This window comes from Vibrio sp. 1078-1 (assembly GCF_033340475.1).
On sequence record NZ_JAWOWM010000011.1, the window covers coordinates 115,344 to 162,638 of the forward strand.

General features: G+C 42.9%; 52 protein-coding genes and 1 pseudogene (1 of these 53 cut by a window edge). 10 read left to right on the forward strand and 43 right to left on the reverse strand.

The features are described from left to right. A protein-coding gene (locus R7190_RS18695) for a hypothetical protein (protein ID WP_014386656.1) crosses the window boundary here: on the forward strand, positions 1 to 351 show its 3' portion. Its footprint begins 744 nt before the window's first position; 351 of the gene's 1,095 nt are visible here — the last part of the coding sequence; its start codon lies beyond the left edge, outside the window; it ends in the stop codon at positions 349 to 351. A 36-nt stretch (positions 352 to 387) separates the two neighbouring features. Here the strand turns inward: R7190_RS18695 and R7190_RS18700 are convergent, their stop codons facing one another. From R7190_RS18700 to R7190_RS18765, 14 genes are all read right to left on the reverse strand, one after another. After that, on the reverse strand, positions 388 to 663 hold the full coding sequence (locus R7190_RS18700) for a hypothetical protein (RefSeq protein WP_014386655.1): 276 nt from the start codon (positions 661 to 663) through the stop codon (positions 388 to 390). 203 nt (positions 664 to 866) lie between these two features. After that, the gene (locus tag R7190_RS18705) at positions 867 to 1,313 is read right to left on the reverse strand and encodes a hypothetical protein (protein WP_014386654.1); all 447 of its coding nucleotides are present in this window, start codon (positions 1,311 to 1,313) and stop codon (positions 867 to 869) included. Positions 1,314 to 1,396: 83 nt separating this feature from the next. Next, positions 1,397 to 1,825 carry a hypothetical protein gene (locus tag R7190_RS18710; RefSeq protein ID WP_014386653.1) on the reverse strand — a complete coding sequence of 143 codons (429 nt, stop codon included), beginning with the start codon at positions 1,823 to 1,825 and terminating at the stop codon, positions 1,397 to 1,399. A gap of 204 nt (positions 1,826 to 2,029) precedes the next feature. After that, entirely contained in the window at positions 2,030 to 2,554 is a 525-nt protein-coding gene (locus R7190_RS18715) for a hypothetical protein (RefSeq protein WP_032073004.1), read from the reverse strand. A 76-nt stretch (positions 2,555 to 2,630) separates the two neighbouring features. Continuing rightward, on the reverse strand, positions 2,631 to 2,879 hold the full coding sequence (locus R7190_RS18720; protein WP_014386650.1) for a hypothetical protein: 249 nt from the start codon (positions 2,877 to 2,879) through the stop codon (positions 2,631 to 2,633). Between the two features lie 97 nt (positions 2,880 to 2,976). Then, positions 2,977 to 3,771, reverse strand: a complete 795-nt coding sequence (locus R7190_RS18725) for an RHS repeat-associated core domain-containing protein (protein ID WP_032073003.1) — start codon at positions 3,769 to 3,771, stop codon at positions 2,977 to 2,979. Further along, positions 3,771 to 4,025, reverse strand: a complete 255-nt coding sequence (locus R7190_RS18730; RefSeq protein ID WP_101905909.1) for a hypothetical protein — start codon at positions 4,023 to 4,025, stop codon at positions 3,771 to 3,773. The genes R7190_RS18725 and R7190_RS18730 overlap by 1 nt, the downstream gene beginning before the upstream one ends. A gap of 2 nt (positions 4,026 to 4,027) precedes the next feature. Further along, positions 4,028 to 4,171 (reverse strand): hypothetical protein, encoded by a 144-nt coding sequence (locus R7190_RS18735; RefSeq protein WP_206949614.1) that lies wholly within the window; start codon positions 4,169 to 4,171, stop codon positions 4,028 to 4,030. A 309-nt stretch (positions 4,172 to 4,480) separates the two neighbouring features. Next, positions 4,481 to 5,365 (reverse strand): RHS repeat-associated core domain-containing protein, encoded by an 885-nt coding sequence (locus R7190_RS18740; RefSeq protein WP_014386647.1) that lies wholly within the window; start codon positions 5,363 to 5,365, stop codon positions 4,481 to 4,483. A 51-nt stretch (positions 5,366 to 5,416) separates the two neighbouring features. Next, complete coding sequence (locus R7190_RS18745) at positions 5,417 to 5,848, reverse strand: hypothetical protein (RefSeq protein ID WP_101905908.1); 432 nt, start codon at positions 5,846 to 5,848, stop codon at positions 5,417 to 5,419. 67 nt (positions 5,849 to 5,915) lie between these two features. Then, positions 5,916 to 6,371, reverse strand: a complete 456-nt coding sequence (locus tag R7190_RS18750; RefSeq protein ID WP_133305458.1) for a hypothetical protein — start codon at positions 6,369 to 6,371, stop codon at positions 5,916 to 5,918. Continuing rightward, positions 6,352 to 10,551: an RHS repeat-associated core domain-containing protein gene (locus R7190_RS18755; RefSeq protein WP_014386644.1), complete on the reverse strand. Its 4,200-nt coding sequence runs from the start codon at positions 10,549 to 10,551 to the stop codon at positions 6,352 to 6,354. The genes R7190_RS18750 and R7190_RS18755 overlap by 20 nt, the downstream gene beginning before the upstream one ends. A 536-nt stretch (positions 10,552 to 11,087) precedes the next feature. Then, entirely contained in the window at positions 11,088 to 12,173 is a 1,086-nt protein-coding gene (locus tag R7190_RS18760) for an AAA family ATPase (RefSeq protein WP_014386643.1), read from the reverse strand. Continuing rightward, positions 12,170 to 13,279 carry a hypothetical protein gene (locus R7190_RS18765; protein ID WP_032073053.1) on the reverse strand — a complete coding sequence of 370 codons (1,110 nt, stop codon included), beginning with the start codon at positions 13,277 to 13,279 and terminating at the stop codon, positions 12,170 to 12,172. The genes R7190_RS18760 and R7190_RS18765 overlap by 4 nt, the downstream gene beginning before the upstream one ends. 349 nt (positions 13,280 to 13,628) lie before the next feature. On the opposite strand from R7190_RS18765, the gene R7190_RS18770 reads away from it, so the two are divergent. Next, the gene (locus R7190_RS18770; protein WP_014386864.1) at positions 13,629 to 14,003 is read left to right on the forward strand and encodes a hypothetical protein; all 375 of its coding nucleotides are present in this window, start codon (positions 13,629 to 13,631) and stop codon (positions 14,001 to 14,003) included. A gap of 209 nt (positions 14,004 to 14,212) precedes the next feature. Here the strand turns inward: R7190_RS18770 and R7190_RS18775 are convergent, their stop codons facing one another. Genes R7190_RS18775 through R7190_RS18790 form a run of 4 tightly spaced genes read right to left on the reverse strand, consistent with a single transcriptional unit; the run spans position 14,213 to position 16,389 of the window. Beyond that, complete coding sequence (locus tag R7190_RS18775; protein WP_014386862.1) at positions 14,213 to 14,656, reverse strand: hypothetical protein; 444 nt, start codon at positions 14,654 to 14,656, stop codon at positions 14,213 to 14,215. Continuing rightward, the gene (locus R7190_RS18780) at positions 14,656 to 14,862 is read right to left on the reverse strand and encodes a hypothetical protein (RefSeq protein ID WP_014386861.1); all 207 of its coding nucleotides are present in this window, start codon (positions 14,860 to 14,862) and stop codon (positions 14,656 to 14,658) included. The genes R7190_RS18775 and R7190_RS18780 overlap by 1 nt, the downstream gene beginning before the upstream one ends. Before the next feature lie 5 nt (positions 14,863 to 14,867). Next, positions 14,868 to 15,110, reverse strand: coding sequence for a hypothetical protein (locus R7190_RS18785; RefSeq protein ID WP_014386860.1), 243 nt, complete (start codon positions 15,108 to 15,110; stop codon positions 14,868 to 14,870). Positions 15,111 to 15,135: 25 nt separating this feature from the next. After that, positions 15,136 to 16,389, reverse strand: coding sequence for a DNA-methyltransferase (locus R7190_RS18790; RefSeq protein WP_032073048.1), 1,254 nt, complete (start codon positions 16,387 to 16,389; stop codon positions 15,136 to 15,138). A 379-nt stretch (positions 16,390 to 16,768) separates the two neighbouring features. On the opposite strand from R7190_RS18790, the gene R7190_RS18795 reads away from it, so the two are divergent. Then, positions 16,769 to 17,044, forward strand: a complete 276-nt coding sequence (locus tag R7190_RS18795; RefSeq protein ID WP_014386858.1) for a hypothetical protein — start codon at positions 16,769 to 16,771, stop codon at positions 17,042 to 17,044. Positions 17,045 to 17,048: 4 nt separating this feature from the next. On the opposite strand, the gene R7190_RS18800 is transcribed toward R7190_RS18795, so the two are convergent. From R7190_RS18800 to R7190_RS18860, 13 genes are all read right to left on the reverse strand, one after another. Beyond that, on the reverse strand, positions 17,049 to 17,564 hold the full coding sequence (locus R7190_RS18800; RefSeq protein WP_014386857.1) for a hypothetical protein: 516 nt from the start codon (positions 17,562 to 17,564) through the stop codon (positions 17,049 to 17,051). Then, complete coding sequence (locus tag R7190_RS18805) at positions 17,561 to 18,013, reverse strand: thermonuclease family protein (RefSeq protein ID WP_228209261.1); 453 nt, start codon at positions 18,011 to 18,013, stop codon at positions 17,561 to 17,563. The genes R7190_RS18800 and R7190_RS18805 overlap by 4 nt, the downstream gene beginning before the upstream one ends. Before the next feature lie 67 nt (positions 18,014 to 18,080). Next, complete coding sequence (locus R7190_RS18810; protein ID WP_017086025.1) at positions 18,081 to 18,503, reverse strand: hypothetical protein; 423 nt, start codon at positions 18,501 to 18,503, stop codon at positions 18,081 to 18,083. A gap of 185 nt (positions 18,504 to 18,688) precedes the next feature. Next, positions 18,689 to 20,263, reverse strand: coding sequence for a hypothetical protein (locus tag R7190_RS18815; protein WP_014386854.1), 1,575 nt, complete (start codon positions 20,261 to 20,263; stop codon positions 18,689 to 18,691). 18 nt (positions 20,264 to 20,281) lie between these two features. Beyond that, positions 20,282 to 21,157, reverse strand: coding sequence for a DsbA family protein (locus tag R7190_RS18820; RefSeq protein ID WP_014386853.1), 876 nt, complete (start codon positions 21,155 to 21,157; stop codon positions 20,282 to 20,284). 12 nt (positions 21,158 to 21,169) lie between these two features. After that, on the reverse strand, positions 21,170 to 22,132 hold the full coding sequence (gene sppA, locus R7190_RS18825) for a signal peptide peptidase SppA (protein WP_014386852.1): 963 nt from the start codon (positions 22,130 to 22,132) through the stop codon (positions 21,170 to 21,172). A 2-nt stretch (positions 22,133 to 22,134) separates the two neighbouring features. After that, on the reverse strand, positions 22,135 to 23,265 hold the full coding sequence (locus tag R7190_RS18830; RefSeq protein ID WP_014386851.1) for a hypothetical protein: 1,131 nt from the start codon (positions 23,263 to 23,265) through the stop codon (positions 22,135 to 22,137). A gap of 5 nt (positions 23,266 to 23,270) precedes the next feature. Continuing rightward, on the reverse strand, positions 23,271 to 23,564 hold the full coding sequence (locus R7190_RS18835; protein WP_014386850.1) for a hypothetical protein: 294 nt from the start codon (positions 23,562 to 23,564) through the stop codon (positions 23,271 to 23,273). A 10-nt stretch (positions 23,565 to 23,574) separates the two neighbouring features. After that, positions 23,575 to 24,048, reverse strand: a complete 474-nt coding sequence (locus R7190_RS18840; RefSeq protein ID WP_014386849.1) for a hypothetical protein — start codon at positions 24,046 to 24,048, stop codon at positions 23,575 to 23,577. A gap of 81 nt (positions 24,049 to 24,129) precedes the next feature. Further along, positions 24,130 to 24,651, reverse strand: a complete 522-nt coding sequence (locus R7190_RS18845; RefSeq protein ID WP_046224252.1) for a hypothetical protein — start codon at positions 24,649 to 24,651, stop codon at positions 24,130 to 24,132. A gap of 173 nt (positions 24,652 to 24,824) precedes the next feature. Beyond that, positions 24,825 to 25,229, reverse strand: coding sequence for a hypothetical protein (locus tag R7190_RS18850; protein ID WP_046224253.1), 405 nt, complete (start codon positions 25,227 to 25,229; stop codon positions 24,825 to 24,827). After that, positions 25,219 to 25,608 (reverse strand): hypothetical protein, encoded by a 390-nt coding sequence (locus R7190_RS18855; protein WP_017086033.1) that lies wholly within the window; start codon positions 25,606 to 25,608, stop codon positions 25,219 to 25,221. Before R7190_RS18855 ends, R7190_RS18850 begins: the two co-directional genes overlap by 11 nt. Positions 25,609 to 25,662: 54 nt before the next feature. Further along, entirely contained in the window at positions 25,663 to 26,475 is an 813-nt protein-coding gene (locus tag R7190_RS18860; RefSeq protein ID WP_276456103.1) for a hypothetical protein, read from the reverse strand. 400 nt (positions 26,476 to 26,875) lie between these two features. On the opposite strand from R7190_RS18860, the gene R7190_RS18865 reads away from it, so the two are divergent. Continuing rightward, positions 26,876 to 27,337 (forward strand): hypothetical protein, encoded by a 462-nt coding sequence (locus R7190_RS18865; RefSeq protein WP_014386844.1) that lies wholly within the window; start codon positions 26,876 to 26,878, stop codon positions 27,335 to 27,337. A gap of 857 nt (positions 27,338 to 28,194) precedes the next feature. On the opposite strand, the gene R7190_RS18870 is transcribed toward R7190_RS18865, so the two are convergent. Together R7190_RS18870 and mobI are read right to left on the reverse strand one after the other, a co-directional pair. Beyond that, positions 28,195 to 28,485 (reverse strand): hypothetical protein, encoded by a 291-nt coding sequence (locus R7190_RS18870; RefSeq protein WP_041154790.1) that lies wholly within the window; start codon positions 28,483 to 28,485, stop codon positions 28,195 to 28,197. A gap of 24 nt (positions 28,486 to 28,509) precedes the next feature. Beyond that, positions 28,510 to 29,064: a conjugative transfer protein MobI(A/C) gene (mobI, locus tag R7190_RS18875; RefSeq protein WP_046224254.1), complete on the reverse strand. Its 555-nt coding sequence runs from the start codon at positions 29,062 to 29,064 to the stop codon at positions 28,510 to 28,512. A gap of 471 nt (positions 29,065 to 29,535) precedes the next feature. Between mobI and R7190_RS18880 the strand changes: the two genes are divergently transcribed. Continuing rightward, positions 29,536 to 30,513: a ParM/StbA family protein gene (locus R7190_RS18880; protein WP_017086038.1), complete on the forward strand. Its 978-nt coding sequence runs from the start codon at positions 29,536 to 29,538 to the stop codon at positions 30,511 to 30,513. 13 nt (positions 30,514 to 30,526) lie between these two features. Further along, positions 30,527 to 30,802 (forward strand): hypothetical protein, encoded by a 276-nt coding sequence (locus R7190_RS18885; protein WP_041154791.1) that lies wholly within the window; start codon positions 30,527 to 30,529, stop codon positions 30,800 to 30,802. Between the two features lie 74 nt (positions 30,803 to 30,876). On the opposite strand, the gene R7190_RS18890 is transcribed toward R7190_RS18885, so the two are convergent. The 4 genes from R7190_RS18890 to R7190_RS18905 are packed head-to-tail and all read right to left on the reverse strand — an operon-like array spanning position 30,877 to position 32,894. After that, positions 30,877 to 31,404, reverse strand: a complete 528-nt coding sequence (locus tag R7190_RS18890; protein ID WP_342749706.1) for a FlhC family transcriptional regulator — start codon at positions 31,402 to 31,404, stop codon at positions 30,877 to 30,879. A gap of 37 nt (positions 31,405 to 31,441) precedes the next feature. Continuing rightward, positions 31,442 to 32,047 (reverse strand): hypothetical protein, encoded by a 606-nt coding sequence (locus tag R7190_RS18895; protein WP_226977603.1) that lies wholly within the window; start codon positions 32,045 to 32,047, stop codon positions 31,442 to 31,444. A gap of 1 nt (position 32,048) precedes the next feature. After that, positions 32,049 to 32,591 (reverse strand): transglycosylase SLT domain-containing protein, encoded by a 543-nt coding sequence (locus tag R7190_RS18900; protein WP_014386837.1) that lies wholly within the window; start codon positions 32,589 to 32,591, stop codon positions 32,049 to 32,051. Between the two features lie 45 nt (positions 32,592 to 32,636). Next, positions 32,637 to 32,894, reverse strand: coding sequence for a helix-turn-helix domain-containing protein (locus tag R7190_RS18905; protein WP_032073043.1), 258 nt, complete (start codon positions 32,892 to 32,894; stop codon positions 32,637 to 32,639). Positions 32,895 to 33,599: 705 nt separating this feature from the next. Here R7190_RS18905 and R7190_RS18910 point away from each other — a divergent pair. Beyond that, a complete protein-coding gene (locus R7190_RS18910; protein WP_128740504.1) occupies positions 33,600 to 33,959 on the forward strand; it encodes a permease in 360 nt (119 codons plus the stop codon). Positions 33,960 to 34,012: 53 nt separating this feature from the next. On the opposite strand, the gene R7190_RS18915 is transcribed toward R7190_RS18910, so the two are convergent. The 6 genes from R7190_RS18915 to R7190_RS18940 form a co-directional block, all read right to left on the reverse strand. Continuing rightward, positions 34,013 to 37,666 carry a conjugal transfer protein TraG N-terminal domain-containing protein gene (locus R7190_RS18915; protein ID WP_276456105.1) on the reverse strand — a complete coding sequence of 1,218 codons (3,654 nt, stop codon included), beginning with the start codon at positions 37,664 to 37,666 and terminating at the stop codon, positions 34,013 to 34,015. Positions 37,667 to 37,672: 6 nt separating this feature from the next. Then, entirely contained in the window at positions 37,673 to 39,112 is a 1,440-nt protein-coding gene (locus R7190_RS18920) for a conjugal transfer protein TraH (RefSeq protein ID WP_014386833.1), read from the reverse strand. A gap of 1 nt (position 39,113) precedes the next feature. After that, entirely contained in the window at positions 39,114 to 40,118 is a 1,005-nt protein-coding gene (gene traF, locus R7190_RS18925) for a conjugal transfer protein TraF (RefSeq protein ID WP_220769851.1), read from the reverse strand. Between the two features lie 119 nt (positions 40,119 to 40,237). Further along, positions 40,238 to 41,752: a UvrD-helicase domain-containing protein gene (locus R7190_RS18930; protein WP_014386831.1), complete on the reverse strand. Its 1,515-nt coding sequence runs from the start codon at positions 41,750 to 41,752 to the stop codon at positions 40,238 to 40,240. A 56-nt stretch (positions 41,753 to 41,808) separates the two neighbouring features. Next, positions 41,809 to 42,360, reverse strand: a complete 552-nt coding sequence (locus tag R7190_RS18935) for a DUF1566 domain-containing protein (protein WP_014386830.1) — start codon at positions 42,358 to 42,360, stop codon at positions 41,809 to 41,811. Beyond that, the gene (locus R7190_RS18940; RefSeq protein ID WP_046224259.1) at positions 42,360 to 43,997 is read right to left on the reverse strand and encodes a DUF1566 domain-containing protein; all 1,638 of its coding nucleotides are present in this window, start codon (positions 43,995 to 43,997) and stop codon (positions 42,360 to 42,362) included. The genes R7190_RS18935 and R7190_RS18940 overlap by 1 nt, the downstream gene beginning before the upstream one ends. A 350-nt stretch (positions 43,998 to 44,347) precedes the next feature. On the opposite strand from R7190_RS18940, the gene R7190_RS18945 reads away from it, so the two are divergent. The 3 genes and pseudogenes from R7190_RS18945 to R7190_RS18955 form a co-directional block, all read left to right on the forward strand. Next, entirely contained in the window at positions 44,348 to 45,163 is an 816-nt protein-coding gene (locus tag R7190_RS18945; RefSeq protein WP_032073040.1) for a hypothetical protein, read from the forward strand. 385 nt (positions 45,164 to 45,548) lie between these two features. Next, positions 45,549 to 46,058, forward strand: a complete 510-nt coding sequence (locus R7190_RS18950) for a hypothetical protein (RefSeq protein ID WP_046224260.1) — start codon at positions 45,549 to 45,551, stop codon at positions 46,056 to 46,058. Positions 46,059 to 46,171: 113 nt separating this feature from the next. Then, positions 46,172 to 47,295, forward strand: a pseudogene (locus tag R7190_RS18955) (DUF4158 domain-containing protein); the annotation flags it as partial.

Below are 47,295 nucleotides of genomic sequence, written 5' to 3' on the forward strand. Positions count from 1 at the left end.
TTAAAGAATATGGCCCTGAACATGGTTCATGACCTAGATATTGGTGTCCATCGTTATGACGTTGATCGTATCGAGTCAGAGGACCACTTTTCAAAAACATACGAACAACTGAAACCTATCGAAGTGGCGATCCTAAAGCTTGTTGCTGCCAATGAGTCAAAAGGTCTTTATACCAAAACAGGACTAGACAAAGTGAAAGCTTTCACTGGCGACCCAGAAACAGACGTTACAAAATGGTCGGTGAAAAATGCAGTCACACGATTGAAGTCGCTTGAGCTAATTTACAGCCCAGAGCGTGGGAAGTTGGAAATTGAGAACCACGACTTTCGTGATTATATTCTTGAAAAATAAGTGCCTTTCGGCATGTTAAGACTATCAGCCCATGCTTCATGCGTGGGTTTTGTTTATGAGTTGTACTTCTATATTCTCAAACCCCATGTCTCTAACCTGATTTACCAGGATATCAAGCCTCCACACTCTCAAGTCACTGGTTCTTCCATGTCTAATTGCATACGCGATTCCTTTACCACTATCAATCCCAACCAAATGAAACTTATTAGGATGCAGTTTAGATTCCTGCGCAATTAGTTTGGTCATTGTTCGAGTCTCCGCGAGACGGCGGAACTCACCTTCTTTTACTTGATGGAAAACGACTCCAGACATACATATCACCATTATATTGACTACATATGCTCATTATGTCGATTTAAAGGGGGAAATCAAAGAGGTTTTATTGCTGGGGCACGATAAGTAATAAGCTGAGGTTCGAAGCAGAAACGCCATCAGCCAGGTCAGTGATGTAATTTTGCACAAACTTTAACTAATTGTCCAAAGTCTCAAACACATCCCCCAGCAATATAGCACAATTAGTTCAACTGACTTTCAGTAACAACTTGATCCCAAGTGTGCAGTACCTTCGACAAATGCTGATGCTTCTTGTTGAACTCAACATCACTCAATACCGCTTTATACGGGGCACTTAGGTCGGAACAATTAATATTAGCCCCTACCAGTTGAAGCGTGTCAGTGAGGGAACCACCACTAGCATCAAGCCCTAAGCGGTCAACGGTTTCACTACTAACAAGCGCTTGTACAACATTGGCAAAGTCGCGTGAGCTTAATTGTTCAATACTAAGCTTTGTCTTACAGCTACTTTCCACTGCGGCCTTGTATTGAATGGTGTATTTCGCGTTAACTGGGGCCATAGAGTGCATCGCCATTAGATACGCATCAACTTCTGTTTTAGGGAAAACATCCGCTTGAGCTGAAAATGCAGTTAACGTCGCTAGCAGTAGTCCAATTTTCTTCATCATTCTTGTTCCTGTTACATTGTTCAAAGTGGCATTATTTACTCGACTGATTTTCAAGCTAAATATTACATTCAGTCAAGCACTTATCACTTTTCGAACATGGGTAGTAATTCCTGAACACTTTTTTCACAAGCGGCTTGTCTACGGCCACTTTCGTAAAAGTAAGCCCATAGACTTTGTGGCATCCCCTCAAGAAACTCGATAGGAAAAGGATTAGGTGTTTTAGCCCAACAGTTTTGCTTCTGGTCAGAATAACCTTGTCGTTGCGCATCTTGCTGAAATAACGTGTATAACGCTTTTAGTTCATCATCATTATAGAAACAATGATAATTACCACCAACTAGTTGGTTGGTCCCTAGTTCTATCCATAGAGGATACCGAGAAGAACTACCGAAACAAATTAACTGATAGTGTGGCTTCGATTGTCTTACCTCATCTTCACAAAGCTCTACTTTGCTGGAGGTAAATGTATCTTTCCCTATTAAAAATGGATTGTATTGATACTGACTAGCCATTTTATCTCCTTGATATTCATATTTGCGCTGGTTTTCCCAGTTCCGGCATCCACCTCGGCAAGTAACTCGCCATCGAGGCCATAAACATAGAGCACACCCACGCCACCAGCTGGCTTAATCCGCTGGTGGTAGTGAAAAAGGTTCATAGAGGTCAGTCAATCCCAGTGAGTTCAATCACTTCAACGCATGTTTAGATGAGCAACTTCAACCTCTATGCAAATCCTCTTCTAACTTTTGCTCCTCATCATCTGTGACTACACCTTTAAAGACATAAGTTGTTTCACGGGGCAATTCTTTTTCTTTGAGTAAGAGAGCTTTTATATCGCCTACCTTTGCTACTTTACTTTGGAATTTACTAGGCATCTTCTCAAACTGAATCTCACCTATACCTCCCCTACCAAGGAAAATATTAAATATCGCATATTCCTTGCCATTTCTTTTAAGAGCAAATTTATATCCAGTTACAGGTTCGTCAGGGCATATTTTTATTTCTTTAAGCCATTTTTTTCTAACTGTATCCAGCCCATCAAATATCTGTAGCAACTTCCCACTCTTGGAACGCTCCATCATATCCAGACGTTTAAATTGCTGAATTAGTTTACCTTTATCCTCTTCCGTAATGTGTAGGTAGAAGGCAGTTAATGCCTCTACCTCATAACACCTCAACCACTCACAATCTGAGTAAACGGCTTTTTTTAACGACCTTATGACGTTTGATATTACTGACATCCACAACCTCTCCCTTATTGCCCACGCCACCAGCAGGCTTAACCCGCTGGCGGCGTGTTACAAGCATGAATGTTTGCTATGTGTCACCGTGAACACCGGGATGTCTAATGAATGCAATTAGCGACTGTACCGCTCCTACTGTCCCAGCAAACACCCCCATACCTAAAAATAACCAAAAAACCATCTCGTGCTGAATTTGTCTTTCAAATAAACCAAACCAATTTGTGATGTAATATCCTACTCCCCCAAATGCAGCACCAATAATGGCCCCACCAACTAAAAAGGGGAGAAATACTGTTATCATGAATGCACTAAATCCTTTCATCTTCATCTTCAATTCTCACTTATGGGATATTAGCAATGATGTTGCTTCCGATATTACCAGTGGTGACAAAAAATACCGTTAGCGTTGGAGGTGCATCTTAACGGTGAAACGCATTCGACGAACTCTTTAACCGTTTTTCTAATGACGCTTTATCCCACCATCGGTTAGCCTGCATCTTTGGAATTATTTTTCCTAGCCCAGCAAATGAGTTACCAACCCCTGCTCCTAATCCACCTAATATCATACTGCGCCCTGAGTTAAGCCAAATATCATCACAGCTGCCTGTAACTTTGTTCTTAGCAGCTGTCACACCACCTCCAATTACCCCACTACCCAATGAATTGGCAACGATATTTTTCCCCCAAGACAACCCCTTAGTTAAATTACCAAGACCACCTCCCGCAGCCCCTGTAACGACAGCAGCCCCAAAAGATGCAAAGTCAAACGTCTGTCCTGAATGGTATTGAGCAATCGCATTAAGCGAACCGCCAACGAAAGCCCCAAAAGCAACCCATCCAAACTCGCCTGTAGGATCAATAAACTTCAACGGATTTCCATGCACATACCCATAGGTATCCACTCCATCGAACAGGCCAAGGCGGTCTGATTGTAAGTAACGGCCAAGTGCTGGGTCATAGTAGCGATGCCAGTTGTAGTGAAGCCCAGTCTCTGCGTCAAAATACTGCCCAGGGAAACGTAAGTTGAACTTGATTTGTTCTGTCGTGACAGTCGCTTTGCCGAACGGAGAGTAACTGGCTTTCCATACCGTGGCTCCGGTCTCATCGGTCAATGCTTGCGGCGTACCTAAATGATCGTTATGGACGTGGTAAACGGTGCCATCCACCAGGTAACTATTTAACTTTGGAATTCGTGAAAGATTAGCTGAGACCATCACTTTTCTTGGCTATTTCCTTTCGTCTCTCTCATGTGTCGTTCAATTCCTTTTTTTTGCTTTAAGCAACGAATCGTGCTGCAAACTCCTAAAGCTAGGCATACCCCTCCCCAAACAGCAATCATCATAAAAAGAACAAATATTGATTCAGGATACCCGATCAATCTATACGCACCGTAGGATATGAGTCCCGTCATAACTCCCACTAAAGGGATCAGAATCAGATATATAGAAATCTCTGTTTTGTATGCCATATTTACTCTCCGTTACCTATTGGCATATTCACACCTCCAACCAAACCCCACGCAAACTCACCTGTAGGATCGATCCTTATTAGTGGATTTCCATGCACATACCCATAGGTATCCACTCCATCGAACAAGCCAAGGCGATCAGCCACAGCCAGCACCAGCGTAATCTGCCTTATGTTCCAGCGAAGAACCTCATCACTTCCGGAAGGTAATGTAAGAGGTGGCCACCTTTATCGAAGAACAGAAACCAAATAGAAGCTCCAATACAGAAAATACCTAAAAGAACTAGCTCTATAGATGTGTTTGCATACACTGACACATTGCTATCTTTTTTGAATTTCACAATCTTGTATTTAAATAGTGCAACAAGACCTACATAAAGGCATCTTATCCCTAATGGAATTGCTATAAGCAACCCACCTAAAGTCATGAATGTGTACAAAACAAAGTCAAGCCAATTATTGATTTCCAATTGTTGTTCCCCCAGCAGAACCTATAGCCGAACCATACGATTCGTAGTTAAAACTAACCCTTTTTTTCAAATCCACCCCGATTATGTCTCGTGGTCTCAAAATATTTTTGCCTAATATTCCCCCGCCAAAACCAACTGCTCCACCAAACGAGCCAAGAATTGCACTTCTTCCTACCTGATATAAATCAAGGCTCTTTTGATACCTTTGATCACAACCAGAAGACTTTTCAGTTAACTGAATATACATATTGCCAATAGCGCCTGATGATGCACCAAAAAATACAGCTCTCCTTAGAGTGCTTCCAAACCCTCCAAGTGCCCCCGTAGCACCAGCCACAAGAAGTCGCCCCGCATCAAACGAACCAGTTTGATATTGTCTGTATCCTTCAAAGCCTATGTTAACCATTGCCCCAATAATTTGCGGAACCCATAAACCAGTAGGATCGGTGTAAATAGCAGGATTATTCAATGCATAGGCATAGGTGTTAATCCCACCAGCCAGCCCTATTGGGTCACTGGTGATATATATCCCTGTATTCGGGTCATAGTTGCGATGCCAGTTATAGTGAAGCCCAGTCTCTGCATCAAAATACTGGCCGGGGAAACGCAAGTTGAACTTGATTTGTTCTGTCGTGACAGTCGCTTTGCCGAACGGAGAGTAACTGGCTTTCCATACCGTGGCCCCCGTTTCATCGGTCAATGCTTGCGGCGTACCCAAATGATCGTTATGGACGTGGTAAACGGTGCCATCAACCAGATAAGCCATCAGCTGGCCGTCAAGCCAGACATATTCTCGCTGGGTTTGCCCGGTTCCGGCATCCACCTCGGCCAGTAACTCGCCATCGAGGCCGTAAACATAAAGCACATCCACGCCACCAGCAGGCTTAACCCCGCTGGCGGAGTTGCTTAGACTAAGTAAATATCAGTTTTCAGGTCGAAAGATCCTGATTACTTCTTCAATGCCATTTGCAGCCGCAAGATCGTTCAACATTGCTTCACGCCCAACCCCTGATTCCCAACTTTCCTTTTGCTCATTGATCACTTTTGCTACTACGCTTTTAAACTCTTTCAGTTCCAACTGAGATACCAATGTTGTTTTCAGCTCAGCTTTCAATAGCCTAGAGTTAAACATTAACACCTCTAAAGGCCATCGCCATACAGCGTTTAAAGGCTTGACCCCAACTACCTCGTCTACTTTGTAATGCCTTCCGTTAGAGTCGTATATTTCCATTTGGTTAAAGTACCCACCTTTTAGAGCGGCATTAGTACATTTCCCCAAATGGCTTCCGGTTAGTTCTACGTGAACTGATTTTTTCTTTTTACTGACCAGTAGCACTGGATATGTAAGTTCCACAACCACCCCCTCTTACTGTCCACGCCACCAGCAGGCTTAACCCGCTGGCGGCTTTCTTTAGAAATTATCAAACTAACTTTTTAGAAAATTCATTATCATCCTCAAGCCTGAACACAGCGAATAAATCTTCCAGCGTCTTACATCCCATCACCGCTTTTTTCAACTCGGCTTTGCTGTCATAGAATTGACCCCACACAGAGTACGAACCGCTTTCAGTAGCCAGATTAGCGATCATCTCTACCCAGTCCACAAAATCATTTTCTACTAGGTGAAGAGAACATTTGATGTCTCTAGGCTTCCCCAATAACTGCAAACAAACTCGTTGTATAAAACGAGGGCTAACCTCTTGTACTGAGTCAATTCTCCAGACGCTACCATCTCCTTTGATAAGTAACGATCCAACATAGCGATTTCCTATCTTTTTAGCCGAGGCGGACGCCTTCTCTAGGGCTTCCTCATAGATAGGCAGCATAAAGTTTTCTTTTTTACTCAGTAATATACCTTTATTTTTCACTGCACCCACAACCATTCCCTCCTGCTGCTGTTAACCCTAAGCCTGCTACGGTTTCTCTTGCCCATATTGGAACACCATTAAACCAACCTTTAATTCCGTTATTGTGAATTTTTGTATTGTGATAGATGTTTGTGAATGGTTTTGGATTAAGGTTCCAAGGCTGATTAAATATACGCTCTAATTTTTGATTACCTTCAAAGTGTCTTCTTTCAACAAGCCAATGATGAATATGTTGTCGTGGCGGGATGTCCTTGTTTATGTTTTTCGCGTACCACCTTCTCGTTGCTCCCCATGAATGGGGGTTGCCTTTAGTAGTGACAGCACTTTTGAAGCGATGAACTTTTGCTACCTTCACGGCATTGAACATTCCACCCCCAAGAGCTGCCAATCCAACATCACCCCAGTTAACGCAATCAATTTTCCCACCGTTATCATAAAGCTGATATGCCAAATCTATCCCGGCGAACACCACTCCCCATGCGAACTCACCTGTAGGGTCTATGCTCGACAGCGGATTTCCACGCACATACCCATAGGTATCCATTCCATCGAACAAGCCAAGGCGGTCTGATTGCAGGTAACGCCCCAGAGACGGGTCATAGTACCGATGCCAGTTGTAGTGCAGCCCAGTCTCGGTATCAAAATACTGGCCGGGGAAGCGAAGATTAAAGGTGACTAGCTCTGTCGTGACACTGGCTCGGCCAAATGGCGTGTACTGCGCTTTCCATACTACTTCACCCAGTTCGTCTGTCAGGGCCTGCGGTGTGCCCAGGTGATCATTGTGAACGTGGTAAACGGTGCCATTCACCAGGTAAGCCATCAGCTGGCCGTCAAGCCAGACATATTCTCGCTGGGTTTGCCCGGTTCCGGCATCCACCTCGGCCAGTAACTCGCCATCGAGGCCGTAAACATAAAGCACATCTACGCCACCAGCTGACTTCCTCACTCGTTGATGAGCACTGTTATAGTGATAGATTGATGTTTCGCCATTGACCGTAGCCTCAGTCAATCTATTGAAAGCATCATAGACAAAGACATCCGTTCCTCGGCCAATCGTGTTTCCGTTTGCATCATAGCTGTAGGTGATCGAGCCAATACTTGTTTTGGTTAGACGATTGCTATTGAACACAATGCTGTACGAATCTTTCACGCCGTCGCGGTAGATAGCCGTCCGGTTGCCGTTGTAGTTGTAGGTGTACTCTCGGGTCCCGTAACCACCAGTAGCATCAATCAAGCGGCTCAGCTTGTCGTAATTGAAAGTTTGGCTATAGCCACTATCCATTAAGTCTGTAATTGAATCGACATTGCTATTGGCCGTATAGAGATAACTGCGGTGCATTGCACCAGCAACCTGTACAGACTCCAATTGATAGTTCATGTCGTACTGGCGCTCTTCCCAAAGCCCATTTCCATGAGTCAGATCAGTTACAGGCCCAAAAGGTTTCCGTACCAAGTCAGAGACTAATGTTCTGCTGTTAACACCATTATTCAATGTAATGCCAATGACCTCTCCAGCTACATTGCGCTGATAAACCGCTTTGCGGCCACTCGGGTACTCGATACTCGCCAACTGCCCTGCACCATCATAGGTGTAATTGGTTAACAAGGTGCGGCCATCCACAATTAGTTCTTGGCTGGCTATCTCACCACTGGCTGTGTAACTGTATTTTGATACGCCAGAAGCGTCTGTAATGGAAGTAAGCTGCCCTACCCCATACAGCGCTTCTGGCTCATCGTAGCGGAATGTCACACTAGCATTAGGTTGACCATCCACAGTGATTGAAGAAAGGCGATTAAGCGCGTCGTAGTGATAAGTGAAAACCTGACCGTTGGCATCTGTTTTACCGATCAGGTTTCCAGCCTTGTCATAAGTGTAATGAGCCGTGCCTGTGTCTGGGCTTTGTACTGAGAGAACATCGCCATATCCGTTGTATGAATAGTAAGTTCTCCGCCCTCTTGGATCAGTGACTCTCGTTACTAAGGCATTATCGTTATACTGCATTGCAGTGGCGCGGTTAACAGGGTCAATTGATTGGAGCAGGTTGCTAAAACCATCATAGCGGTAGGCATAAGCATTTCCAGAAGGGTCAACTTTGCCCGTTAGGTTGGCTGTCTTGTCATAGGAATAGGTATAAACATTTCCCGTTCCATTTGTTGTTGATGAAAGCCAACCATTCAAAGTGTAACTATGCAGTTGCTTCCAGTGAGCAATGCCACTGTTATCTTTCAGCTCAACTTGCTCAATATTTCCTAGTGAATCTCGATTGATACTTTGTCGATTTCCATTTGCATCAATCACGGCCATCAGCTGCTGAGCAGCATCGTACTCATAAGTGAAAGTGCTATTGGTTGGTAAGGTGATAGATACCAAGAGTCCTGATTCATCGTAAGAGTACAATGTAGTTCCATCTGGACCAGTAGAAGAAATCATTTGACCTAACGTGTTGTAGTTAAGCGAGTAGCTTACTCCATTGGCATCTGTGACGCTCTGAGCCCTTCCATGAGCATCGTAATTGTCAAATGACACTACGTGCCCAAGAGAGTTGATAACTCGGCTTAGGTTGGCTTGAGCGTCGTATTCAAAGCGCGTTACATCATCAACATCCACCCGTGGACCATCCACTGATTTCAGTTGTCCAGGAACACCAAGAGAGTCTGGATAATATTCAAATGCCCACTGCCTGACATCTGAGTTGGTTCGGTCAATCAATTTAAGCGTTAACAGCCGCTGGCGGTCGTCATAGGTAAATTCTTGGACCAAGTATGACGATGTAATTTTGGTTGGTTTTGGGAACTCTGAATGCCATTGTGTTGTGATCGTATCACCAGTCGAGCTTGTCCTCGAAATTTCAAGTCCTCTTTGGTCATATTGGTAAGAGAATGATTGGCCTTCTTCATTGATAATTGACTTCAACTCACCGTTGGTATCGTAGCCAAACGACTTCGTACCACCAGCAAAGCCAGTACATGCAGCACCCTGTATACTGTCAGGCTTTAGTTTTCCGTTATAACGACTAAACAGATAATGTTGTTCGTGACCTAGAGCATTCGTTACCGTAACTGAACCATCAGGGTTGTATGTAACACTTGTCCTATCAACACCACTGCTATGTTCGCTCAGAACAGCGCGACCCGAAGGATCATGAGACCACGTAGCAAATCTGCTTCCCTTTTCATCCGTAAGGCCAGTCAAAAGGCTTGGGTTTAAACTGTCTTCATAGTGGTAACGTCGCTGATTGGCATCCGGTTTATGCACTGCAACTAACAATTCATTCGAATAATCGTAAGAGAAGGTTTGTCCAGCAGGGTCGATCATCTTTATGATCTTCCCTTGATCGTAACTAAACCTTAAAGTCCGGCCAAAACTGTCAGAAACAGAGTCTAACTTACCGTTGGTATAATTCAGATCCAGCTCATTTCCCGATGGATGAACAATACGTATCAACTGACCATTACTATCATATAGTTCGACAACACCATCAGCCCTCTGATATCTCCAACCAGAATCTTTGTATAACCGATCATCACTTTTCCATGTTGGCATCCAAACCGCATTTGTCCGGTAGAATGCTAACTCTTTCCCATCTGGCCGATGCAAGACAACCATATTCTCTCCGTGACTTTCTTTGTCAAAAATCACTTTGTTTGAATAGTTGTGGCTCCATCCAATACCAACATCGCTTTGTTTACCACTCAAAGCTAACTGGCTGTTGTAATGTCGTGTGAATACAAGAGGCTCCATACCAGCGCTTACATAATCGGTTTCTTGCTGATATTTATTACCAGTAGCTAGGTTGATAGGGTTTCCAACGCACAGTTCTGTCTCTGGTTTACCAAGATCTCTATTGAGAAGTGGAGAATCAGTCATCTCCCCAGGAATTATGAATTTTGTCAGTGTAGTTCCAGAGAGAGCTCCAAAGTAACAAGTGTCAGGGTCATAACTACCTGGAGCATCACTACGATGCATACATAGCCATGAGATTAGTCTTCCATCACTATACGTTTCACTCGGGTATAGCTTTTCACTCACATAGCTGTGTGTGCTTGCGAGCTCGTTAATTCTATAGTCCCTTAAAAATTCATGCGCTTGCTCTGGGAGATCAAATCTCATTGCATCAATTTCTGAACTACCACTGGCATTGATACGCCACTGAGCAGAAACAGCACTAGGAACTATAAGTGCTAACAAACAAGCTCTTGCGATTAAGTTAGTATGAAAATGATCCACTGGTTTCTAAAGTCCATTAATTACTTTCTACACGGACTCTATTATCAACTTAATCAAAGAGATTAACTTCATGCTTAACTGCCCTATACGGGCGCATACAGACATGAAACAATGGCTAATATGGAAGCGGGTTTTAATTGAATCGCTCGACTTTGTTTTACTGCTCATAGCAGTGAAACGAAGTTGAGTGATCAGCGAAGCCGCATCAGCGGTGAACGCTACTGATCATATATAGATCCATAGGATCATAAGATCATGCAGCGTGTTAGGTAGCTTAATATCAGGAAATTTCCTAACTTTAAGCTTTGTTTCTGTAAGCTAAAGCTTAATATTAGGAAATTGAAGCTTAATATTAGGAAGTTCATCTCTATAACATAGCTTAATATTAGGAAACACACCTATATCTAAGCTTAAAATGAGGAAACGCCTTAATCCGTATATATAGCTTAATTTAAGGAAAAAGGCGTTAAAGCAATAGCTTAATTTAAGGAATTGGATTACTTGGAGGACTTACCAGTACGAAGTTCGGAGAGCTCTGATGCCATGCCACCACCAAATGGGCCATGACTGGTTTGTTGGGCCAAGCGCTTCGATTCCTCAGATAGAAGGGAGTCATCTCTGTGTATCAATCCTGGCTCTTCTGAAAGACGCGATAACCGTCTTTTAACTGGTTTATCTGCTCCTGGCTTTTTCTCATTATCACTATCACCGTCTAATTGATCATTTCTAAGTTGGATAACGACTTCTTGATCAACGTGCAATAGTGAATTGTTACTCCAGTGCAGCCTTATCGGTTTTCTCCACTGCTGGTCAAAAGGCACATAGTTAGCTTTGATATGACGCAAACGAGTCTCTTGTACCGTTCCATCTTTCTTGTCTATCAACTGATCTAAATACAGATGAAGTTTTGACTTTGAGAGAGTGGAAGATAAACCAGAGCCAGAGACGCTGTTGATTATCTCCTTTCCTCTGCTCACATCTTTTGTCGGATGGTGAACAACAAGAACCGCGACATTCGCTTCATTGGCAAGCCTCTCCAAAGCAATTCTGATGTAATAGTCATCATCTACTACGTCAGCTGAGCCAATTGCATCACGCAATGTATCTATAACTACCAAGTCGTACCCTTTGGCCGTGGCAATAAGTTTTTCCAGTGCTCTGGATGCTTCTTCCCACTCTTTAGTATGTTTAGATGAGCCTGAACTACAAATTGGATCAGAATGCTTGTATATCCCAATGCTCGATTTTAATCGGTCTTTGATGCTGGTGGAGAACTCAGTCAAATGTGCTTTGATGCGCGGAAGTGTTCCGGGCAAGGAATCTTCGATCGGCCATATCAAAGTTCTAAGCACTTTGTTTTCGCCATCCCGTACACCAATTAATGGGTACTCTGGCAAAGCCATCTCATAAGCTATTGATAAAGACAAATAGCTCTTACCAGAATCAGGTGGAGCGATCAGAAATCCGACACTGCCTCGAAACAAACCTTTCAAAATCTGTTCTTTGTTGGAATTGGCTAAACTTTCATTAATGTCTTCTTCGCTTAGAGCGATAACATCCTCATTGTGGAGTGTTGTTGTCATGTCGTTACCTCTTCTTTCTCTTCATCGCCCAGGTACAACAACATAATATCTTGCTTACCATCGTCACGTACTTTCTCTTGGAGTAGCAATCGGAAATCCCGCAATAACACATCCTTTTTCAAAATGACTTCGGCCATAGTGTTATTGATATGGCGACTCAGATGCTGTTTAGACACTCTAACCTTGTTGGCATAGTAATCTTTAATAAGGTGACTCAGATACTTACCATGTACATATTCACGCTTATGAGCATCAATATATTTACAGAAGTCAGTAACAGCATGTTTGCCCGTTAGCTGCGGGTAGACTTTTAAAAAACGTTTCCGGCTAATAGCTCCCTCTTGTCGCAAAGACGCAGTGAAAGTCTTATGCACTCCAACTATGAAGTGAGTGATCGTATCTGCCCTGATAGATCCTTTATTTTTAATCCCATCCAGAACCAGCAATGGAATGTAGTTGCTGTCCACCAGCTTCATTCGCGTGTGGTAGTGTGGTAGCGTTTCACCATCCTTCTCGTAATCCAAGACCAGTAACATTTGTGATAGCCTTTGAAGTCTTGTCATTACTGTGTTCTTGTTGGCCTTTTGATTTTTCAGGTTCAAGAACTCAAACAGTGTTGTGAAGTCACAAAGGAAGTAGTCGTATACCCCACTAAACATTTTTGTATCGAGAAGGTTGTGGTATTGGTGTGACAACTTATCCAGTTCGACATTAATCTGCGCGAGCTCAATAGCCTGGCGAAGCGTTAAGCCAGATAGGTCTACGTACATCCCCCCTACACTAACGATCCCTTCCAGTAGATGTCTGTCATCGGCCAAACAGACAGCACTGTATACGTCGATTCTAACGGCATCGAATTCACGTTTATTAGTCCCCTTCTTCCAGTATGGCTTTGACAAGCTGGTGGAAAGAAGAGGCTTTTGTGCAAGTAGCTGTTGCTCAAGTTCAGCCTTGTTACCACTGATCCTTGCTACCAAATCTCGTGGAACTCTTCCTGGCAAGAAAATGCAGTCCATTAGCGTTGTGGTAGATGGCCTACTACCAAACGCTTCATTGACTATTTCAGCCGGAAAATACCCCTCCAAGTTTTCTGTAGTGTCACTCATATTTTAATACCGTGATGTTTTTTCGAAGCATACCATATAGCTTAAAAAGAGGAAAACAACCTCTCGCCATGTGATTTATACCTTAAAAAAGGACAATAGAACGCTTTACATTTCACGTTATAGCTTAATTTTAGGAAATGTTCGACCATACCTTAATTTTAGGAAAAGCTAGATCACGCTCTTAGGCATTGCTACATAAGACTTTCACATGTGAAAGTGGGCTGATCGTGATTTTTGGTCACGGTTGCATTTTTTAATTCCATGATATTATAGAAGTGTAAGTTGAATTGAATGAGGGCTTGACGGTGATGCCGAGATAGCTTTCCAGGTTGAATTAAGGAGAAGAAAAATGAGACACGTACTTAACCTAGTTGCTTTAGCAGTGATTCTTCTTGGCGTTGCTATGATTGAAACAAACGGTAATCAATGGGGTTTAGCTGTAATCAGCGTAGCGATTGTTTTCTGGTTGATGCCTCTGCTTAGGCTTGTTCATAAAAATGCAGTAGTAGCGGTAGTCTTTTGGTCTGGCGTAGCTTACTTTTCATGGCAGGTTGCCGTAGTTGCTCTTTTGGCGTTTGTTGTTTTTTCGGCCACAGCTTCAATCAAGCGCGTTCCAAATACTCCTGCTATTAAAAAGCAACGGTTTATAGTTAATCCTTCTTCTGGTCTGGTGATGAAGAACAAACACTTTGATATCGCTGGCAATGGATTTGCCATTCTCTAGGAGCCATCCTTGCCTCCTAGAGCCCTTAGCATTCAACTTCCACTGAGCCGAGATTGGCAATCTCGATTCTCGTATGACTTTTCCCGTTTGCACTAACAGCTGATATGAGTATATGAGCTGACAATTCAGCTGACTCGTCCATAGTTAAGCCTTGCTCAATACAACTCTGAATGAACATTTCCGCAAGCTCTTTCTTTTTAGGGTCCATTCTATTTGTTCTCCGTGATAGTAATTGCCATAGTTAGATGCTGATTTTCGCTCTTTGGCGCACCTTCTTTAAAAGGAATGATATAGCCGGACTCTGGAAAACCTTCGGCTACCGTGTAAACAGTATCGCCCCCCTCTTCTGTTGGCTTTTGGGCAAATAAAGCTAAAGCTTGCTCTTGATGCTCTTCGTTTAGTAGCCAGAAGGATTGGTTTTCATGTGTGTGTAGTTCTCCATTTGGATGACGCACAAGATATTGTTCAGAGCCATATGCGCCACGCTTCTCTCGTACTTGAACGATATAACCAACAGCATGGTCGAAATCATATGGCGCACCCATAGCAGCCCCTCTGATTACTATCTGTCCGTATTCAGGGTAACAGTTTCCCAGAAACTTCTTGTCTGAGTTCTTAATGAGTTCGAACAGTTGTTCTTTATGGTTTTGCACTATTTCGCTCCTTGTGGTTCGAGTTGCGTGTAGAACTTGAAAGACCCTCTATTAGACTTTCTACACTCACTACACATATGTACGACAGGCCCTTTGAACTCGTTCGTACCAAATACACCAGCAGCCTGGCTACGTAGCTGAACCTGTCGAACATCCTGGTTATTGCACCAACGGCTTAGTCCTGCTTTATCACATTGCTCTGGCATTCTTGCTATCCCAGATTTTTTTGATGTTGCAGAGTATTGAAACGCAACTTGCTTTTAACCAAGCAAAATGTGGCACCTAAGATGGTGCTTGCGGCTAAATAAGCAACGGAGATAAGCGTGATGCGATCCCAATCTAAAGGTGAAGTAGAACCAGTAAAATGGGTTACAGCAGCAAACTCCAGAGCCAGGACTAAAATACAAAGCATGGATACAACCAGTGTGCTTGGTGTGTTTGAAGGTTTGTTCATAATGTACTCTCCAGTAATCACGAGTTTATTTAACACTTCGACCGACACAGGCCAAAGCAGGATTCATCCAAAAGCCAGCAAACGAGCTAAACAACTCAGCTTGTGTTCGCACGTACTCTAAAATTAAGTCACATGCAACCCAACGTCGCCCCGCTCTCTCCGCTGCCAGTCCGGTTTTATTGCTACCAGAAAAGAGATCAACCACCAGCTCATCTTCATTGGTTAGGAACTCAATAGCGAATGATGGAATGTCTGTAGGAAACATTGCAGGGTGTGGTGGTAAACCCAATTCCTTGGCTATCTTCCTTACAGCTGATGTATCAGCACAGCGATGACCTCGTTGGATTATGTTTTTAGGGATCTTGCCTTGCGTTTTATTGGAAAAGGCATTCCCTCTTAATCGGTAAGCACCATCACCGTAAGTAGCGATACGACTATCGCCCCCTTGTTCGAGTAATTTCTTATGTTGCTCAGTGTGCTCTACCAAAACTCTTCGGTTGTCAGAGCGAACTCGGTCTGGATCGTTCGTAAACCAGTAAACAGGTTCCCACGCGGAACAAAGCTGCATACGGTTAACGCAAGCCCATTGGGTTGGAGCTGGTGGCTTGGATGTGTTTATCCAGGGCCAACGGTCCATTAATGAAAGCCCTAATCGATCATTTAGAGCTAAGACCATACGTTCAAGGTAAGTTGAACGTGAAGGGCGTTTACTTTCAAAAATGTCGTTACTCACGTTGAGTACCACAGAACCCCCTGGCACCAAGTTTTCTACAATTGGTTCCAAAGACTCGGTGATAAAGTCCACCCATGCCTGTTCACTAACATTCCCATACCCGCGCTCGATTTTTAAAGGATACGGAGGGGATGTCACACAAAGGTGGATTGGTTCTCCAAGCTCTGTGAATACCTTTTTGCTATTTCCCCAAATAGCGATGCCTAGATTTGTTGAATATGCGACAAGCTTTACTTCGCCCATTGCTTCATGAAGCCCTTTTTTATTTTTGTTTGCCAGCTTCCATACGCCACGCTCACCGTCCACTTTTTGGATGATATTCATGGACTTTAATGTTTGCTGAAACCAACGAATTTTTCTTTTGATAGGGCTGTGTTGTGCCTTGGCTTTGCCGATTTCGGCTTTAGTATTGATTTCAGCCTCTGATAGCCCGGCTATACTTGCTACCTTCGCATATAGCTCGGCATTGGTCATTGGACCATCAGCTTGTGCATAAGCTTCTTCCACATGGAAAAGCTCCAGCTGCCCCTGCATGTTTGGTTTCATTTATGCTCCAGACCAATATTAATAATTCATAGAATCATTTTATAGTTCTTTAAATAAAATGGCAACATCTAAATCCTGTAGAGATGTTGGTATATCTCTTCGATGGAATTGAACTAATTGGATAATGGGAGCTCTTTAAAGTGATTCATTGTTGAGTTTATGGCGACTTAGCTAGGGTAACGTTTTGTAAAATATGAGATTCCTGCCAACTTATGCCACAGACTTTCACATGTGAAAGTGCGAGTTGGATCTTCTTTATCTATAATGAGATCCTTGCGATGTTCTGACAGAACATTTTATGTTCATTGATAAGATCTACTATATTAACTATTACTTATCGTGAACCTTTGAAAGTAACTTATTTATTGGGTAAATATTAGTGTTTAAATTAAATACACTGCACGAAGCTGTGCCTGGCGTGGATCTAGATAGCCTGCCAGACATTAAAGCAGTAATAGGCCAAGCAGAACCGCTTGAAGCAAGTATGATGACGGTAATTGCATATCGTGAAATGCATAACGCCAACATTTTGATCCTTAGTGAGCGAGAGCGATTTTTTTTGAGTATGTCTTTGATGAAATGCTTTGTGGAGAAAGGGCTTCTATCGTCAGGTGATATGATGAAGTACCGACTTTCACATGTGAAAGTCGGCTGAGGATTTAGTGGATTTGTGTCGGTTGCTGGCACATTGGACAAACGTTACCGCGATAGTTAGGCAATACCAAAACTCTACTTGCCACGTTAACTAAGATTTTGTAGAGCAACATTCTCGCCGTTACCAAACCAACTGCAAAACACCCACCGTAACCAACAACTCTATTTTGAGCAGCTTTTAAGTACTCTTGCCCTATGAGTTCTTCTGCGTTCTCGTAGTTTGTAAGTTCGGCCATAGTTGTTAGATAGACACCTCTAATCTCTTGGGCAAGGAATGCCGCAACACAAAAGATAATGATGGTACACAGTATTCTTACATGGGTTAAGCGGGATATCCCCGCTTTAAACTCATAGTAGATATTGAATACAAGGGAGAACATAAGAGCAAAAAGTAGTGGCTCTGGAAGCGTCAGCTGGTGGAGGTATATCCGGATCAGGCTGATATAGACAAAAATACCAAATACATTCAAAGCCAATGTGCTTACATCCCTACCCAGTTGGTTGTTAATGGATAGTTTCACTTTTTACGTCTCCATTCCCAAGGTGGCATTCTTTCTGCCTCCGGCAATGCCCATAAGCCTACCCCATTCTGTTTTGCCTCTTGCTCGTAAGAAAACAGTTCAGTGCTTTTTGCATACCGCCTGTATACCCATGCGTTACCCGTTTTTACCAGTTGTCCGTTTACCCACAAATCATCGACGTAGATATGACCAACAATGCGGCCATAACGATCAACGTCGGTTTGTTCTACACGAACGACTTTCCCACCCACTATAGAAAGAAGGGCTTGTTTTGCTTTCTTTCCCCAGGGTTGTTTCGACTCGGGTGTGTCGATTTCTGCAAGTCTAATACGGTGTTCTTTTTTACCATCGGTACACTGATAGGTGCCAGTGCATGAGGCATCTGTGAGGACTTTTATAGTGTCACCATCGCTGACTCGTACCACCTTCCCATAAAAGGTTTCAGCCATAATTGGTGCATTAAAAACGAAGTAGAGAAGGGTGGTAGTTAGAATTTTTTTAAGCATGATTAATTCCTTACTGTTGTCCTGATAGAGCATTCCACATTTGTTTGTGTAATGCCGAAATAGCGGTATAGGCCCCTTTCATTTCTGGTCGCTCCAGTTCCTTCAAGAACCAAAGAGACCCTAAGAGAATCGCTAAACATCCACCAGCCAGCATTAGATCATTGAACGTCATGAATAGGCTGTACCCAGACAAGCAGACATTGCACAGCATCCAAATTTTAGTGAAGAGCAATCCAGTTGAGTGATAGGTTACAAGCAAGTACGAAATGAAAGATGCGCATACTAGAACTAAAATTGGACCTCCCAACCACGTCGTCCATGTTTGAGTACCAAGAGGCGAGGGTAGTTCTAGTAACCATACTCCAGCACTCCAAATTACAGCTGATGCCATCATGTAGGCTGCTGCCATTTTTATCATCATTTGTGGTTTCATTTTCACTCCTTACCTATTCCACTTTCACATGTGAAAGTTGTTTTTAGGTTGTTTTTTCATTTAATTCCGATCCATAGCTGTGACGGATACTGTCATCGTTGAACCAGAAGCCCTTTTTGGATGGGGACTTAGTAGTCTCCAATCAAAAAGGCCCCAATTGCTGGGGCCGCTTTCACATGTGAAAGTCAATTTGTGCTGATAGAGATAAATACTGACTTTGTGCCATTTACATCTTTCAGCCATGACATTGCACCATAATCTCCATCGACCATCGCGCTGTACCGTTCCCGCACACCTAGACCACACAAGAGGTCATCAATCGCGGTTGTTGGGTCACAGGATGGACGATATGTTTCTTGCCAATGGATATCTCCAGATTCGATGTATGCCTCTTTGATATGGAAGTACTCGCCATTCCAAGTTGTATATAACTTGTCGTCATTTCCAGAAAACAAACGTGGATATATAGCACCGTTTGAATTGAGCTCTGTGACGTTACTTGCTATGGATTGTTCTAATGTGGCAAACATTAGCTTCTCTGTTCTGATGGTATTGCCAACAACATTGTCGCGTTGACGCCACACAGCATGAACATCTCCATTGGTACTGGTTAAGCTAGCTTGCCCTGCATCGGCACTTATATTGGGAATGCCTGAGATAGGAGAGTAACCATTGTTGTCACTACGCCATGTTACGCCGATTAGGTCAGAAGAACCCGCCCCTCGGCTTTCAGACCATAGCGCATAGCTAGTAAGGTTAGTGTTGATAGATGCTAAACCACTCTTGACTCCATCATCATCAATAACGCTGCGTTCCACTACAGGCGTATTGAAGGGACCAAGTTTGACGGTATGTTTGGCTAGGACATCATTTTCATCATCAGCGCCCTTTTCGATACTTAGGATTTCAAGTACGCCAGGAGAAGTTTCTACTGAATGTATCGAGATAGCACTTTTAACTTCACCGTCACTGTTTGTTTTTATATTTCTCGAAAGTTCTGTCGTTGCAATGATATTGGCTTTTGTGCCGTCGTTGCTTAACCAGGCTATTTCCAATGCATTTGTATCGGAGCCAAAAATCGGAGTTTGCCAGATAACGATGCTTTGTCCTGACGGGTCAGTGAAGAGAGTGTTGTCGGTGATTTTTACTCGACTTTCCTCATTCGTAGCTGCCGCGTCAGTCATAAGTACATGATCAACTTCTAATGGTGGGGACCATTCTTGTGTTGTTGCGTCGTAATAGGAAACGTTCAGTTTCTGGTTGTTACTATTGTCTCTCTGTACCCATGTAATATAGGCATTACCATGATTTGAAAGGCTCATTTGAACAGAGCTCTTGTAGTGGTTTTCATCGACAATGAATGGTTGCCAGTCTGATCTTAGTATTTCACCAATATCGGCACTTATCTTGACTTTGTTAGGTACATTGCCATTCGCATAGTCTTCGATAGGGGCTACAGAAGCATATAGCTCATCCGGTTTGCCATTGTTGGCTTCTTCGACCCAGGCACTGTATAGAACAGCCGAACCATTTTCGTTTTGTAGCTGGATGACAGGAAGTGTTGCATCTCTTGTTGGAGAACTCAGTAACACTTCTTTTTGCCATTCTCGCTTAGCGACCGTTGTTGTTTCTGTTGAGTTGTCTTGTTTATTGCTTTCACTACCATTGCCATTGGAAGTAGTTCCAGTGCCTCCACTGGAACCACCACATCCTGCCAACACTGATAGTAGAGCAGCTGCTAAAGCTGTTCTTCTTAACATCAATTACATCCTCTGTTGTTAGTTGTTTTCGGATTCAATCATCATTTTTCGAATGATGGCCGCGATAGCTTGTGATGGCTGTGCCCCACGAATAAGCTGAGTTTTCCCAGTTTGGTTATCTACGATGAAAGTCGCTGGTGTACCTGAAATGCCATTTTCAGTAGCTTGCTTCACATCTGCTGCTATTTTCAGGTCGTAACGGCCAGAAGCTAAACACTCTCGAACTAGGGAAGCATCGGCACCAACACTCTCAATAACTTCTGCCAAATTAGGTACTCCACCACCATTGCCTTGTGATTTGGCAAATACTTCGTCTAAGAACACCCAGAATCCACGGTTGCCTTTTTGTTCAGCAACACATTCCGCTGCTAACGCTTCTTTTTCTGCCGCTGGGTTATGAAAACTCAATGGCAGATGTTTCCATTGCCAGTTGATATTCCCGTTACTTGCATCCACCACTTCTTTTGGTGTGTCGTGGAATTTTTTGCAGAACGGACACTCCAGGTCAGAAAATTCCACCAGCGTGAATCGAGCGTTCAGGTTTCCATATATGCGTTTATCGTCAGGCACTTGTTCGGGAGCTGATTCGTATTTTGCGTATTTAGCCTGAATATCCTGTTCGCGTTTCTGTTGAACGAAATGTTCCAGTGCTTTTTGAACTGCATTGTTAAAGCGCTCTTCTGATTTAAAGCGATAGTCACTTTCTAGTTGAGTAATCTTCGACTGGAGAGAATCGCGCTCTTGAATGAGCAACTCTTTGGTCTGGTAAATTTGATATCCCACTGTAGCGACAGACGCTCCCAAAATTAGGGTCATAGCAGCACCAACGGCCAGTAGCTTTTTCTGCATTGGACTGAATGATTTTTGTTGTTGTGATGTGGTTTGTTCTGACATTACATTTTGCCCTTAGTAAACTTTTACAGTTGCCAATTCATGAATCAGGGTTGAAGCTTCCATTTTTGCGCGTTGTGTTAAGCGCTTAACGATGTCTTCACTTGGTGAGTAATCAACGAGGTTTGTTTCTTCTATAACATTGCGAGAAATTGAGTGTAGGCTTCCTAAACCATCAATTAACCCAATCTCAAGTGCTTGCTCTCCATTCCAGATCAATCCAGAGAACACTTTTGGATCGGCTTTGAGTCGTTCACCACGGCTCTCTTTTACTCGCTCGATGAATTGCTGGTGGGTTTTCGATAGCACTTCCTTCCAGAAGCTAGTTATCTCTTCTGAAAGAGGGGAGAATGGGTCTAACAAAGCTTTGTTTTCACCAGATGTTATAGCTCGTCTTTCAATACCCAATTTTTCCATGAGCCCGGTAAATCCGAAGCCAGAACTGATGACACCAATAGAGCCAACCATACTTGCTTTGTCCGCATAAATTTTGTCTGCGGCCACGGCGATGTAATAGCCACCAGATGCACCGATATCATCAATTACAGCGATAACTTGTTTTTCTGGGTATTCTGCTTTTTGAGCTTGAATCTCTTCGTATATTCGACCTGCTTGCACAGGGCTTCCACCAGGACTGTTTATTCGTAGAACGACAGCTTTTGCATGGGGATTTTTGAAAGCAGCCTGAATGGAAGGGATTAGATGATCTTCATCTGCAAGTGAACCCGCAGCGATTTCTCCTTTGATATTAATGAATGCAACATGTGGAGTGTCAGCTTTGGATGTCTGCCAAGGTAGTCCTCCTGGATTTGAAGCTACGGTTAGAAATGCAACTATCATAAGGACAAAGCCAAGGGAGCGAATCAACTGAATCCCTCTTCGCCATCTTCTGTCTTTTACCTGTTCCTTATGGAGGGTAAAGACCAGATCTTTAATCATGTCTTTTTCCCATGCTTCTGGTTTATTGTTTTCACTCATGTTTATTCCTTAGTTGTGGTTTGTTTTCGACCTGGGTGAGGTGGAACCAGAAACAGCTCCCATTCTTCCTCGGTTAATTTGTTCTCTTTCGCTAATTCAAGTTTGTCGGCTTGTTTTAACCTCTCTGATAACGTGGATTCCGCTAACCCGAAATTAGTAGCGACTGCCGCAACGGAAGGGTATCCCTTGCCATTTATCACAATTTCAACATCGGCTTTTCGATTAGGGGGAATAGCGTTGAGTACCTTTTCCCAGTCCATATCTGAAAGCTCGTTACATCGTGCCTTTTCCAATAATTCTCGATGTCGAAGTCTCTGGTAGAGAGCCGAGTACGTTAAGTTAGCGGCTTCGGCCAGATGGTTTAACGTGGGGTAGGAATCACCTTTATAGGTGATAGGTTTGTTGGCCGCCTTTGGGCCCTTGTTTGGAGCTGGTGGTTCAGATAAGACTGAGTTCCAGTTCTCATCTGTCATAGTGTTGGTTTGGTAGGCTTTTAATAGCCCTTTATCCCTAATCCTTGAATAGAGAGTCCTTTCTGCTTTACCAGTTTGTTGGGCCAGTTCGGTTAAACTAGCGTAGGGCTTTCCTTTGACGTAAATAGGTGAACTCTTTCTTCGCCTTGCTTTACGTTTTTTAGTCTTTTTTTCTGGGCAAAATGTGCCAGCTTCTCTTTGTTCTATGAAGACAGAGCTAGTTTCTGCGTTGAAGAACTCATCCGCTATTCTATTTTTAAGCTCCGTTGCCCTGGCTATGACGACATCAAGCATTCGATCAACAGCCACAGCATTTGCTGCACTATACGGAACCAGCTTTCCTTCGCGGTTGCGTTTAAGGCTAAGTGCTTCTGCTTCTCGGCAAAGCTCTGTACATTGAATAGCGAAATGTCCGGTATCTTTCATTAGGTATGATGAAATGATGCCGCTCATTTTCCTCGTGAATCTTGAAGTCATATATTGAACATGCCCATCCATCAATTCCTGGCTTTCTATACCAAGCTTTCTGGACAGCTCTTCAATATCTTTTTGTTTATAACGGAAAGCCGAGTGTTTTAAGCTTTGTGCATTACGAATAAGCTCTTGACTCGCGCCATGTCTCTCCAAGTCGGATATTAGGAATGGGGCCAATAGATCCATGCGCACTACACTCCAACTCCAATGACCTTCAAGACAAATAGGCATAGCATTGAATAGAAGGGGGTTAGCAGTAGAGATGCCATGACCATACCGAATACTCGTGCTGGCATTTTTTTAGCGTACATAACCATCCAAGGCATCATTGCACATAAGGCAGCGATCATTGCTCCACCAGCGCCAAGCTCAGGGAAAAGCACTGATTGGATAAGGATAAACAGGCATTGAGCATAGCCAGCTTGATTCAATGGCTTGTTACTAAGGTTTTCTTCACTTTTTTCTGGTGTTTGAGTTCTTTCCACATTTCGCTCCTTACGCCAACTCTGGTTCACCGAAGTATTGACGGTATAAGTCGTGATCATTCGCTAACAGACGCTTGACTGTGCTTTCATCAATCTCATTAATTGCCATGATTAGGATTTGGTCTTTCCCAATCACACTCATATCTACAGTGAACCAAGTGCCTCTGACCGATTTAGCAAGAATTTGTAGGTTCCAAGGCACTTTTATCTCGTTGGCCGCAGTGATGTTTGAAACCTTAACAACCGTTGCATCCTTCCCGAGCCAGCGTTTGTTATCAATGACAAGATCCATATTGTCGAACGCTGATTTGGCTGCTTTTTTGCGGATTTCTATGATGGAGTTTGAGCCTCCATTCTTGGCCGCAAGCCAAAGAACTACCCCTAATGCTGTACAGGCGACGATAGGTTTACCTGCAAGACCAGCAATTACTCCGCCGATAGATATCAGCAACATCATTGCTTTATTGATTCTTGTTAATGGCATAAGCCCTCCTTTGCCATGAGAGTAACGGATAAACAGCAAAAGCTTCTCACGGCAACATGCCCAATAAGGGCAACTGAGAACTCAATGAAACAATCCCTCACACGAACAGGACGTCTTTATTAGTCCTTGCCTAATAGCCTGATATTTGTAGTAGAGAGAGACGACTTTTTTTTCATTCAGTAACTTTGTTCTGATGTAACGAACCTTGTTCTTTCCGTCGGGCTGTGGGACAACCGTTCTAACGTACCCGTAATCGGATACCTCTAAGTTGTATTGATTTTTAAGAATCACTCGGTATACAGATAGCTGGATTACATCCGATTCAAAGATCCTGTTATCTTTCCTTAACTTGGTATCCAGAGGGATAAGGACTTTCTTTTTTGATAAAAAAACTTGATCGACTCTTCCATGCAGAGGTACAGGTAGTGTTGTTGCCACATCTTCTTCACAAAGAAACAGAGTTGCGTTTCTCAACTCTTTTGGCATGTTTTCTTCACTCCACCAGCTGAGCACCTCATGCAAATGCTTTTTCCGCCATAGGTCTACTTTGGCAATTAGAAATGGAGCGACAATCAGTGAAACTAACAACAAGACTATATTCATAAGATACTCTCGATTACTTTATAGTATCATTATATAGCCCTTTAAATATTTGTCACGTAGCCACTTAGGAAGTACTAAGCATTTAGGTTCGGTATGAGGGAAGGGGTAGCGTGAAAGACTTTTAGGGCAGGGAAGAGCCCCGTGTAGAAGGGGCTATTGCAGCTGGTGGAGCACTAGTGAAGCAAAGAGGGGACTTTCACATGTGAAAGTCTACCGTCAGACATCATATCTAAGGTGTCTACATCTAAATTTGAGCCTCTTAGCCCTTTTCCTTCGTAGACGATATCTGGTGTGCAGCTTGATTTAAATACGCCGTGGGGAATATGATCGAAATCCCCAAGCCACATTCTAAGTCTGAGATCAACGATGTAGTCTCCTGGCAATGTAATCCAGCAATGAGGGGTTACTACGTCTCCTGACGACTTTTCTGTTACATAGCCGAACATGCAACAGTGTTCAACGTTGGCTTGTTTCAGAAGATGGCTTACTAGATAAGTCATTCCATCACAGTCAACCTGACAGTCCTCCAACACAAACAGAACTGTTTCTAACTCAGAAAACCATTCCTCATTGATCATTTGAAATTTCCTTTGTATTTATCTCATTCTCAAAAGGGTACGGCTTTCTTCTTTCCGCCAATTCAATGTCTGCTCCGCACTGTTTACATAACCCCTGTTCCTTTGCACAGCTGTCGCAGACTGCATCAGTAGCAGTTGAGCCGAACTGCATTGTTTCTTCGCAAACACCACAAGGTTTTGATGTTATCGCAGCTCCTCCTATTCGTTGAGAACGAGCGTAATAGCAACATAAACACAAATGCATGGACTCTCGTTTTTCCTTTTCGACGTCAGAGGTAATCCTTTCGGCAAGTTGGAGTATGTGCTGGATTTGTTCTTTAGCTCTTTTGTTTCTATATGAAATTGTTGAGCGTGTAATTTGTTCTTTCTGCTGCTGCATGTCTACCTCCTGAAAAAGGCAATCTCCCTAAGCAAAATGCTTGGGGAGAGCTAATTAGTTCTCTGGGTGTATGAACAATAGAGGTTCGCCATTGTCGAGTATATAAGGCGTTTTAACTTTAGATTCACCTACCTGTATGTCCCCAGATGCTACGTAAACATAAGCCCAAGAGGGAAGTTTTCCGCTTACAAGTGAATATATTTTGTCGCTTGGGACATGGCTACCTTTACCGGGAGTAACTCGGAATCGGTTGTAGTAAACACTGTGGTTTGATTCAAAAGCATACGAATCAATTTCATCGACTCCGACAAAGCTAGGGGCCTTTGCTTCGCGGGGCTCAAAGACTTCGGTTGCTATGTAGCAGAGATCTACATTTGTCATGCCTGGTTTGTATATGGGGCAACCGTATTCTTCACTGTGAAAGTAGAACTCTACTTTGCGTTCAGAATTGCCATTTGTTGCTTCATACTCTAATCCCATTTCTTCTAGCGTTGACTCAATGGCCGTTTTCATTTCAAACAAAAGTTTTTCTTGAGCATTTTTGGTGGATGACGCTTCGGACTTTGGCATCCATGCAATTACGCTGTTTCTGGATGCTGTGTCGGGCTGCTCTAAAAGAGAGGTGACAAGCCCCAATCCCAACCCTGATGTTAAATCTAGGTTCGCGCCGAAGGAGGAGGTAAACAAAAGAGAGTTTGTCGCAGCGCTGCCTGCAAATTGCAAAGACTCGTAATTCTCTCTTGGGACGTATTTGTCACTTACATCGTACAATCCACCAGCCTGCGCGATGTTATATGCGCGACTGTGTGATTCATCGTATGACACTGGTTGGGAGGTTGACGCACAACCAGTCATTATTACCGACATTATTGACACGCCTAAACCTATTAGTTTTCCATTTATCATTACCTAACTCCTAAGTTGTTTTTAGGTTGCTTTTGTGTTCCTTTAGTGAACAATGCAACTTTACCTTATCTATCAAAACACTACCTTAAAGGCACTTTGCTTTTCTTGACGGCATTCAATCTATTTTTATGCATACCCATCATTCAATCTAAATGTTGTCTTTGGGTTGCTTTTCGATATCTCACGTTGAAAAGCCAAGTCCGTTTTCGGTTTACCTTTTAAGCTCATTATATGACCTTATAAAGATGATGCAATACACTAATTCACGGCTGGTTAAAGTAAATGTCAGTACGGTCGATTAAAGAAAATCAGTGTCCTATGCTTTTTATTGGACGCTCAGAATTGGCTTGGAGAGCCTTGTATGGAATTTGTCGTTATTACTTTCTTTGGATTAGCTATATCCACGCTGGTGGTGCAATACACTTCTCGGCGTACCAACGGAACAACGCTAAGTTATTCCCAGTCTTTTAAGGTCGTCTTAATTCGCAGTGGAGTGGCTGTGGGGGCTGGGTTTTTGATTGGTAGATTGTTCTCAGTAGCGATTTCAAAAGGCTTTCTGAATAAGGATGTTTTGATAGAACAACCTCTGGTTGTTGCAGGTATAGTTGCGTTTTGCGGCCTAGCTTCGTTCCTGGCATTTCAGTGGGGTTACTCAAAGATTTCCGGCAAACAGGTCTCTCTGTTGTCAGCTCTCAAGTTCGCAGTCAAAGAGATAGGGTACTTTATGTTACTGCTTGCTGGAGTGTTTGTTCTTTCGTTAGCTCTGTTTGGTATTGTGGAGGTTATGGCGAGTAATGGTTCTGAGTTGTCTATCCGGTCTTGATTCGATGTGTGATGTTATTTCGGTGCTCGGAAACATCACCAAACCGGGTTCTAATTCATTGATTAGCCTCTAGTGCTATTTATCTTCTTTGCTTTCACCAAAGCAGTTCCTATGGACCGAAGGAAACACAACTAGGTAGTACCAAGCATTACATAAAGCCTTCGGTATATTCAAGACATTCATATCTGCATGATTTTTTATGACGTTCATCGTATGGCGATAGTGAGCTGGATACCACGTTTGCAAAGGTAATAAAGCTCGCAATGCTTGAGAATCGGACTTCTGAACTGGCCGCAAGGCAAGTATACACATTGATTTTCTGGATTAACGCAAGACCAGCAAGTAGTTTCGTTTATTCTAGGACCTGCACTGTTGGAGTATTTAGGTTGCTAATTGGTAGAGCTCCCTAATTTGGTTTTGGGGTAGGTTTGATACTGATTCATAGACATAAGGTGTGATCGGTTAACTGATCGGGTTTGTATGTTAATTGGATTGGTGTGTTCTGGTGCGTCATTTGCGTTTTATCACGCTATGTTCTGGTGCGTCATTGTTAATGCTCTCGTTCGAATTTTACCTGGCAATCATGTTTGGTATCCGATTGGTGATTTGTAGAGGGCAGAGTTGTGTTTGGTGGTGATCACCTAATGGAGGCAAGCTGATAGGCTGTAAGTCATTATTTCGACTCTGACATTAAAGCCTTTGCTGTGTCTCAATGCGGCTCTTAACAACGTGCAAATTCTGTGTATCAGTAAGGTTTGTTGTGAGGTGACAAATGATGTTTTTATCCACAGAAAAAGTGGATAAGTTTTGTACGAACGCCAATTGCTCTGTGTCTTGTGAGTGCAAATTATCCTTGCTTAACTTGCGTATAAAGCTACTAGTGATAGCAATCCCATAGCGAACGCACCGCTTAAACATAGTTGCAGCACACGACGGCATTTAACTTGTTTGTCTGTCATAAAGCGCTGTGTGGCACTCTCATAGGAGAAGTGAGCAAATTCACCTCGCAATGTATCACTGGTTCCGTTAAAAGCGTTAGAGAGCTTTCTAGGCACTCTCTCGTTGATCCTTTTACTCACTCGTGATCGTTTGATCATTTTTTCACATTTGCCTAATTTTGCCATTTCAGTAGCTGATACAGAATTCATGTTGGTCTCCTTGGTTCATTGTTCTTATAGTTCAACCTTTCGCTTATCAATAAGTTTTTCGTAGTCATTCAGAAGCCTACGGATCTTCATTAGTACATTTGAGCGTTGCCTTAGCACTGCGTAGTATTCTTCGGTCATTTTTATGGACTTGAACTCATCGTCAGTAGCTTTTTTGAATGCTGACAAGTCGTATTGATTGCCTGTCCCTTTCTTGAGGTATGTTGAATACACTTGGGATTTACCCCCCTTTGGATCTGGCTTGAAACGGTTTAAAAACCATTCGGCAGATAGGCTTCTTCCATTCATTCTTGCCCTCGTTCCGAATCGCCATTGATTATTTTCGTCCTCTTCTTCTCTGGCTATTCTGTTTGATGCCCAATGTACGTCTGCTCTTTTCTTTGCTTCAACAATAAGAACTTTCATCTCTTGCTCTAGTGCGGTTTGTATCTCTAGAACAAAGTCTCTTGATATTGCTTCAATGTCATCAAGGTACAGTTCAGATCTTTCATCCTCATTTTTGGGATCTAACAAAAGATCCCAGTCTATATTTGCCTTCTTACTGATTTTATCCGTACTCATTTCTTAGGCTCCTGAGCTGGCTTTAGCGTGGCTAATAGCAAAATTCCTAACCAATTCCTATCCAAATACCTATCTATCTGGAGGATTTAACTCTTTTATCCAGATAGATGAGTACTCTCTTACGATAGCTCGTGAATTAATTTTGTCAACGCTCTATCTATCTGGATAATTGGCTATCAATATCCTAGATATTGCACTCTTTGTGATTATGTATCAGTTTTATCCAGATAGATATAGGATTTCTACTCATAAATATTTCACTATACACCAGCGAAGTTATTAAAGGGTCTTGAGCAAATGCTTCGATTGTTGCTTTTTTTTCGTTTTTTAATCGAAAAGCAATCTAAACGCCCCTTTTGGGCAATTGTGGAGGCGGTCTTGGTAAATGTAGTGATGTAAATTGTCTCTCATCGGCTGAATTGCATCTAAAAGCCATCTTGTGATTACTTTTTGATTTAATAGGAGTGGGGCATGTTTGTTCTTGGTCTAGATATTGGATACTCAAACTTAAAACTTGCATACGGAGAGAAGGGTGAAGAGCCTAAGGTTGAAGTTCTGCCTGTAGGCGCTGGGCCAGCAGAGCTTATGCCTCAGCAGTTAATGGGAGGCGCGTCTAATTGTATCCTGGTGGACATAGACGGAGAAAAATGGGTCGCTGGGGTAGAGCCAGATCGATTGCAGGGATGGGAAAGAGAGTTACATGGTGATTATCCCTCAACCAAATCGTATAAGGCTTTATTTTTAGCTGGCTTACTTTTGAGCGGACGTTCAGAGATTGATGTTCTTGTAACTGGTCTTCCTGTTGATCAGTTTATGGATAAGTCTAAGAGAGATGCACTTGTTGAACGTCTCACTGGTGAGCATCAAATTTCACCTAAAAGAAAGGTGCTGGTGAAATCAGTTGTAGTGGTGCCTCAGCCTGCCGGAGCGTATATGGATGTGGTTAGTTCTTGCGATGATGAGGAACTGTTAGAAATCATAAATGAAGGTCGGACAGTTGTTATTGACCCTGGGTTTTTTAGTGTTGATTGGGTCGCTCTCGAAGAGGGGGAAGTGCGTTATCAATCTTCTGGTACGTCTCTGAAAGCTATGTCTATGCTTCTACAGGAACTAAATAGACTAATACAAGAGGACTATGGTACGGGACCTGGATTAGAAAAAATCGAAAAAGCTATCCGCTCGAATAAGAAAGAATTGCTTCTACACGGTTCGAAAGTTCCTCTTGGTGAGTACTTCGATAAGGCTGCGTCCAAGGTTGCTCCAAATGCATTAACGCCTATGAAGAAGTCTATGCGTGAAGAAGGTATGGCTGCTGATGCTGTGTTGCTTGCTGGTGGAGGAGCTTCGGCTTACAAAGAAGCTGCAAAAGAACTGTTCCCTCATTCAAAGGTTGTGGTTCCTTCCAACGCAGTGGCATCGAATGCTCGTGGTTTTTGGTTCTGCGGCTAGTTAAGGGGGACGTATGGCTAGTAGTGATTGGGATGGGAAAATTAGTAATTTCAAAGTCTCAGAGCAGGCATTTCCCGAGCTTTATCAAGAGCTATCTCAAATGCATCATAAGGAACGTTGTGACCGTCTTAGATGTTTAGCTATGTTAGGTATGTATGCTCTTAGAGGTGGGGCAATGACTACAGTCCAACACTCTAGCCCTCCACTTGAAGAGCAGGTTGAAGAGAAAAATAATAAGTTAGACAAAGCTAGGAATGGGTTGAAAGGTAAATTGCTGCAAAGTGTATGACGCAGATTGTAAATAGAGCGTTGTTCCAATAGAAAAGGGGTGAGAAATCACCCCTTTTTTAATCAATGAGCAAATCAAGCATAAGAATAGTTGCTTTCATGGGTGAGCGATTCTTCTTCATTTTTTCCGCTACATGCTTGGTTTTTACAGAAAGGGCAATCCACACTTGTTCTTTGATTAACTGATGTGAAGTAGTTGCACTTGCAGCTATGACAAGTTTCTATCATAGCTTCACCAGAACGCAGCTCTTGGGCTAAACACCACGCATCGGTGATGTCGAGCATCTGCCAACGAGTTCCTTTCATTCCAGGCGTCTCATTTCTAATAGCGCAATACATTTGGTAAGCCACATGGAGTGCATCAATGTTTATTGAACGAAGGGCCGCTTCGCCAGCTATATTGTAATAAAGCTGCATCAATAGAGACGCTTCAATCTTTGATGTATGGCTATGAATCAAAGTTGCACCTCCACGCGCAGTTCTACTCTTCCTGCAAATTTCAAGACCTTCATCTTCTAGCTCTTTGTACATTCTACGTACTTGCTTGTAGGTAAGCCCTGTTTCTACCATGATGATCTTGGTAATGTATCCAGCCAAAGCCATGTTCCTAGCCGATATCCATCGGGCCAAAGAGTTTGAATTACAACTCATTGCCGCCTCCCGTTGTAGTTATAGATTGTTGATGCTTCTTTAAAATAAGGTGTGTAACCCTTTGTTCGTCACTGTCCAGAATTTCTCTCACCAGCTCAGGTGAAAACCTGATCGAAAATGGCATATCCTGACTACATGCTAAGTTTCTTAGTTGATTATCAGAGGCTTGAGATACGATTTTTGTAAGGTTGACTGAGACCCCGAAAGTTTGCGCTGCAATATTAATGTCTTGCTGTGACACTTTTCCCATAAGCAGCCAATATGCAGCCCCAAATCCAGAGTCAGAAGAAGGCGTCAAACAAATTTGATCGAAGGATTGCTCCAAGTGTGAGATATAGGTTTTTTCTGGCGAGGAAAGCTTAAAAGAAAGGATCACACCTGATGATAAGAGCTCTAATTGATGCTTTGTAGCATCCGCAAGTGCTTCCACTGTTTCCAGTGGAAGAGAAAATTGCTCCGAGACTTCTCGTGGGTGGATTTCTGCTAGGTGCTTCAACAATGTCCATAAAGACAGATCAAATTCGTAAACATTTCTATCAGCCTGGGATTCACTAAGAGAGGCAATATTCATATTGTAAGAACATGAGTAGTCCATCCTAAATGCCCTCTGTATCCAAGTTTCTATAAATGGCAAGGATTCGACTGCCGTAATTTCTTGCTCTAGCTTCATCAGACCAGGTGTAGTAACGACCGATGCCTAGCTCCAAATCTCCAGGAGCGGACGAAATGCACTGGGCTAAGTAACCAGCTCCGACGTCAACGTTTTTAGCAGGGTCCAAGAGCTCATCTGGAGAACTTACTTTATCTCCGTGCCAACGTAGATTGATTTGCATCATACCTACGTCAACATTTCTTCCGTGCTGAGCGAGAAGTGCATCGAGTTTTAACTTGGCTGATTCGAGAGAGGTCTCGTAATGAGGACCACCTTTGAGTGTCCTTAATGCCCAAGGCCAAGGGCTAATGTTTCCATCACCTCGACCTGTAGCTGACTCAGCCAACGCAACAGAGTACAAAAGCTTCGCTTCTACACCGTGTTTTATTGCTGCCTTTTCGAATACTGTACCAGTTAAGTCAATCGCGTTTGCTACGCTAGACATCCCGAGCAACGTAATTGCTATAAACTTCTTGACCCTTGCCATATATGAAAACCCTTATTTTCCTAGCCAGTCCTTCGGGGTGATCCCTTAAACTTTCAATTTTTCTTTTGGTAATCCGTCTTCGTATCTTTCCGGCCATATCTCAGTAGGCTTTTTGTTTAACGCTTGTGCGATAACGTACTCCCAGCGCGGGGACGGTTCGTACAAAGTGTTAGAAAGTACTTGTCGAGATGTTTTGTGCTCCCTTGCCAGGGATGCCAGGGATTTCCCTTGTATCTTTAACTGATACTTTATCCAACTGCGTTTCTGTTCTTCGTTTTGGGGAATTTCGCTATTCAAATACATCCTTTGTCTCTCTATTACCAAACTCTTTTTAAAGTTGCTTTCTTGTCGTTTGTTGACATTTCTTGACGTATTATGACCTTATTTATAGGATCATAAAATGAGCCTGTCAACAGAAAAAAACTTTAAAAATAGTTTTATCTTGCGTGGTAGCGTTTTTTGCAGTAAGCGAATTGAAATTTGAAGTTTAATTTTTATGCAGGTGCTTTTGACCTGCTAGAATTTTATGCCCAGTTGGGTTGGAGTCATGGGCTATAGGCGTACCATTCGGGGGAGTGGTACGAAGAGGCAGAGTACCAAAAAGGAATGTACTCTACGTGTGTGTAGTAAGCTAAATAAGGTTTAGGAACCGAGCGGGCGCTGGTTTCTAATAAATTCACAACTAACCCTAAGGGTGATTCTTATTAATACTCTGACTTGCAGATGGGATCAGATGCAATTGCAACCATTACATTTGACCGAATAGGGTGCATTTTAACCACTAACAAAATCCTAATCAACTGATTTCACAAATGGATCTATATTAAATTTAGCGTATCCATCACATTTTTACTGAGTAAAAGTCACATTTCTACCATTTTTTTTAGGTGTAGAGTGTGAAGTAGGCACTTTCACATGTGAAAGTGAGTAGTAAAACCTATGGTCATGGTTGCATTATTTGATTCTGTGATATACTGGATATATATGAAATTCATTGAGGTCGTAAGTATGAAGCATGTGATTAATGTTTTAGGTTTGTTTCTTTTGTTGCTAGGTTTTGTTATGGCGGCAGATACGGCTTGGGGCTGGGCTTTGATGTCAGTTCCTATAGTCTATTGGGCTATGAGTTTTCTCGTATTGGTACATAGAAGCCATTTTGCAGCCATAGTTTTTTGGGCTGCGCTAGCTTATATGAATTGGCAAATTGCAGTGGTTTCAATATCGGCATATTTAGTATTCTCTATTGTGAAGGCTGTTATTGTTCATCAACAAACACCAATTAGTAAGCGCTATTCTACGAAAAAGAAAAGTAGGACATTAGGTCTAGGCTTAGACATGAAAGAAGATCTGTATCGCATTGGCGATTAGCCAATTAGAAAGGAACCCGAAGGTTCCTTTTATTATTTTTTGTTTTTGAAAGATCATTCAAACTGTTTATTGGCGATGTTATATCCACGAATAGCGGTTAAGTAACTACCAGACCTGTCTCCGGCGTCGCCAGCATTTTGAAGGACATTTACAAGTTGATCTGTAAATTCCTGATTTTCTTTCGATAACACAGGGCTACCGTCAGGATTCATTATTGCTGCTCCATTAGCATCAGTTTCAGCGTATTGCATTTTCAAATTATTAACAGCTTGGTCCATTCTCTCTTGATTGGTATCAAAAGATTCAGCATAAACAGCCGCTTGTTCGTTTGTTAAACCGTATCTTGATGTTCCGAGTTCAGCCATAGTTTGCTTGAATTCATCTCCATATTGTTCCATGAAGTTAGCTGCTGCACTGCCACCAGCTTCCGCTGCCGACGCTGCTGCTGCTGCGTAGAATGCCCCTCGTTGTTCTAAGCTCATTCCTTTCGCTGCTTCTGATAGATCCGACTCTCCCGTTAACCACTCTTTGGCTGCGTTGTAACCGCTAGCTGCTGCGCCAATAACATTACGACCTAATTTAGCTGCTGCAACTGCCATTTCTCCGCCAAAGCCGTACTCTTCGGAAATATAGTCGTCACCACGTTGAGTTGCCTCGATAAACTGGTCCCTTTGTTCTGGTGTCATAGTACGCAACTGATCCATTGCATTTGAAAAATCGCTCGCTGTCGCCTGTCCACCAGCTACAGCTGCACCACCAACTTGCTCAGCTCTTCTAGCCAACCAGTCGCCAGTGTTGTCTACTGCCCCCCAAGTGGAAGCGCTCCATGACATATCCGGCAAAGCATTGAGCATATTATTTCTTGCTTTTTGCTCTTCTGGGCTAGAAACAGCTCGGTTGGTCTGATTTGCAAGACTGCCTAATTGTTGGAGGTTTGCATCATGTTCGCTAGTTACCGGAGTAACAGGAGGTGTTGGTGGAGTTTCTGTTACCGGAGCTGTGCCAGACGTACTGATTGTGTTCTCCCTAAAATTGGAAGGTAAAACAGGACCGTTTCCAACGTTGCTGCCTACGGTCTGTCCTAAATTCTCTGGTACAGTTGGAGGAGTGAGGCCGCTGTACTGTAGAGGGTCGCTTTCAAATCCGCTATTTCTCCCGGTAGCCAAGTTGATAGCACTAACAGCTGCTTGGAAACCTCCAACTTGTTGCCCTGGTTGGTAGTTGTTGGTATTTGTCATAGCTGTCAGTCTAGCTGCCGCTTTGGCTACACTTGGGTCCATTCCATAACCACGATATCTTTGTTCGAGATTTGCCGCTTCTTTTCGAACTGAATCCGGTGCATTTTGAAAATGTTGGTTGAGGTAATCCATTGCCTCTGGCGAGCGAGCCACTTCTCCACCCAATGTTTTAAAGTCGCTATTTGTCATCGAACCCATAGAGTTTTGCAATTGATCCATTGTTGTATAGGCATTAGTTGCAGAAACAAGCTCTTGTGCAGACTTAGATAGATTTTGAGATAAATTATCGCCCCATGACTGTTTAAAGGACTCGCCCCCTTGTCTATTTATTCCATGAGCTAATTGATTGGTAAGTGCCTGAGAATCAGTTTTACCCCATGAAACATTTTTCATGAATTGCGATACATCACTGGCAGACCACGTTGATGTGTCGCTTGTTGTAGACTCAGTTTTACCTATAGCGTCGGCTCTGAGATCGACTACATCATTACCACCTTTATCATTACCACCTTTATTTCCATCCCCTTGAGACGGAATTGTTGCGACCCCCGTACCTTTTGAGGGGCCTGTTATTGCTCGTTTAGCTGCTGCTCTCGCGGTTCCCATCAGTGGCATCATCATGGCCGCAGCTTCTTTTACATCTAAGGAGCCAACGGCTTGCATACCAAAAGCACCTTTTACAGCATCGGCATGTTGATCATCAATTTGAAACTTATCCATGAAGCTTTTAGCTTGTTGATTAACCAACTGGCTTTGTTGAGTGTTTTGTGAACCTATAGTTCGGCCAATGCTAGAAAGACGAGAGTATGCTTGGTCTTGCGATACGCCATGAGAAAAACCTCGGCCAAGGGTGTCTGAGAATGCTTCTGACTTCTGGCTTTGTACTGCCCTTGCTGAGCTAACCCCGCTTCCAATAGATGAGCCAAGAGAAAATGAACTGATCATGCTTTCTGCTCCTGTTGCCATCGTCCCACTAAATTGGTTGTGGTTATATGCAGGTTGACTGTTCATTACTGGGCCTTGATTCAAAGCGTCAGGCGACTGAATTTTCTCATTGACATGATCAGAACCGTTAACTCTGTTAGCAAGACTGGTAAATGCGTATGTTGATCCTGTCACTATGAACAGTGAAATAATAGGAGTGGCTGCTGCTAACATTCCCCCCGTAGCAATCCAGTTCTGTAGAATGTCTCCTGTTGAGGATAATGCATACATTGAGTTTAAGCCTGGTGTAGATAGACTTGCCATTTCATTAGTCGCTGCGGTATGAATGAATAGGTTTGTTATAGATAGAACTGGCATCCATAGCTGTATCCAGAGAACCGTTTGGAAGTATTTTCCTGCCAACGTCATTCCCATTGAACCCATAACGATGATAAAGCCCATTATAGGAGTTATCGCGTAAACAAAACCTTCAAAGAACGTTAACATCGGTCTGACGACTGACATGAACATAGATTGCTCTGCTGCCCATTGAGTGTTTCGCTGTTGAATCGCTTGGTTAATCATCAATGCAGAACCATAGTCTTGAAGGTCCTGGTATCGTCCGGCAGCTGCTTCATAATACAAAGGCTCTAGTAGAGCGACTTTTGTATATTCTACTGCTGAGGTGGAAATTGCTCCTACTGCTTGTAATGAGTCAGCTATCTTTGTTAGAGCATTTACACCTGTATAGGTAGGATCTACACCAAGTAGATTGTTTAAAGCGTTATTTACATTGGACCCATTTAGGTTATTTAATGCCCCAACAATACCAACCCCCTCAGCTGTAGACCATGCTTCACTACAAGTAAAATCACCACCATCGGGATTCGATGCGTTTAGATATACACGAGTTCCGTATAGTGAAGAATTGAATTGTAAGGCTTGATCTAAAGGGAGTGTTAGAAGCTCATCTAAGCTCATCAGGTTGAGATCTACTTTTGTTAGCGTACATTCTCTAATGTAATTAGAAACTGAGCGACGAACATCAACATAGCCACCACCTTGCTCTTGGTTTAGGGCTGTAAAAATAGCGCTATCGTACACACCGCGTCTTACATCATTCAGTAGCTTGAGTGTTTCAGAAAAGTGAGTTTCAGTAACATTGGGTACGATAATGCCGTAACCAGTCTCAAATAATTTTGTTAGGGTGTAGCCAACATTCGATATAACACCTCCGGCAAAGCCTATGCCAATCGGCACGTTTGCCACAGGACGAACTTGCCCGGTGTAAGCATCTTCAATCTTGACTAATGAAGTCGGTACGAAGAAGCAGGCGTATAGTAGCCACCCCATAAAAATTTGCTGAATATTGATCTGTTTTGCCCCTTGGAAAACAGATTGAACGGTTATCATCACTACACCAATAAGCAACCCAACACTGACCATCTTGGTGAAGTCATTGGTCCCCGTGATCATGGCTACAGCAATTAATATCTGCTCAAGAAATGCTGAGTCGCCAATGGAGTAAATAGTAAATTCAGGCATGAAGTTTTACTCCTTTGTTCTTGGTGCTTTAGTTAGCGTCGATAACATATATTTTTGCTTTCGAACGTTATTTAGGAGGTTGTTGTACTTTTCGATTTGAGAAGAGAGATCTCCATATTGAGCTGTAAGAATTGAGTATTCGGCTCTCATGTTGGCTTGAGATTCACGTAATACTTCCAACGCTTGCTGTTTATAAGGACTATCACTGTTTGATATAGCAATAAATGCAGCTCTGAAAAGCTCATTGGTAAATGAATACATCATTGCTAGAGAAATCGCTCCAGACGACTCTGAGGCAAATAGCATTGCAGAGTCTTTAGATAGAACAGAAAGATTTCGGATGATTGCACCTATACCAACAGGTAAGCTAGCTAAAAAGTTTTGCTCGCTAGTTGATAGTGTTCCAGCATTACTAGCAAACTTGAAAATAATACCTGTAGATGTACTTGAACCAATAAGCATATCTTCAATTTGGCTCTTTATGCCTGTGATGTTGACGGTTTTAACACCGCCACCAGTTGCCCCAGCGCTTAGGCAATTTTCAGTATCTGAACCACATGAGTATATTTCAACGTTACTACCAGTGATTAGATCTGAAATTTGGATTTTATTGCCAGGTAAAGTGGTGATTGGTGTCGTTTTTTCCGTAATACTTGCGTGTGAATCATTAACAATATCACCGATTATTACTGTTCCCGTCACAGACATTATGGCTTCTAGTAATGTGTTGTCTCCGTATGTGAACCATGCGTTTGCATTATTTTTCTTCAATTGCTTCCAGATGATATTACCAATCATTTTCTTGTACTCATCTGGGTTGTTTGATTTCAATTGTTCGAGTGGTGTAGAACCGCCTTGCTCTTGCTTAGATGAGAATACATCGTCAAACAGACCCGTTGTGGTAGCTGTAATGGAAGCGTCAGTTTTGTGTTTAACATCGAATGAAGAGGTAGCGTCATTTACGATACCTTGTGCTAGTTGACAAGAATTACCCAAATATTGGTTTAATTGTTGTATTTTCTTTTGGAAGTTTTCTATCCATTTTGCACCATCAGGAAAGACGTTATCCAATGCTAATTGGAATGCATATCCCTTTGCATTTGCAGCTACCGAACGCAGCAAAGTGACGATTTGTTCTGCGTTAACAAAGCTCAATGAGCCCCCAAATAGGTCAACACCACCACAACCAGCTTTCCATGATGGAGGTGTGAATGACACTAGGTTTTCATTAAATATGCGTGTTTTCGTGGTGTATCGACCACCAGCCAGAACCCCTCGACGCTGTGTTTCAAATACACCTGGTTGAGTGACATTGCTCATTTCATTGAAAAGGGCGTCCATTTCAGACTTTAAGCCGTTAGCTGTAGATATACTCGGTACTGTCCACAGAACGGATGCTACGCAAATAGCGAGAGCTTTCTTCCGCAGCTTGTTCTTTCTGAACATCTTATTTCTCCTTAATTTTTTCGCGGATGAAGTCCATCAATTGTTCCGGCGGGATATAGTTCCCTTTATCATCCGTCATGATTTCTTCTAAGGAAGCCTCACCTGTTTTATCGGTAAGAATTTCCGCAATGTTGTTGTCGGTATTAACCAGTGCTCTTGTTTTGTTGAATTCGTCATCACTGATCCAACCTGCTCGGCGAGCAGTAACTAGAATTCGATTGGCTGTATCTGGAAGTGACATTACCCCTTGCCCAACAGGAGCAAAACTCCCATCTGGTGAAGCTAAGAATAAAGCTGGGTAGGTGACGACACCTAGCTGTTCGGCATGGCCGTTATCTACTTTGAACTCGGGGAAAATGTTTCCTGGGAAAGGGGTGCCGTCAGAAGATACTGCCACGACAGTAAATCCATATCCTTGCTCAAGCATTTTGACTATTGGAGCCTGTATTTCGCACATTTCGCAGTTTGGCTGGTAGAAGAAAAATAGACCCACACGACTTGCTACAGTCCCAAGTAATGTCTGCCTTTCCTTCCCAGCCTTACTATCTACTTGCTGAGATGCGAACGTGGCATAAGGTCTTCTGGACACTTCATCAAGATAAGGATCACCTAAAATAGCCAGTTCATATGCATCTTGCGCTTGTTCTGAACGATCCATTGCGAATCGCTGCATGTAAGCAAAAGCTTTAGCGTTCTCAATGGTTGGGTTATCCCACCAAGCATCTTTGTATTTAGGTAAGTTCTCTCTAAACCACGCAGCAGAAAAATATTCAGGTCCTTCACTCTGGGCCATCTGTTCTTGCTCAGGAGGTGGTGGGGGAGGTTGCACTGCTACTGGCTTAGGTTTAGGTACTTCTTTTTCTTCTGGCTCGACTTCATAGAAAAACCATCCTTCCGCCTTTCTATCGTAAAAGCCGGGCCTACTGTCTTCTGCTACGGAGATATTTGGCATTGAGGCTATCAATGCCAGCGCTAAAGTAGCTTTCTTTAAAGTCTTGTTGTTCATGTCACCACACATATTTTCCCATTCAGGCATATGGTAACGGGGGGGAGGATTAAGGAATGCATCTGAAACCTCCCATTTAGGGCAATTAGGGGAGGTTTTATTGTTGTATTTTTGGTCGATTAGGCTGTTTTTATGTGTTCTGACTGATTGTTAGTTGCTTCTTCCTGCTGAATCTTTTCAAGTTGACGCTTATGGGTGATGTACCTGATCACCATTTCCACTGAAGCGTTAAGCGCAAGTGCTCGCATGGCTCTCGTGCTTGCAACGTAAAGTAGATTGATCTCATCATCCCGTGCCTCAGGTTCTAGCTCGGGGTCCAAAACGTCAGGGAAGTCATCAAATAGTTGGACATAATCCCACTCCAGTCCCTTTGCTCTATGACTGGTAGACACAGTGACATTTGCAACCAATTCGTCTTTTACGGTGTTAAGGCGTAATATCGCAAGATGTTCAGGAAGATCTTCGTAGGCTTCGATAATTGCCATCGCTCTAAACATCTCGTTGTCTTGAGTCGCACGAGCTATCTCGGTGAACTCTTGATAGTCCTCATAATCATTAAGTATCTGCTTGTTTCTGACACGTTCTCTTTCTTCACGTGAGAACCAAAAGATATCTTCCAGATAGTCGATTTGGTAAGACTCTATACCACCAGCCCAGAAAACTTTATGTCCCGCACCTGTGTAGCCCAAAGCAGTTTGAATAACTCCCATTACCGTGCGGTGTAACACAGCATGATGCCCGATATTTTGAGGTAGCATCATAAGAACCTGATCTTTAGCTCCGCGCCCAATTACCGGCTTGGTCTCTCCTTTTAGTTCGAGAAGGGCATTAGCAACCATCGCTACATTAGGCCCAAATCGGAAACTATGTGTGAGGTAGAGTTGATCTGCGTTCGAGAAGCGGGGGTTATTCATCGCATCATTTGCACCTCTGAAACGATAGATTTGCTGGTGGACGTCTCCAACAAGAATAGTCCTTGAGCGCTGCCTAATTACAATGTCACTAGTTACTGGGTTAGCGTCCTGTGCTTCATCAAAGAGGATTACCTGGTATCTCAATGATAAATTGGGGTGAGATAATTGGTACAGCTTTAAGTATCCATCATGAACCATAGGGAAAGGATCTTGAGGTTCACACATCCTCTTCCAAATATCTTCTGCACTTTGAACGACTTCTATTACGTATCTCTCTTGCTTTGTTGTTAGTAGTAATCCAGTATCTGCTCTTTCGAAATGGTCATACAGAATTTGGTCATCTGCGCTGCACATAAATGCATTTAGCGTATCCAGGCAGTCTCTTGCAAGAGTCCAGTTTTTTGTGTTTAACGCTTGTGCTATATCGGTCAGGCGAATGTTTCCCACTAATTTGTGCGCAAACATACGTCCAACAGATGCGAATGCTAGTTGATGAGAGGTTTTGCACGTAACATTTCGGGGAAACTTTTCCGCAGCTTCATCTCTTATCGCTCGGTTGTACGCGATATACAGCATTCTTAGGCGAGGATTAGCAAGAGCATATTTGATGAGGGTTGTTGTCTTTCCCGTGCCAGCATAGGCCCTAACTATCAGTTGGTTTCCTTGATAGTTGGTGATTCGGGCTTGCTCTGGGGTATCAGGTGGTAATGTTTTGTTCATCGCGTGTACTTCACTATGGGAACGCCCCAGAATAAAATCCGGGGCTTACGATGGAATTAGTTGGACGTTTCTTTAAGGTCACGAACTAGCCGCAGATATATATTAGATTGTGCTAACGATGCGAACTCAGTTCCTTCATTGAAATCAATAACTCGCGCTTTCAACTGAGGGTTAACCTTGCTGTCAGGAGTGTTTGACCAATAAAGTACTTTTGGGGTGCTTTTGAATACCTCCAATCTGATCGCAGGAGCTGAGCATGACCTTTCGACAATGGAACCAAGCTCTTTAATGTTGGGTAGTCTCCAGTCAGAGTACCCTAGTAAATTGCTGCTGTTAGCGTCGTCCACAGCTAGTAACGCATCAGACCAAGTAGGAAATGATTTTAGAGTTCCAATGCAGTTATCGGCACTATATCTTTGTCCCATAGTGCAAGTGGTCCACATCAAGCCTGTTGCGGCGTCAGTAACTGTGCCGTCTTTATGTACTGTAAATTGCTCTATATTGGTGGTGGGAGCGATAATATCTGACTTACAAGTCTGTGCGTAAGTTTGAGTTGATATCCCTACAAGACAAAGAATGCTTGCCGCAACGGTTAGTTTGGACTTCATCACTGTTTCCCTCCTCTTGCTAAACGAATGCTCGCCGAGTTGCTTTGTTTATGACACAACTTAGCTTGTCCATTGCTTGAGTCCATGCACCATGCTGTACCTTCACCATTTGAACTCGGGGTTCCAGACCAAATCGGTGCGCCACCTTCGTAGTTATAGAAATAGTCGGTATCGAGCAGTGTTTGACTGTTTTCATAATTGGCAATAGAACGTAGCTCTTCAATGGAAGGTAATCGCCAATCTTTATAGCCACAAACGGCTAGCTCGTTGGCCGCACGAATGTAGTCATCGGTACTACATGATGTGACTTTTACATAGCCAGCGTTATCTGTCGTAGGGAACGCGCATTGTGCCTTATCGTGAACAGGAGCATTACGGTTTTGGAATTCTAGTGAAGCGCCACCAGCACTGCCACCGTCATTAGTTCTATCTTTGCTGTACCAGGTGTATAGGTAGTTTTTAGCTTGCCAGTTTTGATGCCAGTGATAATAAGGGTAAGGAACATAATCCTTTGAGCTTGGGTTTCTGCTGGCACGCCAAGCATCATTTACTAGGGCTTTGAATTCTGCTTCCGAAAGTGAAGATGGAATATCAGTAATTGCATCACCTTTGTTTTCCCAGACGATCCCTGTTCGGTTATCCAAGACACATGACCATGCCGTCGCTGTATGAGGAAGGTGGTTTCCGGAAACGTCTAATTTTGTAAAAGAGAAACCTGCATAACCATCTAAGTAGTTTGGTGAGTCAGTATCAGCGCCAAATTCAGCATCTTGCCCAGGAAGATCATTAGGTGCGCCTTGGGCATCGAAGTCATTCCCATTTACATATCTGGTGACGCCAGTATCGTTTAACACTAAGTCTCCAAGGATAATAACACTGGTCTCAAACTGTTTGCTGAGTGTGGCATTGTTAGCCTCGGTAAGTTTAATTTTTATTGTTTCACCGCCTTCGGGAACGTCATCTTGAACAATATTTAACTCAAGAAACTGCTCAGTAGTTCCAGCCGGGAAAACAATAGTGCTGTCACTGATGACACTATAATCTTGGCCGTTAATAGCTAATCCACTGAGTTCGTAACTGACGCTTACATCTTTTCCTGATGAAGTGTTTAGTTGTAGCGGAATTTTAACGCGACCACTTCCTTCTGATGTGGTTCTGATTTCTGAGGTAAATGATATTTCTGGAGAGGAGTCATCATTGGTGATTGTTACGGTAGCAGTATCTCTCTCTATGCTGGAGGCACCAGAAACATCGAAAATTTGAACGGAGAATGTTTCATCATATTCATCCTTTACATCACCAATGATAGGGATGATCAAATCAACCCGAGTAACGCCATCTTGAAGCTCAAATTCTCCAACAGTTTCCAGGTAATCTTGATCTGATAATGCAGTTCCAGGGGTAGTTCGGTATTTACCTTTAATTACACCATCTTTACCACCGCTACGAGTAACACGCACTTTGGCATCACTGTTACCTGAATTTCCTTCTTTTATCGAGATGTTATCAATTTTAATAGAGCCAGATTTTGTTCCTGGGTTGGTGTTTGTATTGGAACTACTTCCTCCATCTTCTCCACCGGAACCACATCCGCTTAATGCTGCAATCAAAGCAATTGCCAATGCTGAACGTTTCATTAATGTATTGCCCTCTTTAATTAGACCTGTTTGAGGTTTCCAGTCTAATAGGGTAGGTGCATAGATTATGACTCTGTATCAGCCCATTTTGGGCAAATACGTCGCAAAGGTTAGAGACTTCGTGTAATGGTCCATTTTGGGCAGTTTGGGAGTGGAAAAATGGAGTAACGAAAAGGAAAATCTAATCGTCAATTTGGTTTCGCGCTGAAAGATGCTCAAATCTCTGACCAGTCCTTCGACTAGACCGCCCTGTGAAAAAGGTGTTTTTATCTAAACCAATATGTTTCGTGTAAACCGGAGCGATGTTAGGTAATCAGGGCATCCTATAAACTCGCTCTATTGGAGTTGACATGAAAAACCTATCTAATGACGTAACTTTTGCCTCTAAAGAGGCTGCAAATTCATTTGCTGATAACCTTTCCTCAGTTTTGAAACAAGACCATAGCATCTCGCTCAAACCAATAAAACTGCTTCACGCCACGGCTAAATGTCTCGGGTATAAAAACTGGAATCACTGGTGTGGCTCTGCATTTAGCTCCAAATCTGATCTCATGTATTTATCAGGTGATAATGGGGATGATGAATTCTTTGTTTCTCATGAGGAGCGCACTCCAATTCAGTTCTTAGATGCGTCTTGTATTGATGAAGTTAGAGCTAACGATAGCGAAATAGCTTATTTATGTGGTAGTAAGGTGCTGTCTACACTAGAAAAAGCTATCGAGCATATGAGGCCGGATGACGAGTACGACTTCCATATCGAAAACTATGGAGGTGTGATCCATTCATTTGTTGTTGCCAAGCGTTTTATGATGACTCACGAAGAGATCGCGGAGCGAGCAAAGTTATCCATTTTATCGCAATTAAAGCGTGAACCTGATTCTTATGAACTGAAAAAACAATCTCAGCTTGATTATTTTGGGGTCTATGATAACCCTCGTCTTAATACACTTTACTACCGTCTCGATAATGCCATTGGTGCTTTTTTTAATGAGGAACTGGAGCACAGCATTGGCTTTCACTATTTTTCTCCCGTGGAGCAATTCGCTTACTTTGATAGTGAAGGCAATCATAAGGTAATGGATCGAGATGAGCTTATGGAATTTTTAAGTTCTATTGAAGGAAACATCCCTGTATTGGCTGGTGTTTACAGACCTCTCTTTGGATAGGCTCCACTATCAAATTGCGTAATTACCAACCATCCGGAAATTCCGGATGGTTGGATTTTGAACAGATGGATTTTGGTTCCCTCATCTATGAGGGAACCAAATTTATGTGTGTGAATGTATCAGTTCTCTGCCTGATTGCCCTCAACGGGCAGTTCTACAGTGTGTCATTTGATATGTACTTGCTATCATTCTGGGGTCATTACGATTTCGCGCTGAAATATGCTCAAGTCCTTGACCAGTCTTTTGACTAGACCGCCCTGTGAAACAGGTGATTTTATCTTTGCAAATGTCTAACCGTGTTAATGCAGATTCATTTAACTGGGGGCTTGGCAGGTAATCAGGGCAACCTTTCATAGATACCCCGTTAATTTGGAGTTGCTTTAATATGAAAACTACCACGATATCGTTTGGCTCGAAATCAAACGCTGAATATCTCGCAAGAAAACTGTCATCAACATTGAAAGATGATTTTAATGTTTCGCTGAAACCAATCAAACTCCTTCATGCACTAGCTAAGGCTCAGGGTTATAAAAATTGGAACCACTGGGCTGGGGCTGGGCTTTCTGAAAATACAGATCAAGCTTTAACTGAGCGACCACCTATCGCTTATGACTTAGATCTTCCTGTGCCTTTTTTAAAACGAGCTCCGGTTGATGCGAATCCTGACGCGGCAACATCCTATATAGTTGAAATATTGGATATTAATCTTTTTGACTCAGTACGAGTTATGTCAAACGAATTATCCGCCGAGCTTTGTGAGAGGAGAAGAAAAGCATACTCGGAAAACCCCAGCATCACAGCAGGTTCAATGACTGTGTACACAGTGGTTATAACAGGCAAACGCTACACTAATGGACGCGGAGGTTATTGGGGTTCTAGGGATTTTCCCCTCTAAAAAGACTTAATCCTCTGTAGACCACACCAATAAATGGCTGCGGAGGTGGGTTACTACTTATAAGTGTGGCAAATTAGGTAAATATCGTACATTTAATACGGAACAGCCCTGATATGGCCATCAAAAACGAAATTACTATTCTCACGAGAGCAGAACAGGCAGATCTTTATTCCCCACCCATTTTTTCAATCGAAGAACAACGTCTGTACTTTTCTCTGAACGATGCGGAATTGGCAGTTTTTCGGTCAATTCGTCTCAGAGCTCATAGATGTTACTTTGTCGCGATTTTGGGATACTTCAAATCAAAGCCCGTCATCCTAGATATCGCTTACTCGCAGGTTTCTAAGGATTTAATGTTCATCAGTAAAGAGCTGCTTGGCGGCAAGGGGCTCAGACCATTCACTCCCTCACAAAAACAAAAAGATCGACTCTACGCAAAAGTATTAGACCTTGCTGGTTATCACAAATGGGACGAAAGTCAGCACTTCAATTCTCTTTTCGACCACCTTGTTCAGGTGGGCAATGCCTGGCTGGAGCCGCGTTACCTCTTTGATACTGCTATTGAATTCCTAACCAGTCACAGCATTGCTATCCCTAGGTACACCGTACTCCAGAGACTGATAAGCAGAGCGATGCAGCAGGTCAGAAAAGACCTGGCGCACCAACTTAATCAACTCACCAGTCCTGAACTTCACGTCTTTCTGGACAGCATAACAGCCATTGATGACGGACTAAGCCTGAACCAGCTCAGAGGCGGTGCAAAAAGTCTGACCGTACCTGAACTTAAAAAAGAGCTTGCCCTTTATCATCAGTTAGCGCCATGACGCACGCAAATCAATGGCGTTATCGATGGGCTTAATCTGTCTCTTAAAAATCGACAACACTTCGGTGAGCTCATCAACTATTACGGTAGTAAACTCAAACGATTCAAACGCGCACAGCAGCATCTATGGTTGCTATGTCACCTGACAGAGCGGATACAACTGGCACTGGAACGGTTAACTGATGGGTTCATTTACCATATCCGCAAGCAACAAGAAGCTGCCAACACCTTTGCACAACAAGCAGTGTTCCTGTCCTGGCAGTCAGCCGCGGACAATGTCACGAAAGCGGCAGAGTTACTGCATCTGTTTGTGGATGAGAACATTGATGATAATCAACCCTTCTCAGTAGTCAGACAACAGGCATTGAAGGTCATGAATGACAGGGATATCCAGACCCTCTGCCTTTACCTGAA

Excerpts from the sequence above, each read along its gene's own strand:
- R7190_RS18700 (WP_014386655.1), bottom strand. The coding sequence starts at position 663 with ATGTCTGGAGTCGTTTTCCATCAAGTAAAAGAAGGTGAGTTCCGCCGT.
- R7190_RS18705 (WP_014386654.1), bottom strand. The coding sequence starts at position 1,313 with ATGATGAAGAAAATTGGACTACTGCTAGCGACGTTAACTGCATTTTCA.
- R7190_RS18710 (WP_014386653.1), bottom strand. The coding sequence starts at position 1,825 with ATGGCTAGTCAGTATCAATACAATCCATTTTTAATAGGGAAAGATACA.
- R7190_RS18715 (WP_032073004.1), bottom strand. The coding sequence starts at position 2,554 with ATGTCAGTAATATCAAACGTCATAAGGTCGTTAAAAAAAGCCGTTTAC.
- R7190_RS18720 (WP_014386650.1), bottom strand. The coding sequence starts at position 2,879 with ATGAAAGGATTTAGTGCATTCATGATAACAGTATTTCTCCCCTTTTTA.
- R7190_RS18725 (WP_032073003.1), bottom strand. The coding sequence starts at position 3,771 with ATGGTCTCAGCTAATCTTTCACGAATTCCAAAGTTAAATAGTTACCTG.
- R7190_RS18730 (WP_101905909.1), bottom strand. The coding sequence starts at position 4,025 with ATGGCATACAAAACAGAGATTTCTATATATCTGATTCTGATCCCTTTA.
- R7190_RS18760 (WP_014386643.1), bottom strand. The coding sequence starts at position 12,173 with ATGACAACAACACTCCACAATGAGGATGTTATCGCTCTAAGCGAAGAA.
- R7190_RS18765 (WP_032073053.1), bottom strand. The coding sequence starts at position 13,279 with ATGAGTGACACTACAGAAAACTTGGAGGGGTATTTTCCGGCTGAAATA.
- R7190_RS18770 (WP_014386864.1), top strand. The coding sequence starts at position 13,629 with ATGAGACACGTACTTAACCTAGTTGCTTTAGCAGTGATTCTTCTTGGC.
- R7190_RS18780 (WP_014386861.1), bottom strand. The coding sequence starts at position 14,862 with ATGCCAGAGCAATGTGATAAAGCAGGACTAAGCCGTTGGTGCAATAAC.
- R7190_RS18785 (WP_014386860.1), bottom strand. The coding sequence starts at position 15,110 with ATGAACAAACCTTCAAACACACCAAGCACACTGGTTGTATCCATGCTT.
- R7190_RS18790 (WP_032073048.1), bottom strand. The coding sequence starts at position 16,389 with ATGAAACCAAACATGCAGGGGCAGCTGGAGCTTTTCCATGTGGAAGAA.
- R7190_RS18805 (WP_228209261.1), bottom strand. The coding sequence starts at position 18,013 with ATGGCTGAAACCTTTTATGGGAAGGTGGTACGAGTCAGCGATGGTGAC.
- R7190_RS18810 (WP_017086025.1), bottom strand. The coding sequence starts at position 18,503 with ATGAAACCACAAATGATGATAAAAATGGCAGCAGCCTACATGATGGCA.
- R7190_RS18815 (WP_014386854.1), bottom strand. The coding sequence starts at position 20,263 with ATGTTAAGAAGAACAGCTTTAGCAGCTGCTCTACTATCAGTGTTGGCA.
- R7190_RS18820 (WP_014386853.1), bottom strand. The coding sequence starts at position 21,157 with ATGTCAGAACAAACCACATCACAACAACAAAAATCATTCAGTCCAATG.
- sppA (WP_014386852.1), bottom strand. The coding sequence starts at position 22,132 with ATGAGTGAAAACAATAAACCAGAAGCATGGGAAAAAGACATGATTAAA.
- R7190_RS18830 (WP_014386851.1), bottom strand. The coding sequence starts at position 23,265 with ATGGATCTATTGGCCCCATTCCTAATATCCGACTTGGAGAGACATGGC.
- R7190_RS18840 (WP_014386849.1), bottom strand. The coding sequence starts at position 24,048 with ATGCCATTAACAAGAATCAATAAAGCAATGATGTTGCTGATATCTATC.
- R7190_RS18845 (WP_046224252.1), bottom strand. The coding sequence starts at position 24,651 with ATGAATATAGTCTTGTTGTTAGTTTCACTGATTGTCGCTCCATTTCTA.
- R7190_RS18850 (WP_046224253.1), bottom strand. The coding sequence starts at position 25,229 with ATGATCAATGAGGAATGGTTTTCTGAGTTAGAAACAGTTCTGTTTGTG.
- R7190_RS18855 (WP_017086033.1), bottom strand. The coding sequence starts at position 25,608 with ATGCAGCAGCAGAAAGAACAAATTACACGCTCAACAATTTCATATAGA.
- R7190_RS18860 (WP_276456103.1), bottom strand. The coding sequence starts at position 26,475 with ATGTCGGTAATAATGACTGGTTGTGCGTCAACCTCCCAACCAGTGTCA.
- R7190_RS18865 (WP_014386844.1), top strand. The coding sequence starts at position 26,876 with ATGGAATTTGTCGTTATTACTTTCTTTGGATTAGCTATATCCACGCTG.
- R7190_RS18870 (WP_041154790.1), bottom strand. The coding sequence starts at position 28,485 with ATGAATTCTGTATCAGCTACTGAAATGGCAAAATTAGGCAAATGTGAA.
- mobI (WP_046224254.1), bottom strand. The coding sequence starts at position 29,064 with ATGAGTACGGATAAAATCAGTAAGAAGGCAAATATAGACTGGGATCTT.
- R7190_RS18880 (WP_017086038.1), top strand. The coding sequence starts at position 29,536 with ATGTTTGTTCTTGGTCTAGATATTGGATACTCAAACTTAAAACTTGCA.
- R7190_RS18885 (WP_041154791.1), top strand. The coding sequence starts at position 30,527 with ATGGCTAGTAGTGATTGGGATGGGAAAATTAGTAATTTCAAAGTCTCA.
- R7190_RS18890 (WP_342749706.1), bottom strand. The coding sequence starts at position 31,404 with ATGGCTTTGGCTGGATACATTACCAAGATCATCATGGTAGAAACAGGG.
- R7190_RS18895 (WP_226977603.1), bottom strand. The coding sequence starts at position 32,047 with ATGGACTACTCATGTTCTTACAATATGAATATTGCCTCTCTTAGTGAA.
- R7190_RS18900 (WP_014386837.1), bottom strand. The coding sequence starts at position 32,591 with ATGGCAAGGGTCAAGAAGTTTATAGCAATTACGTTGCTCGGGATGTCT.
- R7190_RS18905 (WP_032073043.1), bottom strand. The coding sequence starts at position 32,894 with ATGTATTTGAATAGCGAAATTCCCCAAAACGAAGAACAGAAACGCAGT.
- R7190_RS18910 (WP_128740504.1), top strand. The coding sequence starts at position 33,600 with ATGAAGCATGTGATTAATGTTTTAGGTTTGTTTCTTTTGTTGCTAGGT.
- R7190_RS18915 (WP_276456105.1), bottom strand. The coding sequence starts at position 37,666 with ATGCCTGAATTTACTATTTACTCCATTGGCGACTCAGCATTTCTTGAG.
- R7190_RS18920 (WP_014386833.1), bottom strand. The coding sequence starts at position 39,112 with ATGTTCAGAAAGAACAAGCTGCGGAAGAAAGCTCTCGCTATTTGCGTA.
- traF (WP_220769851.1), bottom strand. The coding sequence starts at position 40,118 with ATGAACAACAAGACTTTAAAGAAAGCTACTTTAGCGCTGGCATTGATA.
- R7190_RS18930 (WP_014386831.1), bottom strand. The coding sequence starts at position 41,752 with ATGAACAAAACATTACCACCTGATACCCCAGAGCAAGCCCGAATCACC.
- R7190_RS18935 (WP_014386830.1), bottom strand. The coding sequence starts at position 42,360 with ATGAAGTCCAAACTAACCGTTGCGGCAAGCATTCTTTGTCTTGTAGGG.
- R7190_RS18940 (WP_046224259.1), bottom strand. The coding sequence starts at position 43,997 with ATGAAACGTTCAGCATTGGCAATTGCTTTGATTGCAGCATTAAGCGGA.
- R7190_RS18945 (WP_032073040.1), top strand. The coding sequence starts at position 44,348 with ATGAAAAACCTATCTAATGACGTAACTTTTGCCTCTAAAGAGGCTGCA.
- R7190_RS18950 (WP_046224260.1), top strand. The coding sequence starts at position 45,549 with ATGAAAACTACCACGATATCGTTTGGCTCGAAATCAAACGCTGAATAT.